Consider the following 57,671-nt stretch of genomic DNA (forward strand, 5'->3'; position numbering starts at 1 on the left):
TCTTGTTTAAAAACAGGTTCTACAACTTTAGTAATATCGTTACAATTTGCTCCAGCAGAAATAATAACTGTTCCTGGAGAGATAACATCACCATCAGGATATTTCTGTTTCATAGACAATGAATCTTTTCCTGTTGGTACATTAATACCTAAATCAATTGCAAATTCAGAAATTGCTTTTACAGCTTCATACAAACGGGCATCTTCACCTTCATTTTTACAAGGCCACATCCAGTTTGCTGATAATGAAACCGATTCTAAACCATCTTTTAAAGGCGCCCAAACTAAATTGGTAAGTGCTTCGGTAATCGAGTTTCTACTTCCTGCAACTGGGTTAATTAATCCAGAAATAGGCGAGTGCCCGATTGAGGTTGCTACACCTTCTTTTCCTTTAAAATCAAGTGCCATAACGCCTACATTATTCAAAGGAATTTGTAAAGGCCCAACACATTGTTGTTTAGCAACTTTACCACCAACACAACGGTCTACTTTATTTGTTAACCAATCTTTACAAGCTACAGCCTCAAGTTGTAACACTTGATTTAAATAAATATTTAAGTTTTTGGTTTTATATCTTGGGTTTTTATAGTTTCTAGTAACTGTTTTATCCGTTAAAACTGTTTTTGGCGAACTTCCAAACATATCTTCCATGGCTAAATCCATGGGTTTGTTACCTTTGGTTTTAGATTGAAATGTAAATCGATTATCTCCAGTAACATCTCCAACGGTGTACATTGGCGAACGTTCTCGGTCTGCAATTTTGTTAAGCGTCTCCAAATGTTTTTCGGCAATCACTAAGCCCATACGCTCTTGCGATTCGTTACCAATTATTTCTTTATCAGATAGGGTAGGGTCTCCAACTGGTAATGCATCCAAGTCTATTTTACCACCAGTATCTTCTACCAATTCAGATAAACAATTTAAATGACCACCAGCACCATGATCATGAATAGACACAATAAAATTTTCATCACTTTCCACCATACCGCGTACCGCATTAGCAGCACGTTTTTGCATTTCTGGGTTTGAACGTTGTACAGCATTCAATTCAATACCCGAAGCAAACGCCCCAGTATCAGCAGATGATACCGCAGCACCACCCATACCAATACGGTAGTTTTCGCCACCAAGAATTACAATTTTATCACCAGTTTTTGGTGTATCTTTTAAAGCTTGGTCTTGTTTTCCGTAGCCAATACCACCAGCTTGCATAATCACTTTATCGAAACCTAATTTTCTAGATTTTGCATCGCTTGAAGACGGATTTTCATTATGTTCAAAAGTTAACACAGAACCACAAATAAGCGGTTGTCCAAATTTGTTACCAAAGTCAGATGCCCCGTTTGATGCTTTTATCAAAATATCCATTGGCGTTTGGTACAACCATTTTCTGGCTTCAAACTTTTGCTCCCAAGGTCTGTTTTCTTCAAGTCTAGAATACGAGGTCATATACACCGCAGTTCCTGCCAATGGTAAAGAGCCTTTTCCGCCAGCAAGTCTATCCCTAATTTCGCCACCCGAACCTGTTGCAGCACCATTAAAAGGCTCAACAGTAGTTGGGAAATTGTGCGTTTCCGCTTTAAGTGAAATTACAGAATCAAAATCTTCAGTTATATAATAATCAGGAATATCGGCACGTTTTGGTGCAAACTGTTCCACTTTAGGGCCTTTTATAAAAGCCACATTATCTTTATAGGCCGAAACAATAGCGTTAGGATGCTGTTTTGATGTTTCTTTGATTAATTTGAAAAGCGACGTCGGTTTTTCCTCGCCATCAATCACAAACGTGCCATTAAATATTTTATGACGACAATGCTCTGAGTTTACTTGCGAAAACCCAAACACTTCAGAGTCGGTTAAAGGTCTGCCAATTTTTTTTGCAACACCATCCAAATACGCTACTTCCTCATCACTTAACGATAAGCCTTCTTGTTGGTTATACGCTGCAATATCTTCAATATCTAAGATAGGTTCAGGTGTAATAGCAATGGTAAAACTCTCTTGATGTAAACCATTAAATTTTTCAGAAATCATGGGGTCAAAATCTGTAAAATCCTCAGTAACCGTTTCAAATTCCTCAATTCTAATAATGTCTTTAATCCCCATATTTTGGGTAATTTCAACAGCATTGGTACTCCAAGGCGTTATCATAGCGGCACGCGGACCAACAAAAAAAGCATCTAAAGATGCTTGTTCAATTTTTGGTTGATTGCCAAAAAGCCATGTTAATTTTGAAATTGTTTCAGTTGATAATTCTTTTGTTGTTTGAACAGCAAATATTGTGCTGGTTACGTTTCCAAAGAAATGAATCATTATGTAATGGTTTGTATGAGTTTACGAAAACGCAAAAATACACTTTTTTCACGATTTGCTATCGCTTTTTTTTGCTAAGCAAAGCTGTTTATCAACAGTATTTTAACACACAGGTTTATCTTTTTTTTGTTAGCCATCGCTGATGTTTGAATAGGCAAAAAACCTTGTAGGATTGCTGAAGTTTAGGCTTGTAGTTTGTCCTCAGTGAAGTTGGAGAGGTTCAAATCGTTGGAGCTCTTTAGTCCGATTGTACGTTTGTTTAATATTTCTAAAGTGCTAACATTTGAGGTTAACTTATACGATAAGGTTAAGATAGTATAGCTTAACCTGTTGTACATTTTGATAAAATTCTATCAATTCTGTAAAAGTAAACTAACTCTAGGACAGTTTTAGTTAAATTTATTGGGTGCTTTTCCATTTAAACTCTGGTGCGGTCTCTCTTGGTTATATTTTATAAATTCCCAGATAATTTAGAGTAGTGGGTTCTATATGAGTTTACTAAGTTTATAAGTAACAATTTGCTCTTTTTTTATAAAAATGTTAAGAATACCTTTTTAGTTAGTGTACTAGTTACGTTCAAAAACCATTATAATATCTTCAGGATCATCTCTATTTAAATTTCCAATTTCAAAGCTGTTATTGTTAAGTATTGAGTAATGAAGTATTCTAGGTGCAATTTCGTCGGCTTCATTTCTACTTAATTGAATCATGTTATCCTATAATATGCGAATTGAAAAAGTTCTACTAGCAGAGTTTTTTCCATCAGTAATCCTTTTCTCTTCAAGTTGATTACTATTTGGACTAAAAATTAATAGTGTTCTATTATTTTCTGGAGTAATTTCAATAAAATTTCCAGTTAAAATTCCGTTTAAGATTTGTGGTTCAGAATCAGATTCAGAACACGATAGTATTCCAAGAAGTATTAGTAATATGAAGTGTGTTTTTTTTACCATTATAAAGGGTAATTACTTTTTAATCTAGATGTGATTTTCTAAAAAAGGTTGCGTGTAAATTCTTTATAATATTGATTTAGATAAGTTTAAAAAAAACGGTAATGCATCTTTTAGCCGTTATGTTTGTAATAATTCCGTTGACATTTTTATTATAAAAAGCTACTTTATTTTCATAGTAACTAGATTTCGAATTGTAAATCAAAATGAATGTAGTCAGTAAAATTACAATTCTCCAAACTTTTTTAATAAGACTAATTTTCATTTTTCAACGTGCAGCTAACGTGTTATATAAAGACTTTTATTATCTATATTCCGTGAATTAATAATAATATGATAATTTTTTTATTATCGTTATTCTGTAAATATAATTAATCATATTTTTAATCAAACTTAAAAAACCTTCTAGATATCTGTAAAGGGTATTACTTTTTTTGATAAAATTCAGTAATTAATTCTCATCTAGTTCCATAATTAAATTGGCAATAAGCGCTGTCCATCCTGTTTGGTGAGAAGCACCTAGGCCTTTACCATGGTCGCCATCAAAAAATTCATAAAATAAGTGCAAATCTTTAAAATGCGCATCGTTAGTAAAATGTTTGCCTTTATTATCAGCATGGTATATAAATTTACCAGCATTGTCAGCTTCAAATAATTTAATAAGCCTTTTAGTTAAAGCATTAGCAATTTGTTTTAAATTTAATTTATTACCAGAGCCTGTTGGAAATTCATATTTATATTTATCCCCATAAAATGTGTAATATTTTCGTAACGATTGTATAATCATATAGTTTAAGGGCAACCAAATGGGTCCGCGCCAGTTTGAGTTTCCACCAAACATATTAGATTGACTCTCGCCAGATTCGTACTGAATTTGATGATGCCCATGGTGTTGAAATACAAAAGGGTGTTTTTCGTGGTATTTAGATAAAGAACGGATACCATAATCTGATAAAAATTCATCCTCATCCAACAATCTTTTGAGTAAATGTTCTAGTCTAAAACCGCGCATTATTGCAAAAAGATAATTACCGTCTTCATTAGGTGCATTTAAATTGGTAATTAACGATGCTAAGTCAGGTCGCGTTTCTATAATTTTGTTTGCTCTATGTCTAAAATCCTCTAATTCTTCAAATAAATCTTTGTGTATAATCTCTACAGCAAAGAGTGGTATTACACCAACTAAAGAGCGAACTTTTAAACGATCGGTTGTTCCAGATGCCATTTCTACCACGTCGTAATAAAAATTATCTTCATCATCCCATAGCGAAATATCTTTTTGCCCTATGTGATGCATAGCCCAAGCAATATTTAAAAAATGTCTAAAGAATTTTGCAGCAGATTCTTCGTAGCTTTTATTAGTTTTTGCAAGCTCAAACGACATACGTAACATATTTAACGAAAACATTGCCATCCAGCTAGTTGCATCTGCCTGTTGCATTCTTGTAATACCATGTGGCATATGGTTTCTATCAAAAACGCCAATATTATCTAAGCCTAAAAAACCACCTTCAAAAAGGTCTGTACCATTTTTGTCCTTTTGATTAACCCACCAAGTGAAGTTTATCAATAACTTTTGAAATGCTTTTTCTAAAAACTCAATATCACCCTTACCCGTATTTTTTTTGTCTTTTTCATATACATTCCAAACAAAATAAGAATGTACAGGTGGGTTAACATCACTAAAATTCCACTCATAAGCAGGAATTTGCCCATTTGGGTGCATATAGTTTTCTTTTAAAACTAGTAAAAGCTGTTCTTTTGCGAAGTATGGATCTATTTCAACAAATGAAGCCATATGAAATGCTAAGTCCCAAGCGGCATACCATGGGTATTCCCATTTATCGGGCATAGAAATAATATCTCTATTAGTAAGGTGTTGCCAGCTATAATTTCGTAGGTTAGACCTATTAGGTTTACTCTCTCCAGGACCACCAAATAGCCATTTAAATACATCGTTGTAATAAAATTGCTTTGTCCATAATAAACCAGAAAATGCACTTTTAACGATCTCTTGTTGATTTTTCGGAATTTTAGTAGCTATGGTTTCATTGTAAAATGCTTCACATTCAACTATTCTATCGTTAAAAATAGTATCAAAATCAGCAAAAGCATCTTTAAGTTTGTTTTTGCTTAGGCGTACTTTTACCGTTTTTTCTTCACCGGCTTTTAATTCAAATTTATGCCAAATGGCTACTTTAGATCCATTTTTTTTTGGGTTTACAGTAGGTTTGCCATCTACAATAAAATCGTTAATACCATCTTTAACATATGCAACATCGTTATGGAAATTATAAATACGTTGGTTGTTGGTTTCGTTTTCACAAAAAAGCTGTTCACCACCATCATTATAAAAATAATAATTGCCGTTTCTTTTGCTTTTGGTTAAGGCAGATGTATTGGAGGTAGATTTTATGTTTGGACGTGAATGGCGTTCATTGTGTTTCCAGAAATTACGAAACCAAAGGTGCGGTAGTACGTGTATAGTTGCAGTATCTGCGCCTCTATTAATAACCGTAACTTTCATTAAAATATCATCAATATCGGCCTTGGCATATTCAATATAACAATCAAAATAAGCATTGTTTGCAAAAGCATCAGTATCTAAAATCTCGTATTCATATTGGTCTCTACCAATTCTATTTTTGTTTACTAAATCACTATACGGAAATGCACTATGTGGGTATTTGTATAAATATTTGTTGTAAGAATGAGTAGGAGAAGATACTTGATGAAAATAAAGTTCTTTAACGTCTTCACCATGATTACCTTGGTTATTTGTAAGTCCGAATAAGCGTTCTTTTAAAATACTGTCTTTGCCATTCCAAAATGCTGGTGCCATACATAAAATTTCTCTGGCATCTGTAAAACCACCTATACCTTCTTCACCCCATCTGTAGGCATTACTTCTTGCTTTTTCGTGGTCTATAAATTCCCAAGATTCTCCATGTTGGCTATAATCTTCTCTTACGGTTCCCCATTGTCTTTCTGCTAAGTAGGGTCCCCATTTTTTCCAATTTTTATAATTATCTAAAACTGCTAATCGTTCTGCTTCTTTACCTTTTTGAATCATATTAATTTGAAGTATAAGAGTTTGGTTGTGTTTAGAATAAAAGTAACATTAATTATTTAGATAAATATAGTGTCAAATAAAGTATTACCTAATTGTTGTAATTAATGGTTTGCTTTAAAATTTATTAAATTGAAAGTGAAATAATTATGAAATTCACATCTTTAATGTAGTTTGAATTGTGAATGACTTAAGTGTTTTATAGTGTAACTTTAAAAACATTATTTTATGTGGGTTTCAATAACAAGTTCCCCCCAATCTATAATAGATTTAATTAAAGGGATAACAGTCTTACCAAATTCAGTTAACTTATATTCTACTTTTAAAGGCGGTTTAGACGTATAGACTTTACGTTCAATCAAGCCATCGTTTTCTAAAGTTTTTAACTGTAAACTTAAGGTGCGCTCAGTAACCGATGGGATTTCTTTTCGCAATTCATTATAGCGCAAGGTTTTATCTATCAAATGATATAAGATAACCGTTTTCCACTTGCCACCAATAATACCCATGGTTAAGCTGGTACAACATGGGTAGGTTTTACCTTTAAAAGTATACATAACTTAAGTTTTTAATAATACTATTTACAACTATCATTTATGACCGTTATTGCAAAGATAAAATACTATACTTAAGTTTGCAACTATAAAAAGTATAGTAAAAAAAACATAAATATGAATTCACCTAATATTTCAAAAGAAGACATTTTAAAGGCCTTTAATTTTAGACACGCTACAAAAGAGTTTGATGCAACTAAAAAACTATCTAAAGCTGATATCGATTTTATTTTAAAAACAGCTAATTTATCACCTAGTTCTTTCGGTTTTGAGCCTTGGCATTTTATTGTGTTGCAAGACCAAGAGTTACGCGAATTATTAAAGCCAGTAGCTTGGGGAGCACCTGTAAAATTAGATACTGCAAGCCATTTTATTTTAGGTTTAAGTATGAAAGCACCAATGATTAAATGGGATGCAGATTATATTATGCACATGATGAAAGATGTAAAACAATTTCCTGAAGATGTCATAGAAATGTATTCTGGTTTTTATAAAAACTTTCAAGACTCAGATTTTGATTTGGATACCGATAAAAAATTATTCGATTGGGCTTCTAAACAAACCTACATTGCTCTAGCAAATATGATGACTGCTGCTGCATTGCATGGTATTGATAGTTGCCCGATAGAAGGTTTTCATCAAGAAAAAACCGAAGCTTTATTACAGGATAAATTTGATGTTGATACTACTAAATACGGATTGTCTTATATGGTAGCATTTGGCCATAGAAAAGCAGACCCAGAACATCCTAAAACTAGACGAAACATTGAAGACGTTGTAACTTGGAAATAACTTTAATTAATTTTAAAAATAAGATTTAAGCAAAAAGAATCAAACTTAATGTTTGGTTCTTTTTGCTTTTTTTAAGTAAAATAAAGCACGTAAATTCGTTGTTTATAATACTTAGCATAGAATTTAGATTTTTTATAATGACGCTACAAGGAAATATAGTAGATATACATAATAAGCGCATTTATAAAGGTGAAATCACTTTTATAAATGGTAAAATAGCAGCTATAGTTGAAAAAGAACATGATGTGAATCATTATATTTTACCTGGTTTTGTAGATGCTCATATCCATATTGAAAGCTCTATGCTAGTGCCTTCTGAATTTGCAAGAATAGCTGTGAAACATGGAACAGTTGCTACAATTTCAGACCCACATGAAATTGCTAATGTTTTAGGAGTTGCAGGTGTGGAGTTTATGATAGAAAACGGAAAGCAAGTGCCATTAAAATTTAATTTTGGAGCGCCATCTTGTGTGCCAGCTACCAATTTTGAATCTGCTGGAGCTACTATCGATTCTGAAGCTATTAAAACACTATTAGAAAATCCAGACATCAAATACCTTGCAGAAATGATGAATTATCCTGGGGTTATTTTTGATGATGAAGAAGTGCTCAAAAAGATAGCTTGGGCAAAACAATATAATAAGCCTGTTGATGGTCATGCGCCAGGTGTAATAGGTGATGATATTTCAAAATACATCAATGCAGGAATTTCTACAGATCATGAATGTTTTACCTATGATGAAGCTTTAGAGAAACTTCAGAAAGGCATGAAGATTTTGATTAGAGAAGGAAGTGCTGCCAAAAACTTTGAGGCTTTAATCGATTTGTTGCCAGAACATTTTGAAAATATGATGTTTTGTAGTGATGATAAACACCCAGACGATTTAATTTTAGGACATATCAATCAATTATGCGCTAGAGCGGTTGCTAAAGGAATTGATGTTTTTAAAGTACTGCAAGTAGCTTGTGTTAATCCTGTAAAACATTATAATTTAAATGTTGGGGTATTACATGAAGGAGACGATGCTGACTTTATAGTTGTTGAAGATTTAATAGATTTTAAAACGCTTCAAACCTACATTAATGGTAAATTAGTGTTTGATAATGGCGAATCTTTAATAGAATCAATTTCATTTAAGAACCTAAATAATTTTAATTGTGATACGAAAGTGGTTTCAGATTTTAAATTTGAATCGACTGCCAAAGAAATACGCGTTATAGAAGCTTTAGAAGGGCAATTAGTAACCAATGAACTAATAGAAAAAGCTACGATTGAAAACGGTAATCTGGTTTCAAATATCGAAAACGATATTCTGAAAATAACTGTTGTGAACCGCTATCAAAATCAAAAACCAGCCATAGCATTTATAAAAAACTTTGGATTAAAAGAAGGCGCCATTGCATCGTCCGTAGGTCACGATTCTCATAATATTATTGCCGTAGGCGTTTCAGATGCAGCTATTTGTAAAGCCGTTAATCTCATTATAGAAAACAAAGGTGGTATTTGTGCGCTGTCTAATTCAAAAGAAAAAATTATTTCACTTCCCGTTGCAGGTATTATGAGTGATAAAGATGCTGAGACCATCGGACATCAATATGCGAAATTAGATAAGATGGCGAAATCTTTAGGTTGTGCATTAAATGCGCCTTACATGACTTTATCGTTTATGGCATTACTAGTAATTCCTGCATTAAAATTAAGTGATAAAGGGGTGTTTAATGGAAAAGATTTTAAATTTGTACCACTTGAATTATAATCGGAAACAACTGAAAACTGAGACTGCAACTGTCAACTAAAATATGCCAATACTAGAATCAACCTACAAACCACCTTTCTTTTTTAAAAACGGTTTTATAGCAACGGTATATTCAGGATTATTCCGAAGCGTTAGTCTAAAACAAGACCGAGAAAGAATCACCTTAAGCGATGGTGATTTTTTAGATTTAGATTGGAGTTATTCAAAAGAAAAATCGAAAGCACTGATCATTTTATTGCATGGTTTGGAAGGTCATGGACAACGTCCTTACATGACTGGCACCGCTAAACATTTTAATACTAATGGAATAGATGCTATTTGTGTTAATTTTAGAGGCTGTAGTGGAGAAAATAATTTGTATTATCGCAGTTATCATTCGGGGTTTACAGACGATTTGCAGGCTGTGATTCAACATGCTATTTCTAAAAAAGGCTACACTAAAATTTATTTAAAAGGCATTAGTTTAGGTGCTAATATTATTTTAAAATATTTAGGTGAACATTCAAATATTCCAGAAGAAGTAAAAGCCGGTGTAGCAGTTTCTGTACCTGTAGATTTACATGGCTCCTGTAAAGAATTACACAAACTTAAAAATAAGCCGTTTCACGACAGATTTTTAAAAGATTTGGTAACACATCTTAAAGAAAAACAATTACGCTTTCCTAATGAATTAAGTTTAAACGCGGTGAAAAATATCAAAACTCTAATAGAGTTTGATAATGTTTACACCTCAAAAGCGCATGGATTTAAAGATGCTTTAGATTATTATGAGAAATGCAGTAGCTTACAGTTTTTACCAAATATTAAAATTCCTGCTTTAATTATCAATGCCTTAAATGATTCGTTTCTATCTCCAGAATGTTATCCAGTTAAGGAAGCGAAACAAACCCCCGATGTATATTTAGAAATGCCAAACCATGGCGGACACGCTGGGTTTATTGCTAAAAATAATTTATACTACAACGAAATACGTGCTTTAGAGTTTTGCTCTAAATTTTCAAAATAGTTTTTTTTTAGTTAATCGATTGTTAAAAATTGGTAGACTTTGGTTACTCACCTTTATTTTTATATCTTTTTTGAAAAATTAAAATATGCCAACATTCAGTTTAAAAATTAATGGAAAACAGCATACTGTTGATGTAGATGCTGATACACCTCTTTTGTGGGTGCTTCGCGATCATATTAATCTTGTAGGTACTAAATTTGGATGTGGTATTGGGCAATGCGGCGCCTGTACAATTCATGTAGCTGGTAGTGCCACGCGTAGTTGTTTAATAAAAGTATCGCAAGCAGCATACATGGATATTACCACTATTGAGGGACTTTCAGAAGATGGAGAGCACCCAGTGCAACAAGCTTGGAAAGAAATAGACGTACCACAATGTGGTTACTGTCAAGCAGGACAAATTATGACGGCTTCGGCGTTTTTAAATGAAAACCCTAATCCGTCAAACGAAGAAATAAGAAGTGCTATGGATGGAAATATCTGTAGATGCGCATCATACAACAGTATTGAAGAAGCGGTGAAAGTGGCTTCAGAAAAAATAAGTTAATCCAATAATACTAAGAACATGAAACATACATTTAGTAGAAGGTCATTCTTAAAAACATCTGCACTTGCAAGTGGTGGTATTTTAATTGGGTTTAATCTTTTTAATTCGTGCAAATCTGATGTTAAAATGCCAGTAGATTTAAGTGCGCTTAACTACAAGGATTTTAACGCTTATATTAAAATATCTCCCGAAGGTAAAGTTACTATTTATTCTGTAAATCCAGAAATAGGGCAAGGGGTAAAAACATCTATGCCTATGATAATTGCAGAGGAATTGGATGTACCGTGGGAAGATGTTTATGTTGTGCAAGCACCATTGGATACAGAGAATTATAGCAACCAAGTAGCTGGTGGAAGTCAATCTATTAGAAGAAGTTGGCAGCCATTGCGCGAAACTGGGGCTACCGCAAAACAAATGCTAGTGAATGCTGCTGCTGCACAATGGGGTGTTGCTGCTAATACGTGTAGCGCGAAAGCTGGAGTTATTACAAATACTAAAGGAGAAACGCTAGGATATGGCGATGTTGTAGAAGCTGCCGCAATTTTGGAGGTGCCGGAAGAAGTAGAGCTAAAAGATCCTAAAGATTTTACCATTATAGGAAAAGGAAAGGGCAATGTAGATATTGAAAAAATTACAACAGGAAAACCACTTTTTGGACTAGATTATAAAGAGGAAGGTATGGTGTATGCATCGGTATTACGTCCACCTGCATTTGGGCAAATATTAGAATCTTATGATGCATCTGAAGCTAAAGCAATGGCTGGAGTTATTGATGTGATTACTATTGGTGAAAAGGCGAGAACTATTTTGGGTAAAAATAAACCTAACTGGAGTGTAAAGTTAAGTACAACAGATAAAGTGGTGATTATTGGAAAAACAACGTGGGATGTTATTAAAGCTAAAAAAGCAATAACGGCCACTTGGAAAACCAACTCTAATTTAGAAAGTTCTGAAGATCACGATGAAAAGTTATTGAACATATTAAATGGAAATACTCTTAAAACAAGGCGTAAAGATGGTAATGTAAAAAAGGCCTTTGCCAATGCCGATAAAGTTTTAGAACGTGTTTATGAGTCTACATTCCTACCGCATAATACCATGGAACCTATGAATTTTTTCGCAAATGTTACCCCTGAAAAGGTGCATTTAGTAGGTCCAACGCAAACACCAGAGGCTGCTGAAGGTGCAGTAGCTGCTATGTTGGGAAGACCTGTTGAAGATATTCATGTAGATCTTACAAGAATGGGTGGTGGCTTTGGAAGACGTTTATATAATGATTATGTGTTGGAAGCAGTTGAAATTTCAGATGCTATAAAGAAACCTGTGAAAATGATTTCCACACGGGAAGATGATATGACAACAGGTGTGTACAGACCAGCTAGTAAATATAAAATTGCAGCTTCTATAAAAGATGGAAACCTTACGGGGTATCATTTAAAAGAAGCCTGTGTAAATGGAAATATGTACGGATTAATCCCTAATTTTTTCCCAGCTGGTGCTCTTGATAATTATCAAGTAGATAGCGCGCGATTAAAAAGTAATATTACCGTTGGTGCTTGGAGAGCGCCTTACACTAATTTTTTAGCAACAGCAGAACAAAGTTTTTTTGATGAATTAGCCGAAGAGTTGGGTGTAGATCGGGTAAAATTGCACATGGATTTATTGGAAAATGTAAAAAACAATCCAGATCCTAAAATAGAGTATAGTCCAGATCGCTTACAAGGTGTTTTAAAAAAAGTAGTAGAAACATCTAATTGGGGAAATACAGCTGATGGTGTGTATCAGGGATTATCTATATATTATTGTCATAATACACATGTTGCCGAAGTAGCAGATGTTGTTATGGAAAACGGTGTTCCTGTTATCAAAAAGGTAACATGTGCCGTAGATTGTGGGATAGTGGTTAACCCTTTAGGCGCTATGAATCAAGCCAAAGGCGGTGTTTTAGATGGTATTGGTCATGCTATGTATGCCGATTTTAGTTTTAAAGATGGTGTGCCATCAGCTAATAATTTTAATAGTTATCAATTGATACGTATGTCTCAAACACCAAAAGTAGATGTACATTTTATTGAAAGTGATATTGCTCCAACAGGATTAGGTGAGCCTACATTACCACCAGTAGGCGCTGCAGTTGCTAATGCTATTTATAAAGCTACAGGTACTCGTTTAACTAAATTTCCATTCATTAACAATATTAATCAAAATAAGAATATTGTTGGATAATGTGATAGTGTATATGAAGTATGGTGTTTTTTTTCTGTTTTTTTTACTATATACCTGTTCTGAGGTATCTAAAAAAGAAGATTTTGAAAACCAAATAGAGCAATATTATAAAGCTACCATGTATAATCCTGATTCATACAAATTAGTTGGTTCAACTATTAAAGAAGGGGTTGTATTTCATGAAGCGAATAAAGAATTTTTGAAATCGCTTAGGGGTAAAAATTATGATAAATCAATAAATGATAGTTTGATAAAAGTACGTTTAGAAAACCAACATCAAGTATTCTTCAAAATAGCAGCAAAAAACGCAGTAGGTGTGCGGGTTCAAAATATTATTTCAGGTTATTTTATTGATGGTGAATTGGAATATGTTAATGAAAAAAAAGTAAATTAATATCACTGTTATTATTAACTAAATGACACACGAATTTAAACATATCATACAAGAAGCTATAAAAGCCAGAGTAAACGGATTAAAATCTGTTTTAGCTTCTGTGGTAGATTTAGAGGGTTCATCTTACAGGAGACCAGGAGTGCGAATGCTTATTTTGGAAAATGGTGTAATGGTAGGTGCGGTAAGTGGCGGTTGTGTAGAAAAAGAAGTGGTGCTACAAGCACAATCTGTATTTAAAACTGGAACATCAAAAATGATGACTTATGATGGCAGATACCGTTTAGGTTGTGAAGGTGTATTATATATTTTATTAGAAGAGGTTACGTTTGAAAAACCTTTTGAAATTGCTTTTTTTAGATGTTTGAATGATAGAATAGCGTTTGAAGTTATTTCAAATTATGAAAAATCTGAAGGTGTTTTTAAAGGGATTGGTTCTCATGTTATACTTGGAGAAACTAGTTTTACCATATCTAATGTGAATTCTGAATTAACGAATGGTTTAACGTTTCAGCAAACCATGCCACCATGTTTTAAATTGATGATTATTGGTGCAGAACATGATGCGGTGCAATTGTGTAAATATGCAGATTTAACAGGATGGGAAGTGACTATTATAGCAGGTGTTTCAGAGGCTAAAACTGTAAACTATTTTAAAGGTGCAAATAACCTTTTAGCCACTACGCCTGAAGATTTAGATATTTCGTCTATCGATACCCAAACAGCAGTGGTATTAATGACACACAATTTTGCCTATGATTTACGTTTTCTTGTTGCATTAGCGCAAACAAAACCAAATTATATAGGGTTGTTAGGACCAACAAAGCGTCGTGAAGATTTATTATCTCAATTGATAGAATATTGTCCAAACGTATCAGATGAATTTTTAGAATCCATCCATGGGCCAGCAGGTTTAGATATTGGCTCAGAAACACCACAAGAAATTGCAATATCTATAGTTTCAGAGATTTTGGCGGTAACTAGAAATCGTAATGCAAAACCACTCAATCAAAAGACTGGTCGTATTCACCAGAAACAATAACAATTGTCTTCAACTCCAAATATATCAATAGCAATTCTTGCAGCTGGTGCTTCTAAGCGAATGGGAAGTCCTAAACAACTATTAAAATGGAAAGACAGTACCTTATTAAAACACGCTATAAAAACATGTAAAAATACTTTGGTAAAAGATGTTATCGTAGTATTAGGTGCTAACTGTCAAGTTATTGCTTCAGAAATTAAAGACGAAATGATTACCGTAATTACAAATACATCATGGGAATTAGGCCTTGGGAAATCTATTGGATTTGCAGCAGAATATGTGTCAACTTCAAAAGAAAATAGCGATGGTCTTATGATTGTATTAGCAGATCAGCCTTATGTAACATCGTCATTTTTAAATATAATGATAGAAGCCTTCAATGGGACTAGTAAAGGCATTATTGCAACAGCGTATAAAGCTGACAAAAAAGGCGTTCCAGCACTGTTTCATAAAAAGTATTTAATGGAATTAGCTCAACTGTCTGGTGATGATGGTGCAAAATCAATATTAAAAAAATACAGCTCATCGGTAAGTGTTATTATTCCAGATTTTGAGAATATTGATATTGATACACCTCAAGATTATCAACAAGTAAGTAAACCTTCAGCATAGATATTACTTAAATTTTTAATATTTATTATATCTTCGAAGCATGAGTAAATCGCCAATAGATAAAGCCTTAACACCAGAAAAACTTGAGAGTTTAAAAATAAAATCTCCATCTACAAATTCTGCTGGAATTGGAGGAATAAAAGCTGCTTTAAATCATGCAAATACATACATGAATGCAGCTGATGCCTTAAAGGTGTCTTTAAAAATGAATCAAAAAGGGGGTTTTGATTGCCCGGGTTGTGCATGGCCAGATCCAGATGATGAGCGTTCGTCTTTAGGCGAATATTGCGAGAATGGATTGAAGGCCATGGCAGAAGAAATGCAAAATAAACTGATTAATCGCGAGTTTTTTGCAGCACATTCTGTGGATGAATTAGCAGTATTATCAGATTTTGAAATTGGTAAATCTGGGAGACTGGCAGAGCCTATGTATTTGCCTGAAGGTGAAACACATTATCAACCTATTTCTTGGGAAACTGCTTTTAATAAAGTAGGTAAACATCTAAACGCATTAGATAACCCTGACGAGGCTGTATTTTATACTTCTGGAAGAACAACAAACGAAGCTGCGTTTTTATACCAATTATTTGTTCGTGAATTTGGTACTTCAAACTTGCCAGATTGCTCTAATATGTGTCATGAGGCTAGTGGTAGTGCATTATCTGAAACTTTAGGTATTGGTAAAGGTTCAGTAGTTTTAGATGATTTGTACAAAGCAGAATTGGTTATGGTTGTAGGTCAAAACCCTGCAACAAATCATCCAAGAATGTTATCTGCTTTAGAAAAAACAAAACAAAACGGTGGTAAAATTATAGCCATTAATCCATTACCAGAAGCGGGGTTAATGAAATTTACCGATCCCCAGAACCCCATAAAAATGCTTACTGGCGGCACAAAGCTTTCTGATGTTTTTGTACCGATAAGTATAAATGGTGATGTTGCATTTTTTAAAGCATTGTTGTTGAAATTGATAGAAAAAGAAGAAGAAATAGGAAATGTATTTGATAAAGTTTTTATTGAAGAATATACTAACGGACTTGATGGATTTATTTCAGATTTAAAAACATATAATTTTGAAGATTGCTTGAGAGCCTCAGGCGTTTCAAGGGAAATTTTTGATGACGTTTTTAATCTTATTTTAAATAAAAATAAGATTATTATTTGTTGGGCTATGGGTTTAACACAGCACGAAAATGCAGTGGATAATATTCGAGAATTGGTTAACTTATTATTACTAAAAGGCAGTATTGGTAAAGAAGGTGCTGGCACATGCCCTGTACGTGGACACTCAAACGTGCAAGGTGATAGAACCGTTGGTATTTGGGAAGCAGCACCACAAGCGTTTTTAGATAAAATTGAAGCTAAATATGGATTTAAACCATCGCCAAAACATGGGTATAGTGTTATTGAATCTATAAAAGCCATGTATGAAAAGAAGGCTAAAGTATTTTTTGGACTGGGTGGCAATTTTATTTCTGCAGTTCCTGATACAGCCTATTCTGCTCAAGCTTTAGCTAATTGTAATTTAACGGTACATGTGAGCACAAAATTAAATCGGTCTCACCTAGTTACGGGAAAAGAAGCCTTGATTTTCCCATGTTTAGGAAGAGCTGAGAAGGATTATCAAAAAACAGGTGTGCAAACCCAAAGTGTTGAGAATTCTATGGGAATAGTACATACTACTAAAGGTATTTTAGAACCCTGTTCTGATGATTTATTAAGTGAAGTTGCTGTAGTTTGCGGTATTGCACACGCTACATTAAAAAACCAATCAAGCATAAATTGGTTAGCGTATAAAGACGATTATAGCTTGGTGCGAGATGATATTGCTGAGGTAGTTAACGGATTTGAAGATTATAATACTAAATTAAAAGAACCCTCAGGTTTTTATTTACCTAATGGCGCTAGAGAACGCCAATTTAAAACCAAAACAGGAAAAGCAAATTTTACAGTCAATAAACTGCCTAATTGGAAATTAAAAGACGGCGAATTAATTATGATGACCATAAGAAGTCACGATCAGTTTAATACTACTATTTATGGTCTGGACGACAGGTATAGAGGCGTATTTAACGGAAGAAGGGTTATTTTTATGAATCGCGAGGATATGAAACTACGTAGTTTGAAAGACCAAGATATGGTGAATTTAAAATCAGAATATAATGGTGTTATTCGAGAAGCTTTTGCATTTAAAGTGGTTGGTTATGATATTCCTAAGAATTGTTGTGCCACATATTTCCCCGAAACTAATGTATTGGTGCCTTTAGATAGTTTTGCCCATACAGCAAAGACTCCAGCATCTAAGAGTGTTAAAATTACTGTTGCGAAACTTTAGTTTTTTTACCAAAAAATCATTATAAATTCACTAATAAGCAATTATTTATATCTCAATTTGAGAAATTGATAATAATAACATGTGTACTTAAATTTATTAAAAAACTTCACTAAAAAATACGTATAAATACTTAGTTTTGTATTCAAATACGTAATTATGAAGCATATCATAGTAGTTGGAAATGGCATGGTAGGTTATAAATTTTGTGAAAAATTTGTAGCTAATGAAGCGAGTAAGAATTTTAAAGTTACTGTTTTTGGTGAAGAACCAAGACCAGCCTATGATAGAGTTCACCTTAGTGAATTTTTTGAAAATCAAGATGCAAAAGCCTTAGAAATGGCACCTGCGTCATGGTATGCTGAAAATGATATTGACTTAATTACAGGTGAGCGTGTTGCTGATATAAACAGAACAAGCAAAACGATTACTACAGCAAAAGATCGTGAGTTTTCTTATGATTACTTAGTGTTAGCCACAGGTTCATCGCCATTTGTGCCACCAATTAAAGGTGTGGAGAAAGAAGGTGTTTTTGTGTATCGAACCATTGAGGACTTAGAGGGTATGCTAGCTTATGCAGCTAAAATAAACTCAGAAAAATCAGGTGGAAGAGCTGCTATTTTAGGTGGTGGTTTATTAGGTTTAGAGGCTGGTAAAGCAGTTTTAGATATGGGCTTAGAGCCACATGTTGTGGAGTTTGCGTCTAAATTAATGCCAAGACAATTAGATAGTAGGAGTTCGCAAGTATTACAGTTAAAATTAGAATCCATAGGTTTAAATATTCATTTAAGTAAAGCGACTAACCAAATTTTGGGCGACGGTAAAATTACGGGGATGGAATTTGGAGAAGATGATGTTTTAGATGTTGATATGCTTATTGTTTCAGCGGGAATTAGACCAAGAGACGAACTCGCTAGAGCATGTGGATTAGATGTTGGTGTTAGAGGCGGTATTGTGGTGGATAACACCATGAAAACCTCAGATGATAGTATTTATGCTATTGGTGAGATAGCGCTATACAACCAAATGATTTATGGTTTGGTTGCACCTGGTTATGATATGGCAGATATAGCTGTACACCAAATACTTGGTAATATTGAAAAGCTTATGCCTGCTGAAATTGATATGTCTACCAAATTAAAATTAATTGGTGTTGATGTAGCCAGTTTTGGTGAGCCATTTATGCCAGCTTCAAAAGGACATTCTATTATTTTTGAAAATAAAACACAGTATTTATATAAACGTATTAATGTAAGTCACGACGGAAAAAAACTGTTAGGCGGTATTCTTGTGGGTGATGCTACAGATTACAGTATGCTGCATCAAGTGTACTTAAACGGAATGGCTATTCCAGAAGATCCTGCACAATTGATATTGCCGGCTAGCGAAGGTGGTGCTTTACTTGGTGATGTTATGGATTTGCCAGATGAAGCGCAAATTTGTTCTTGTGAGAGTGTTACTAAAGGACAGATTTGTGGTGTTATTGAAAATGGAGAAGCTACAGATTTAGCAGGTGTTGTGGGTTGCACAAAAGCTGGTACAGGTTGTGGTGGTTGTAAACCTATGGTTGCAGATTTAACTAATGCAACACTAAAATCTTTAGGGATTGAAGTTAAGGATACGGTTTGTGAGCATTTTGATTATAACCGACAAGATTTATATAAAATTATAGAGGTTAAAGGCTATACTAAATTTAATGAGGTATTAGATAATCACGGAAATGGTGGACATGGTTGTGAGTTGTGTAAACCACTTGTAGCCTCTTTAATGGCAACAATTCATGCCGATACGGCTAATAAGGAATATGCTATCCAGGATTCTAACGATAGATTTTTAGCCAATATTCAACGTAATGGAACTTATTCTGTTGTACCTAGAGTTCCTGGAGGAGAAATAACGCCAGATAAGTTAATAGCGCTGGGGCAAATAGCTAAAAAATACGATTTATATACTAAGGTTACTGGTGGTGTGCGTATCGATTTATTTGGTGCAACACTAAATCAATTGCCTTTAATTTGGAAAGAATTAATTAGTCATGGTTTTGAGAGTGGACATGCTTATGGAAAATCGTTAAGAACGGTGAAAACTTGCGTAGGTTCAACGTGGTGTCGCTACGGAATGGCAGAAAGCGTAAGCTTTGGTATAGAATTAGAAAACCGTTACAGAGGTATTAGAGCACCACATAAAATAAAAGGTGGTGTATCAGGATGTATTAGAGAATGTGCAGAAGCGCGAGGTAAGGATTTTGGATTAATTGCTGTTGAAGGTGGTTGGAATTTATACTTAGGTGGAAACGGAGGTGCCAACCCAAGGCATGCCGAATTATTTGCAGAACAGATTGATAACGAAACCGTAATAAAATATTTGGACAGGTATTTAATGTTTTATATGCGTACAGCAAAACCGTTGCAGCGTACTGCCGCATGGCAAGAGCGTTTAGAAGGGGGACTGGATTACTTAAAAGAGGTGATTATAGATGATAAATTAGGTATTGCGGCAGACTTGGAAACTGAAATGCAAACTTTGGTAAATAAGTTTGAATGTGAGTGGACACAGGCTGTTAACGACCCTGAGATGATGAAACGTTTTAATCATTTTGTGAATAGCGAAGAGGACGATGATAACTTGGTTTTTGTGCCAATGCGCGACCAGAAAATGCCTGAGCCTTGGGCTTAAAATGTTTAATTGTTGAATCGTTTAATTGTTGAATCGTTTAGTGGTTGAATTGTTTAACAATGCTAAGTGCAGGTAAACAAGCTTTGAGTTTAGATTAAAAAAGAACTATAGCAAATATACCCGCGTTAGGGATTGCAGAGGAAAGCCCACAGCCCGACGTAGGAGGTGCGAGGACTTGTAACGAAAAGCCCGACCCCTTGCGGGTAACGCCCAAATAAATAGTATAGATTAGAAATAATATTTTAGTAATGGAAGAAATTTTAGATAAATACAAATCAACTAAATTAGAAGATGTAAAGGTGTGGTTTAAAGCGGCATCGGTTGATAATTTTCCTATAGATGGTGGTGCTTGTGTAAAGTATAAAGATAAGCAAATAGCGGTGTTTAATTTTACAAGAATTGGTAAGTGGTATGCGTGTCAAAATCTGTGTCCGCATAAAATGGAGATGGTGTTGAGTAGAGGTATGATTGGTGATGATAAAGGGTTGCCTAAAGTAGCTTGTCCATTACATAAAAAGACATTTTCATTAGAAAATGGTGAAAACCTTAATGGCGATTTGGATGCGATTGCTACCTATCCTGTAAAGGTTGAAGGTGATTATGTTTATGTTGGTTTTGCGGAGTAAAAATAAAATGCATAACTAAAAAATAAAGTTATATGTGCTAAAGCATGCGGTAATATATGGATATTGGAAACTAATAAGGTTATTAAAATACTGAGACAACTTCCAAATGTTTTATATTACCGTATGCTTTTGTATTTAATTTAGAAAAAGTGTTGCGTTTATTGCAAAACAACAGTTTGTTTTGTTTAATATTTTAATTTAAAAGAATACTAAATTTTGATGCTTTAACAAAATTAGTAACCATAGTATTAAAATAAAAAAAGTAATTGTTTATCTTGCCTTTCACTGATTTAAATTCTAGAATACACTATGAAGCCTACACGTTTTGAAACTGCTATTGCACTTATTGATAAAGCAAATTCTGAAGATATAAACACGTATGAAGTTGCTGGTTTACAGTATGCTAAGGAGCTGTTGTATTCGCAGCGTATGACTAGGAAATTGTTACAGTTTATGCCCGATGCGTCTAAAGCATTACAAATTGCAGCACGCGCACAACATATTTGTAGATGGAAAATTGCAAGGGATGAGTACCCGATGGATCGTGTGGGGTATTTAAAGTGGCGTGAGACTTTAAAAAAAATGCATGCTGATTTAACTGCCGATATTTTGAAACAAGTGGGGTATGATGACCAATTTGTAGATAGAATTAGAAAAATTATTCTTAAGAAATTGATTAAAAAAAACGAAGAATCTCAAGCTTTAGAAGATACCATTTGCTTAGTATTTTTAGATTATTATTTTGAGGAGTTTGCTGCAAAACATCCTGATGAAAAGGTAATTGATATTTTACAAAAAACATGGGTAAAGATGAGTGATGAAGGGCAGCAGGAGGCTTTAAAATTAAACTTTTCTGAGGCATCTTTAGCGTTAGTAAAACAAGCTATTGCGTAATTTTTAACTTTTAATAATGGCAAAAAACGGTAACTCATTAGACCAAAGTACTTTTGATAAACTACGCCGTTTGTACATTATTGGGTTTAGTACTATTGCACTTTCTGTAATTATTAGTCAGATTTTAATTCGCACGCATCTTAATGGGCAAGAAAGTGACTCTACGGTAATTAATATAGCTGGAAGGCAACGTATGTTGAGTCAGAAATTGGCTAAAAACGTGGTATCCTTATCGTCTACATCAAGCACAGAAGAGCAACTAGCTATTAAAAATAATCTAAAAGAAACGCTTCGTATATGGGAGTTTTCGCATCATGCACTCCAAAATGGAAATGATAGTTTACGCTTACCTAATACAAATAGTGATGCCATAACCTTAAAGTTTGCAGTTTTAAATCCTGTTTTTGATACTATTGCTAAAGCCTCAAAATCTATTATTAGTAAGATTGAAAATAATACGACTAACGCTGCTACATATTTAAATGATGTAACTATAGTGAAAACTAATGAAGCTGAGTTTTTACAGCAGATGGATGCTATTGTAAATCAATATGATACAGAAGCTGAGGAAAAGGTAGCATGGTTACGAAAACTTGAGTTTTGGTTGACAATACTAACACTAGTAATTCTTCTTGGAGAATTTTTATTTATTTTCTGGCCCGCTGCTAAATCGGTACGTTATACTCTGGCAGAATTATTATCTGCTGAAAAACAAGCTAAACAAATGGCTTTTGAAGCCAATGAGTTGAGTAAGGCTAGAGAAAAATCCATCCAAGAATTGAGTACGTTAACTCGCGCTATGGATGAGACCCTGCTGTTTGCAAGAACATTACCAGATGGTACATTACTACATATGGGGAATAAATTTTCGCGCTTGTTTAAATTCTCTAATTTTAATGATACAGTACCATTTTGGAAAGCAATTTCACAGTTAGAAAACGAGCAGTCGTATATTGAAGCTATCATAAAAAAACATAAAAAAACGGGTTGGAAAGGTGAAGTAAAAGCGACTTGTAAGGAGCATAAAGATGTATGGTTAGAAATGGCTGTTATACCTTATAGCCCAACCAGTGATAAATCAGAATTATTAATTATCGCTTCAGAAATTACAGAACGTAAAGTGGCGCAGTTAGAGATTGATAGATTGACCGAGCAGAGTTATGAGGAGAAGATGAGCCAGCAAAAAATAATCTCAAGTAAAATTATTGAAAACCAAGAAAAAGAGCAAAACCGTATTGCTAAAGATGTACATGACGGCATAGGGCAGATGCTTACTGGATTAAAGTATAATTTAGAAAGTATTGATACTCAAAATATAGAAAAAACAACCTCTAAAATAGAGCATTTAAAAGCATTAACTACAGATATTATTAAAGGCGTTCGTACCGCAACATTCAACTTAACACCACCAGAATTAACCGATCATGGTGTTGTGCCAGCATTAACTAAATTAGTAAAAGAACTGACAAAACTTACGGGTAAAGAAATTGTGCTTTTTAATAAATCTGATTTTAACCAACGTCTAGATTCACTTGCTGAAATAAATATTTACCGTATTACTCAAGAAGCGATTAATAATGCTATTAAATATGCTGAATCTACCCATATTATTGTGTCTTTATCGCATAGTAAAAAACTATTAAGCATTGTTATTGACGATAACGGTAAAGGTTTTGATCCTGAAAAAGTTAAGCGCGTAAAGACAGGAGAAGGCGGTATGGGTATGACCTTTATGAGAGAGCGTATACAGTATATTGAAGGGCGTATGTTTTTAACTTCAGAAAAAGGCAAAGGTACTCGTGTTACATTAAATGTGCCATTAAAATAATTGCATTTGATGTCTTGATGGAATATTATGCTTTTTTAAATTAATCTATAGCATGTTTTTCTATAGCGTTACTAAGTAGTTATAATCTTGGTTATATTTACGGTATTTTATTAAACACAAAACGATGAAAATTTTTAAATGCCCTAGTTGTAGTTCTACAGTGTTTTTTGAAAATACGCAGTGCTTAAATTGTAAAAATACTTTAGGTTATCATTTAGAGACGAACGCATTTGCTGTTCCTCAAACGTATAACTCATCTTTTACTAATAATCTTAAATTCTGTTATAACCATAAATATTCAGTTTGCAATTGGTTAATTGCGCAATCGTCTGAAAATAAATTTTGTGTTGCTTGTTCTCTTAATAGAAAAGTACCAACCCAATCTGATGAAGAAAGCTTTAAAAAATGGCAAAAATTAGAAATTGCTAAACACAGGTTAATTTACCAATTAAGTGCATTGAACTTACCCTTACATTCAAAAATTAAAAATTACATAGGTATTGCCTTCGATTTTCTTTCTGATAATAATAAAGAAAAAAAATTAACTGGTCATTCTAATGGTGTTATTACTATATTACTTTCTGAGGCAGATTCTGTTCATAGAGAGCAACTAAAAAAACAAATGGATGAACGTTATAGAACACTTTTGGGGCACTTTAGGCACGAGATAGGTCATTATTACTGGATGCTTCTTTTTGATAATGAAAACTTGCAAAAGTTTAGAAATATTTTTGGAAATGAAAACATAGATTATGGAGAATCTTTAGAAAGATATTACAAAAACGGTGCGCCATCTAATTGGAATTCAAACTACATTAGTAAATATGCGAGTGCGCATCCATGGGAAGATTGGGCAGAAACATGGGCACATTATTTACATATTATGGATACGTTAGAAACCGCAAATTCTTTAGGGATGTCTTTTTCGGCATCAAATACACCAATACAACAAAAGATAACAACTTCAGTGTGTCCTAACCCATATAAAATTACTGATTTTAAGGTTATTTTTGATGCAAGTATTGCATTAACTTGTGCAGCAAATAGCTTAAATAGATCAATGGGTTTACAAGATATTTATCCCTTTGTAATACCATCTCCAGTTTATAAAAAGTTGGAGTTTATTCATAACATATTGAAAAATAGAAATAATAGTTAAAGCGTATTTTTGTGAAGAGAAAATTAATATCCTCAGGTTCTAAATTCGAAGAAAATATAGGTTACTCTAGAGCAGTAGTGCAAGGGAATTGGATCTTTGTTTCTGGAACTACTGGGTATGACTACAAAACTATGACAATTAGTGATAATGTTATAGTACAAACAGAACAATGCTTAATAAATATAGAAAATACCTTAAAAGAAGCAGATGCCAGTTTGTTAGATATTGTAAGAGTAACTTATATTTTGTCCAAAGCTGAAGATTTTAAATCATGTTGGCCAGTATTAAAAAAATACTTAGGTAATATCAAACCTGCCGCAACTATGTTTTCTGCAGAACTTGCAGACGATAAGATGAAAATTGAAATTGAGGTAACTGCTTTAAAATCTTAAAAATACGTAGTATTACTTAATTTCTTATTTTTGTATTTATAACAGTAAATTATGGACAAAATTAATGTTGTACTTGCTGATGATCATGTGTTAGTAAGAGATGGTATTAAAGCACTTTTAGAAGACCAATCTGGAATAGTAGTTATAGACGAAGCATCAAACGGAAAAGAAGCTTTAGAAGTTATTGCTAAAAACAAACCACATGTATTGATTGTAGATATACGTATGCCAGAAATGAATGGTATAGAGGTGGTTGGTGAGATGAGTAAGTCGCATCAAGATGTAAAAACATTAGTACTATCCATGCACGATTCTGAAGAATATGTTGTACAAGCTATTCAAGCAGGTGCAGATGGTTACTTATTAAAAGGAGCTAGTAAAGAAGAGTTTTTAAAAGCATTAAACAAAGTGGCTAATGGTGGTAAATATTTTACAGGAGATGTATCTGCTATTATCATGAATAATTTTGTGAATGGCAATACAAATTCAGTAGTCATACCAAAGAGAGATATAAAAGAACATTCATTTAATCTTACAAAACGTGAAAAACAAATTTTAAGCTTAGTTTTAGAATTTAAAAATAATAAAGATATAGCTGATGAACTTCAAATTAGTAAACGTACAGCTGAAGTGCATCGTTTTAATTTGATGAAAAAATTAGAGGTTTCAAATTTAAAAGAGTTGATAGATAAAGCAAAAAATAATGCTTTAGTATAATTTTTTTACTTAAATCTTATATATGCCAAATCAAAAAAAAAGAAAGCGCTATAAAAAAAAACGTTATAAACTTCCAGTAATTATTATTGCATTATTGATTCTTTTGCGAATATATCTTCCCACCTATGTAAAAAATCAAATCAATAAAACACTAGCCAGTATCCCTGGGTATTATGGAGAAATTAAGGATGTAAATATTGCACTTTATAAGGGAGCGTATGTTTTAGACAGTTTATATTTAAATAAAGTTGAAGCTAAAACTCAAGTACCATATCTCAATTTCCCAAAGAGTGATATTTCCATAGAATGGAAATCTCTTTTAAAAGGTGAAATTGTTAGCGAAATAGTAATGCATAATCCAGAAATTATTTATGTTTTTGAAGATCAAAGTAGTGATAGTACAGCAACAGGTGTTGATCATTGGAGTAAGGCTTTAACTAATATTATACCAATAGATATTAATCGTTTAGAGGTAAAAAATGGTAAGTTGGCATATGTAGAATTATCTACAGATCCAAATATTGATTTAAATTTTACTAATTTAGAATTAACTGCCACAAATTTGAGAAACGTTGTTTCAAAAAAAGGTACATTACCATCTCCAATTCAAGCAACAGCACGTTCCATTGGTGGCGGTAGCGTAAATTTAAATGGTAATATTAATATTGTGAAACAGGTGCCAGATGTAGATTTATCTTTTTCATTAGAAAATACCAATATTGCTGCACTAAACAGTTTTTCACGCCATTATGCTGGTTTAGACTTTGAAGAAGGTAGTTTTAATCTTTATAGTGAAGTTGCCATAGCTGACGGTTTTTTAAAAGGCTACGTAAAACCACTCTTATCAGATACTAAATTAATTGGTAAAGATGATGGGTTTTTAGGTGTATTATGGGAAGGTTTTGTTGGCTTTTTTAAGTTTGTTTTAAAAAATCAAAAAACGGATACCATTGCTACAAAAATTCCTATTGAAGGAGACCTAAACAGTGTAGAAGGTAATATATGGCCTACCGTTTTTAACCTCTTTGAAAATGCGTGGATAAAAGCATTTACTGGTAAAGTAGATGATGAAATTGATATTAAGGATGCACTTAACGGTGATGAAAATAATTAATACAATGTATCAATTTTAGTCAATTTATAGTGTGTTTTTATTGGGCGTTTTTTATTAATCTTAAAAACTTAACCAAGCATATACTTCATTTTGCTAAATCCTCAAAATCTACATTATTAAATTATCAACATCATAATTATACTTCATTACGTAATATTTAATATTGAAAATTAAGTATTAATACGTAGTTTTGATTGTGTTTAAATGCTAAGCTTATCTAAAATTATGTAACCAATATTTTTTATATAATACTTTAATTTTTGTCAAATTTTAAAATTTGAAGTATTTTTTAGAAGATTCAGAATAATAGTTAAAGCATTTGTTTCCATAAGTTAAAATGTATTGTTTAGTAAAAAACGGCCCTGTAAATGGTTAAAAACGAAGTAAAAACAACTTGTTCGTATTGTGGTGTAGGCTGCGGTATTATTGTTAAAAAAGATAATAACAACACCGTTTTTGTTGAAGGTGATAAAGACCACCCAGTTAACAAAGGGATGTTATGTTCTAAAGGGATGAATTTACATTACGTAGCTAATGATACTTCTGATAGAATTTTATATCCAGAAATGCGCTGGAGTAGATCTCACCCTAGGGAGCGTGTAAGTTGGGATGATGCTCTAGATAGAGCTGCTAGTGTTTTTAAATCGATCATAAAAAAGCACGGGCCAGATAGCGTTGGATTTTATGTGTCTGGACAAAGTTTAACTGAAGAATATTATATTGCAAATAAACTAACCAAAGGCTTTTTAGGTACAAATAATATAGATACCAACTCGCGTTTATGTATGAGTTCTGCGGTGGTAGGGTATAAAAAAACTTTTGGAGAAGATAGTGTGCCTATATCTTATGCCGATATTGAATTGGCAGATACATTTTTAATAACGGGAGCAAACCCAGCATGGTGTCACCCAATTTTATTTAGAAGATTAGAAAAGCATAAAGAGGAGCATCCTGATGTTAATATTATAGTTGTAGACCCAAGAAAAACCGATACAGCAAACTTCGCAGATTTACATTTACAACTACTACCCGGAACCGATGTTATTTTATACAATGCTATTGGCCGATGTTTATACAAACGTGGGTTAATAGATGAAACATTTATAAATAATTATACAGAAGGCTTTAAAGATTATAAAGATTTAATTTTTGAAACATCATTAAAGCAAGCCTCAAAATTATGTGGTGTTCCAGAAAAAGACATTCGTAAAGCCGCTGATATGATTGGACTTTCAAAAGGCTTTATTAGTATGTGGGCCATGGGGCTTAACCAAAGTATGGTGGGTACTGATAAAAACGTATCGCTCTTAAATTTATCTTTAATTACTGGGCAAGTTGGGAAACCAGGTGCGGGTCCATTCTCATTAACAGGGCAACCTAATGCAATGGGAGGACGTGAGGTAGGAGGAATGGCAAACCTTTTAGCAGTACATAAAGATTTAATGAATGAGGAACACCGTCGTGAAGTAGCACAGTTTTGGGGTGTAGATAAGATAAACCCTAAACCAGGATTAACAGCTACTGAGATGTTTGATGCTTTAGAAAGCGGGAAAATGAAGGCGGTTTGGATAGCATGTACAAATCCCTTGGTAAGTTTACCAAATTTAAATCGTATTGAAAAGGCCATGAAAAATTCAAAATTCGTGGTAGTTCAAGAGATTTCTCATAAATCAGATACTGTAGCTTTTGCAGATTTAGTACTACCTGCAGCCGCTTGGTTAGAAAAAGAAGGTACGATGACAAATTCTGAAAGACGAATTTCGTACTTACCAAAAGAAATTGATGCTCCTGGAGAAGCAAGACCAGATGTTGAAATTTTCTGTGATTTTGCGCAACGCATGGGCTTTAGAGGCTTTAATTTTAATAATGCCAGCGAAATTTATGATGAGTATGCCTCTATGACTAAGGGTACTAATATTGATGTGTCTTTTTTAAATTACGAACGATTAAAAACCGAAGGTACATTTCAATGGCCCGTACCAGAACACAGGCATAAAGGGACGCCAAGACTTTTTGAAGATAAAAAATTCTATACACCATCACAAAAGGCACAGTTTAATTTACCTAGTAGTATCGTAAACACATCAGTATTACCTAATGATACTTATCCTTTAATTTTAACTACAGGGCGTGTGCGCGACCAATGGCACACGATGACAAAAACTGGAAAAGTATCCCGTTTAAAAACGCATTATCCAACCCCTGTTTTAGAAATTCATCCTACTGATGCGTATTTGTACAATATAAAAAATGGCACAATTACCGAAATAAAAGGTGAAAATGGCGTAGTAAGAGTGCGTGCAAAAGTCACCGAAAACATTAAAAAAGGTGTAGTGTTTTTACCAATGCATTGGGGTAAACAATTACAAAGTAATTTAAATAGAGCTAATAACTTAACTAACACACATGTAGATCCTGTTTCAAAAGAACCAGATTTTAAATTTACCCGTGTTTCGGTTTCAAAATATAAAAAAGCACCAGAAAAAATTATAATTGCTGGGGCTGGTGCAGCGGCATTCCGTTTTGTACAAAATTACAGAGAGCAAAATGATACTGATGAAATACATGTGTTTTCAAAAGAACCAAATCTGTTTTACAACAGAGTATTATTACCAGAATATGTAACCGAAGAATTATCTTGGGAGCAGTTGCTTAAAATTAAAGAAAAAGAGCTTAATAAGCTTAATGTACATTTACATCCAGAAACGTATATCACAAAAATTAACAAGGCACAAAAAGTGGTTACAGATAGTAATGCTACAACACATAGCTTTGATAAATTAATATTAGCAACGGGTAGTCGTGCTTTTATTCCTAAAGATGTGCAAATAGATTTACCGGGGCGTTTTACAATGCGTAATAAAATAGATGCAGATCAATTTAAATCCTATTTAGATGCTACAGGCTTGCCACCAGAAGAGCAACATGTAGTAATTGTTGGTGGTGGTTTGTTAGGTTTAGAGCTGGCTGCAGCTATGAAACATAAAAATGCAAAAATAACAATTGTACAGCGTGCATCGCGTTTAATGGAGCGCCAGTTAGATAGAGTATCTAGTAAGTTACTGGCATTAGATGTTCAAGAACGTGGGATTCAAATTTATTTTGATAATGAAGTAAGTACGGTGTTTGATGATGAAGATACTGGCGATTTAAATATTACACTTAAAAGTGGAAAATCCATTACTGCCAATGCCATTGTATACGCTATTGGTACTATTCCAAATGTAGAAATTGCTAGAGAAAATGGTATTAAATGTACAAGAGGTGTTAAGGTGAATCAACATTTACAATCATCTCATCCAGATATTTTTGCTATTGGAGAGATTGCAGAATTCAATAACCAATTGTTCGGAATTACCTCCGCTGCAGAAGAGCAAGCCAATATATTAGCCAATTTTATTGCGGGTGATGTGAGTTCGTCATACAGCGGTTCTGTTTTAATGAATATTTTAAAATTCAACGATTTAAATTTATGTAGTATTGGTGAAATTAATGTTCCTGAAAATGACGATAGTTACGAAGAAATTATTTTTACTGATATTAAAAAGCGCTATTACAAAAAATGTATTGTAAAAGATGACTTATTAATTGGTGCTGTTTTAATGGGTGATAAAGCTGAGTTTGCAGAATTTAAAACCATGATTGACAGTAAGATTGAAATGGCTGAAAAGCGTGATAAACTACTTAGAGGATCATCAAACGATGTGCCAGTTATCGGGAAATTAGTATGCTCATGTAGTCAAGTTGGTGCAGGAAATATAGAAGAGGCCATAACTAAAGGTTGTACTGATTTTACAGAACTTTGTGATAAAACTGGTGCAGGTTTAGGTTGTGGAAGTTGTAAAACTGAAGTTAGAGAAATACTTCAAAATTCAAAAGTATTAGCATAATGGAAGAGCCTTATAGATTAATGATTAACGGAGGTGTTTTGTCTCCAGGAGAACTAAAATATATTTGTGAAGCAGCAGAAGGTCTAGGGTTAGATGCAATATCCTTTGGTTCTCGACAAGATATAATTTTTCCTGAGGAAATTGATGAAAGTAAGTTTGCACAGTTTGACAAAATTAAATTTGTAAAACCAAAACGTGATGGCGTAGAAAATATAGCATCCTCTTATGTTTCTACAGAAATTTTAGCAAGTACATCATGGTTAACAAGTGATAGGTATTTATATATTTTAGAGCAATTTAAACACACACCAAAACTAAGAATTAATGTTACAGACCCTATGCAACGATTAGTGCCGTTGTTTACAGGAAATGTAAATTTTATAGCCTCAGAACACGAAGATTATTGGTATTTGTATTTGCGACTTCCAGGTTGGAAAAAAACCGAAATGTATCCTGCTTTAATTTACAGTTGGGATATGGATAAGATAGAATTGGCTATTGAAAATATATTAATTGAAGAACCCGAAACTATTGAGATGGTTTTCGATTTGGTAATAGATGCTATTGAAACAAATAACCGTACTGTTGATAAACCTCTAGAAGTACCGTTTTATCCATTTCCATATTATGAAGGGATGAATCGTATTGGGCAAGATAGGTATTGGTTGGGTTTGTATTGGCGAAATAACAGATACGATATTCCGTTTTTAAAAGCCATGTGTGATTTATGTTCAGAGAATAAAATTGGTAAAATATCTATTACCCCTTGGAAATCATTTATCGTAAAAGGTATCCCGTTAAAAGCAAAGTTACACTGGGAAAAGTTTTTAGGTAAGTATGGTATCAATGTGAGACACTCTATGTTAGAGATGAATTGGCATTTACCAGTAAATGATAAAGCAGCCTTAAGTTTAAAAAAATATTTGGTTACAAATTTTGATCAAAACGATATTAGTACTTATGGTTTAACCTTTGGTATAACTAGTTTTGATAGTGATACATACAACTTTACATCCATAGTTATAGAAAAAAATAGATCGCCAGAAATCAATGGAGATTTTACTATTAGAGATACTTATAATTTGCTTTATGCTAAAAATTTCGATTCAAATACACGAGAATATATCATGCATGTTCAAGATGTAGATAAATTAGAGTTACCTGGGTTGCTCATGGAACTAAGTCAGTTGTATTTTGAGCAATTAGGGGTTGAGCGTGATGATGTAACACAACAAGCAGAAACAAAAGAAACTACAGAAGAGGAAGTACATCAATGTTCAGAATGTATGACTATCTACAATGATACCTACGGTGATATTACGCAAGGGATTCCTCCAAATACACCATTTAAAAATTTACCATCTGATTATATGTGCTCTCTGTGTGAAGCCCCAAAAAGTAGTTTTAAAACAAAAGTATTAGTAAAATCTTTGTAAGCTGTAAACCATTCGTCTATAGAAAACTGCCATCAATCTTTAGATTATAATAACTATACAGAAATTTTTAATTTAACATGTATTTGTGAAGCATATTTGCACATAGATAACAAAAATTAAACTTTAATATGTTAATTAATATAGAAATTGGAGCTTTACGTTTTAAACTAACTTTGGGGATTAAACGTCAAAAAAAAATAAACTCAAAAAAAACAATACAACTTAAACCTAAAACAAAATTAAGTGACAATATGAGTTTGGTTTTAAATAAAAATTTAAAGCATCTAAATTTTATTGACCGTTTAGAAATGAACTATAGCCAAAATCAATTAAATGCTTTACCATACCTAGAAGAATTAAAGCGTATTAAGCTAGAAGCACAAAAAAACACTTTATCGGTTTTTAATACTAAAGTAGCTTAAAATAAACTCATAAAACCATTCGTCGACACTTAAGCGTCATTCAGCTATACTAAAATCCAAATTAGCGAAATACAATCCATTATTCCTTCTACTTCAATTAATTTAACATTTTAAAACTAGAGATTATGAATACATTAAACATATTGCTCATTGAGGATGATATGATAGAAGTTATGAAGTTTAAGAGAACAATTTCTAAACTAGAATTACATCATAATATAGTTGAAGCTAATAACGGCGAAGAAGCGCTGAAAATTTTACAAAAAAAAGATGAATTACCTGACATTATTTTATTAGATTTGAATATGCCAAAATTAAATGGCATAGAATTTTTAAATATTTTGAAGCAAGATGATCTTTTAAGACATATACCAACAATAATATTAACAACTTCTAACAATCAAAGAGATTTATTAGAATGTTATAAAATAGGAATAGCAGGTTACGTGTTAAAACCTCTAAAATATGAAGACTACGTATTAAAAATAGAAAAATTATTAGGGTATTGGAGTATTAATGAATTAAAACAAGTTTAAATGAAAGGTATAGTGTTTACAGAATTTCTTGATTTGGTTGAAGATAAATTTGGACTAGAAGTGGTTGATAAAATCATAACACAGTCTAATTTAGATTCTGGGGGTATTTATACGTCTGTAGGTACTTATAAATTTTCTGAAATGCTGCAACTACTACAGCATTTAAGTGCACATACAAATATCTCCATAGATGATTTATTATTAGTGTATGCAGAACATTTTTTCAGTGTTATAGAAACGAGTTATCCTGGGCTTTTGGCAACGTATAAAGACCCTATCGATATGTTATCTTCTATTGAAAATCATATACATGTTGAGGTAAGAAAAATATATCCTGATGCAGAATTACCAACATTTGAAATTGTTGAGAAAACGGAAAATTCTCTTGTTATGATTTATAAATCTAGTAGAGCCATGCATCATTTTGGATTAGGCTTAATGAATAAAACTTTTGAGCACTTTAATTCTAAAGCAAGTATAGTTTTAGAAAAATTGAATGATGATGGAACAGAAGTTAAGTTTTTGATTAATAAAAATTAATGAGTCAAAATCAAATAGATATATTAAAACGTGCACTAGCGCGAGAAAAAGCAGCAAGAAAACAAGCAGAAAAAATTCTTGAAAGTAAAGCAGATGAACTTTATGTAGCCAACCAAAAACTCGAGAAATCTTATTTAGAGCTTGAAGCCATACTCAATAAAACAGATTCTCAATTACAAGGCGTTTTTGAAAATATAGTTGATGCCTATGTTATCATGGACTTAATGGGTAATATTCTTAAAATGAATGACGCTGCTGTTAGTCTTTTAGGTTTTGATAACTCAAAAGTAGATTTTAATTTACTTGATATGGCACATCCAGACGAAATGCAACGTGTAGCACAATCATTTAAAGCTTTACTTATTAATGGTACACTTACAGATTTCCATCTTAAAATTATCACCCAAGAAAAAGTTGAAAAACTAGTACACATAAATGCTAGTATTATTTATGATAATGGAGAGGCTGTCGCTGCTCAGGGTATAGTTAGAGATATTACAGAGATGAATAGTCTACAAATACAAAAAGAAAAGCTACTTGAAAAATTAGAAAAAAGTAATAACGAACTTCAAGAATACGCTCATATAGTATCTCACGATTTAAAATCGCCGTTGCGAAGTATAGATGCTTTAGTAAATTGGATTAAAGAAGATAACCAAGATAAACTCGACGAAACCAGTCTACAAAATTTTGATTTAATTGAAACCACATTGGAAAAGATGGAACAATTAATTTCTGATGTATTGATGTATTCAAGTGTTGGTGCCGAAACTTTAGAAAAACAAATAGTAGATTTAGATGCTTTGGTAACCGATTTAAAAACCATTTTGTTTGTTCCAGAACATGTCTCAATCTCAGTTTTAAATACGCTTCCTAAAATAGAAGGAGAAAAAGTTAAACTGCAACAATTATTTCAAAACTTAATAAGTAATGCCATAAAGTTTATAGATAAAAAAGTAGGTTTGGTTGAAGTAGATGTAAAGGATAATGGAACACATTATCAATTTTTAATTAAAGATAATGGCATTGGGATTGAAGAAAAATTTCATGATAAAATTTTTAAAATATTCCATACATTAAATAAAAGTAAAGATTCAACAGGTATAGGGCTCTCTATTGTTAAAAAAATTGTGGATTTACACGAAGGTGACATTTGGTTAGAAAGTAAACCAAATATTGGCACAACCTTCTTTTTTACTCTCAAAAAATAATACATGAAAACAGTACAATTAAAAAAACATAAAGAAAGTAATTGGGACTATCTATCACCAAAACAACCCCTGTCTAAACCCTTAGTATTGGTTTTAGGAAACAGGTATATGCTAGAGCACGATACTGTTTTTGAAGATGTAAAAACATTATTTCCAGATGGGCACATAGTTTTTGGTTCCACAAGTGGTGATATTACTTCAAATAGTGTTGATGATGATAGCATCACGATAACAGCAATTGAGTTTGAAAAAACAGAGTTTTTGATTAAGACGAGTAATGTTTTAAATACAGATTTAGATAGCCACAAAACAGGAGTTGATTTATTAAAGGAATTTCCAGAGCAAGGTTTAAAATACGTTTTTGTTTTATCAGAAGGGAGTTTTATAAATGGAAGCGAGCTTACCAAAGGGATGAATACGTCTACTACCGATAATATTTTAATTACTGGTGGTTTGTGTGGCGATGGTGCACGTTTTGAAAAAACACTAGCAGGTTATAATGAGAACCCTAAACCAGGAGAAATTATAGCCATTGGATTTTATGGTGAGTCGTTTGAAGCTTCATTTTCTATTCATGGTGGTTGGACACCCTTTGGTCCAGAACGCGTTGTAACCAAATCAGAATCTAATGTGTTATATGAGTTAGATAACCAACCAGCACTAGATTTATATAAAAAATATTTAGGTGATAAGTCTAAAGAGTTACCATCAGCAGCTTTACTGTACCCTTTAAATGTTAAGTCTACAGAAGAAAAACAATCTTTTGTGCGTACCATTTTAAATATAGACGAAGCGGATAATACCATGATACTAGCTGGAGATATCCCCGTAAATTCTAAAGTACAATTGATGATGACAAACGTGGATAAGATAGCTAATGCATCAGAACGCGCTGCGAAACAAGCATTAGAATTGAGACACGCAAAACCACAATTAGCCTTATTAGTGAGTTGTATTGGTAGAAAATTAGTTTTAGATCAGCGGGTAGAAGAAGAAATAGAAGAAGTGGTTGCCGTATTAGGAGATGATACAACTATATGTGGGTTTTATTCTTATGGGGAAATTGCACCGTTTCATGGAGAGCAAAATTGCCAGTTACACAATCAAACCATGACGATAACGCTAATTAGCGAATAATGAATTCTTTACTAAAACGTCAAATAAGAAAATACCTTTCTGAAGAACAAGCATCATCAGAGCAAATGGAAGCATTTTTAAATGCCGTAAATAGCTCATATACTAATTTTGATGAACAATATGTGATGCAACAAAGAGCAATGTCTATCAGTTCTGAAGAATTATTTATTGCCAATACACAATTAAAAAATGAAGCTGTAGCCCAAAAGGACGTTATTGATAAGTTAAAACATATTATTGAAACACTTAAGTTTTACGAATTGCCACATAATTCCGCTATAGATACTGTAGATTTAGATGGTTCTAAGCTAGTGGATTTTATTGATAATCAAACCAAAGAGATTATAAAAATTAATAAACAACGGGAAAAACTTCTTGAAGAATTAGCACATCAAAATCAGGAATTAAGTGATTATGCACATATGGTATCTCACGATTTAAAATCACCACTACGAAGTATAGATGCGTTAACCGCTTGGTTATATGAAGATTATAAAGATGAACTAGATGCAGAAGGTGCTAAAAATTTAAAATTAATTAGAAACAATGTAGAAAAAATGGATACACTAATCAGTGGTATTTTAGATTATTCTACTATTACAAAAAATCAAACAGAGTGTTATGATGTTGATATTAATTTATTAATAGAAAGTATTTTATCTGCTTCATTATTGCCAGAACATATAAGTGTTAATATTACATCAAAATTACCTATAGTTAAAGGTGATAAATACAGGTTACAACAGCTGTTTCAAAACCTTTTGGATAATGCCATAAAATATAATGATAAAGCAAAGGGATTTATAGAGATAGGTGTAGAAGACGTAAATGACTTTTGGAGATTTAAAATAACAGATAATGGTAAAGGGATAGAGGATACCTATTTTGATAAGATATTCAAAACATTTCAAAAATTAGAAAATAACCCACAATCTTCTGGAATTGGATTAGCTGTAGTTAAAAAGATAGTCAATCTTTATAACGGTAAAATTTGGCTAGAGTCTACACTAGGAGAGGGCACAACATTTTACTTCACATTAAAAAAATAACATATGGAACAACCAAATTTATCCTACATTAACGAGTTATCTCGAGGAGACGATGCTTTTAGAGATAAGCTAATTTCAATCGTGAAAACAGAATTTCCACATGAAAAGGCACAATATTTTGAAAATTTTGAATCTAAAAATTTTAGAGAAACTGCACAAAACGTCCATAAACTTAAACATAAAATTAGTATTTTAGGCCTTGAAAAAAGCTATACTATAGCTGAAGATTACGAAAATAGTTTGAGAGAAAGTAATATCTCAGGACACGAAGTATTTAACGAAATTCTCCAAATAATGACAGACTATTTAGAGACTTTGTAAAGTTTTTTTAATGAATTGTATTATTATTGATGATGAGGCCGTAGCAAGAGTAATCATTTCTCAGTTGTGCTCAAAAATACCAGAATTAAACGTTTTGGAAGAGTTCTCAAACGCTATGCAAGCTATTAAATATTTAAATCACAATAGGGTAGATTTAATATTTTTAGACATTCACATGCCAGATTTTACTGGTTTTGATTTTATTCAAACGCTTAAAGATCCTCCTAAAATAATTTTAATTACTTCAGATGCTCAATTTGCTATAAAAGCATTCGAATACGATTGTATTGTGGATTATTTAGTTAAGCCCATTACCTTACCACGTTTTGAAAAAACAATAAAGAAAGCAGAGTTATTTGCTTCTACCATATCTAAGTCTCATGTTAATGATAAACTAGAAACAACATCAGGTTACAACCTTTATGTAAATATAGATAGACGACTTATAAAAATAGATATACCAAGTATATACTTAATTGAAGCAAAAGGAGACTATATTCATATTAAAACTGATGATAAAAATTACACGGTACATTCTACCTTAAAAAAAATTGAAGAGAAGCTACCTCATAGTTCATTTCTAAAAGTACATCGTTCGTACATAATTAACGTTCATAAAATTATTGATATAGAAGATAATAGTGTACTTATAAAAAAAGACGTAATTCCTGTAAGTCGCTCTAACCGACCAGAATTAATGAAGCGTTTAAACTTGCTTTGATAGACCATTTAAATGTAGTCTGTCATTTCGACGCTAGGAGAAATCACATCATATTACGTGTTAATCAGCATCTACTTACTCGAATGTGATGTCTCAATCGTTCCTCATGTCGACATGACAACACGCATATTAATTTAGTATCCGTAGTCATTTCGACGCAAGGAGAAATCACATTCGAGTAATAAATAAGAGGATAATAATTGAAATATGGGAAATAAATATTTCGTTTACATCATAACTAATAGATACAGAACCACATTATACATAGGCTTCACAAACAATATCCAAAATAGATTAGCACAACATTACTTTGATTCTCAAAACGCTAAAAAATCCTTTGCGGGTAAATATGACTGTATTTATTTGGTCTACTACGAAACTTTTGAATTCCCAAAACAAGGTATTACTAGAGAAAAAGAGCTAAAAAAGTGGAGACGGGAAAAGAAGAATAAACTGATTTCGGATTTTAATCCGAAGTGGGAAACACTCAATAACGACGTATTTTAAATAAAACCTCTAGTCATTTCGACGCAAGGAGAAATCACATTACATTTTTAGTGTTCATCAACATCTGCGCACTCGGATTAGATGTCTCAATCGTGCCTCATGTCGACATGACAAAGCGTATACCAATTTCTATTCGGTTTAAGTCAAAATAACACATCATCGATGATTTATTATTTAAGACTGTTAAAAAATTATACTATTCGTCTATAACACAAAAAATACAACATTTTAAATATTCTTTTTCGTACATTAAATTGGAATTATATATAATATCATACATTTTAATTTAAACTTAAGCCTAATACCATTCGTCTACACAAAAGTTTCATCTAACGAAAAACAGTGAAAATCCCTTTAAACCCAACCTACATTTGTAGTGTAAAACAAAGAAACCATGAAAAAATTATTACTATCATTATTTATCACAAGCGCAGTTTTTGCTCAAGACCCCCCATTTAACTGCGATTATAATGCCTACTTATTTCAATATAATGATGTTTATGCTATAGATCTAGCATCTGGAAATTCGTATCAGGTTGCTAAAGATGTTACAGAGGGTACTATCAACGCAACCGCATACAACCCGGTAGATGGTTACATTTGGGGATCATTAAGTTTTCCTTCAAAATCTATAGTAAGAATAGGAAAAGATTTTTCAACACTTATTTATTATGTAGATGAGTTACCAACTAGCGGACGTTATATTGGTGATATAAGTGCAGAAGGTATTTACTATTTAAAAAGCGGTGGTACAGCATACTACGCATTAGATTTAGATCCAGAATCTGATAATTACGGACAACATAAAGAAACCTTACAACTCCAAAAGAATATAAGTATTCACGATTGGGCATTTAATGCTATCGATAAGAAGCTTTACGCAGTAGAAAAGAAAACCAACATTTTATACAGAATAGATGCTAAAACTGGAAATATGGAAAGTTTAGGTGTAGTGCCAATTCTGTCGGGTTTAAATTATACCTATGGTGCTGTATATTTTGATGCCTCAGGGCGGTTTTATGTATCTGCTAACCAAACAGGAACTATTTATGTTATCCAAAGTGTACAAAATTTAACAAGTTCTAGTACCATGGAGTCTAATCTATTTGCTTTTGGACCTTCAAGTTCTCAAAATGATGGAGCGCGTTGTCCTACAGCACCAGTACCACAAGAAATTTGCGATAATGGTATTGATGATGATGGCGATGGATTAATTGATTGCGAAGACCCATCATGTTCGGGCTATTCAGGTTGCCCTGTAATACAAGCCTCAACATCTTCTAGTGCAAATGCAGGTGGTTTAGAAAGTAATAACAGACTTTCAGAATTAATAAACAAACGTAATTTTAATCGTGTAAAACGTAATTATAGTTTTGATAAAACCACAGCTAAACGTTTTATAAAATCATCTAAATACGGTAAAAACGTACCAGGAAAAGGGAACGGATTTCAATTATCAGATTTAATACCTTTAGAAGTGGTTAATGAAGATGAAGCTATAGAGTCTTCTCCAACAGATTTAATTGGAATTACCAACGCTAAAGAAGTGTATTCAGTAGATTACATGAAAAATAATGAAGCTATTGCCTCTATACTATTACTAAAAACCTACGATGGCGTTTACGAACACACAAAGTACATTTGCGATAGATTATTAGGCGCAGAGTTAGTATCGGTATCCACCATAGAAATTAAAGAACAACAATTTATAAAAGCCTTAATACGAAATATAGATGGTAGTTTAGAGTTTGTATTAAGTTTATCGGCCAAAGCCACCGATAACGATGTTAATTTTGGAATTGAAAGTCACTGGAATTTAGATAAATACGAAAACAACGTTGGGTTTTACAATTTCCAAATATGGTCTAACTCTCTAGACGATTTAGTAAAACTTGGAGAAGAAGTTGTAACATTATTAAGTGTACAAAAACCAATAACAAGTTACAACAACTCATTAGCACCAACCGTATTTGTAAAATCAGGAACATACAGAAATGGTAAGTTAGATTTACAAATAGTAAACACAAATAGAACTGCAAATGTAGTATTTGATGGCGGTGTTAGAACAACAGAAACAGAAACCGTAGAAACCGTATCAACTACTATAGCACTAGACGAACACTACATTTCTAATGTAGAGGTAGATGCAGGAAGCCTATTTGATATTGGGTTTAGAATTGGCGATGGTGTAAACATACCAGATGACTTATTCTTATCTGACGGTCCTTGGGGATATGATGATGCACAAGCCAATGTAACCCGTTTTGATGTATTGCCAAACACCACCACATTTAACACAGATGTATATGCTGTAGAGCGCGACATTATTTTGGAAGCTACAACAAGCAATTATGTAGCCACTTATCGTGCCTTAACACCAAAATTTAATCCAATAGATTTATCAGAATTTAACAGCCTAAAATTACAAGCAAAAGGTACAGGTACATTAATAATACGATTGGTTAAGGCAAGTGTAGAGAACTGGGAAACACAGTATAAAGCTAGTATAAATTTAACAGAAGATACTACAGAATACACCCTATTGTTTTCAGATTTTATCTCATTAAACGGTACGCCTTTAGAAGCAAACGATATTACATCTATAGTATACACCATGCTAGCAGAAAATGGTGAAATACAAACAAAAACAATGACATTACAACAAGTGCATTTTGCAAAAAGTGGTACGCTTTCAGTAGAAGATATTACTGAAAATTCAGGTGAAAATATGAAGGCATCTCCAAATCCAATGCGAGCCAATACAACCATAACATTTAATGCAATAGTAAACGAAACAGTAACATTAAAAGTATATAACCAAATAGGTACTCTAGTTAAAGAAATAGACTATACCACACAACGTGGCGAAAATAACTTAATATTAAAAAGAAATCAATTAAGTTCAGGCATGTATTTCTGTAAACTTACAAGTGGCAGTACAACATACAAAACAGTAAAGCTTATGGTAAATTAAGTAACCAACTTAAAATTAAGTAAACTGAGGATTGTTAATAGCTAAATACTCCAATGTTAAAAAGGGCAAGAAACGTAAGTTTCTGCCCTTTTTTTGTTTTAATAATTTGGGCGTTACCACAAAGGTCGGGCTTGAAGCCTGTCTTGAGCGCAGTCGAAAGGCTATATCTTTTTAATGCGTCATAATCCATACGTCATTGCGAACAAAGTGAAGCAATCTTCTTAATCACAGGAGATTACTTCGTCGTGCCTCCTCGTAATGACGGTTTATTAGCCAAAGCATTAAAAAGGATGCCGCTGTAATCCCTAACACGGTTTGTGTGTAATATTTGTATGGAGTTATAAGAGAGAAAATTATAGGTTTTTGTATTATGGTTTAGTATTTTTAGAGAAAATAAAACATATTTAACTTACGCTTATCCTAACTAAATAGGGGTATAATCGGGTAAAAGTTACGTATATAAATAAGTTAGCTTTAATGCTAGAGCAAGTTTGCGGTTTGAAAAAAAGACTGGTTTATTTTTCGATTTTTTTTTGAGTTTTAAGGTAGATAAATCAGAAAAACTGTATATGGAATTTAAAAATTTCTGGAATTATCACTCAAATTCGGAATGAAATACAACAGCGGAATTGACCACTCGATCCCGATAGCTATCGGAACTGAATTGAATTACGGCTGAATTTTTAGCTTGCCTGCCTGTCGACAGATAGGTTTGCGCAATCGGAACTGGAAAAGCAACGTCGGAATAGCTCACTCAAACCCGAATAAAAAAATGGTCGGAATTTTAGCAAGTTTGCGGAATGAATAAAAAAGCAGAAATTATAAAATTGGAATTAAATGATGACCGAAAAAAAGAAAAAAACGAATGAATTATGAAAGCACTAAAAGCTAACAAAGTGTATAATTAATTGCTTGCTTTCTACTCATCTGGAATATTCCTTCGGAATATTCCTAAGTCCGGTCCATTTTTGCTAAATTAGTTGCTTAACCACGCAACTAATCATACACAAAAACGTTAGGCACAATTAAAACCAACCATTATGAATAGATTAAGTAAATCATTTTTTGCAGAAAGCAATATTGAGAAAGGTGTCGATTTTGGAATTAAAAAAATTGACATAGAAGGAAAAATGAAAGTCCTTAAACAATTAGCTGATAAAACTGAAAATCCAGACCAGACACACAGTATTATTTTGCAACATATTTTACCAACAACTATTGAATATATTGACATAGTTAATTCAGTTTATCCTGTTGAATTAGTCATATCAATAGTATATTCTAATGATATGCCAACAGTTGAGGCGTTAAGAAAAAAAGGATACAATGTTATCGTTCCACCGAGTATCGATTATATGAAAAATGAGCTATGGAAAGACGTAGACAAGGTTGTTGCGAATTGTAAGCATCCAATAGTTTTCCAAGAGGTAGGTGGATATATGTCAAAATGGACAAGAGAATTGTCAAAAAACAAAAACTTTAAAGGCTGTGTAGAAGACACAAAAAACGGACTTTGGAGATATGAGAAAGCTCAGGCTGATGGAATTTTAGAACTACCTGTTTTATCTATGGCAGGAACAGATTTAAAAAAAGTTGAAGATTCATTAATTGGCGATGCTTGTGTGTATAGTCTTGAAAAAGTTATGAGAACTCAATTAGCTTCTATCTTAGATGGTGTTCGCTGTGGAGTAATCGGTTGGGGTAATATTGGTAAGTCTTGTGCTACTGCATTTGAAGGTAGAAATGCAGTTGTTTCAATCTATGACATAAACCCTATTGTAAATATGTTAGGATATGGAAGAGGTTTTTATCCAATGCCTTTAAAACAATTACTTTCAGAGTGTGATATTGTGATGGGATGTTCAGGTAGACGTTCAATTAGAGTTGCTGATATCCACGATATCAAAAACGGGGCAATACTTTGTAGTGCTTCTTCTAAAGATATTGAGATAGACTTAAAGGGTTTCGCAAAACTTTGTGATATTGAAGATGTAACTACCAAAGGAGATAACTTATGCCCTATTGAAAAATATACAGTTAAGGAAACTAAAAAATACTTTTATATTTTAAAGCACGGTACACCTATTGATTTTTTAGATATGCCTTTACAAGGAGCTATTTTAGACTGTACATTCTCAGAGCTTTTTGTTTGTATGCGTGAAATATCAAGTAAAAACTATCCTAAAGGTGTTGTAGAGTTATCAGAAATACTTCAAGTTGATGTTGCTAAAATTTGGCTTCCTACCTATGCTGAAACATTTTCTGGTTCTGAAGCCGAAAAAGACAAAACATTTTTCTATCCTGAAAGCTGGGATTGGGAATAAGAAATAACTGTGCCTAACATTGTATAATAATAATAGCGGTTTAATCGCTAAAACGAAATAAGAAACACATAAACAAAGGTCTGTACTAAACCGAAAAGTTAGCGTTCCAAAATCCGCTACTATTCTTATACGAGACCGTTAGCAAACATTTAACCAAAACCTCGAAATGCCATTTCCAATTGACGAAAAACACATAAAAGAAACGGAATCTGAACTGAACGTAAAATTCCCAAATGAATTCAAAATCCGAATGATAAAAATAAATGGTGGCGAATTAATTACGGACGAATTTGAATTTGAACTTTACCCTTTTTTTGACAAAACTGACAAGAAAAGAATAAGTCGAACTTGCAATCATATTGGACTTGAAACAAAAAATGCTCGTAAATGGAATGGATTTCCTAAAAGTGGAATCGCAATTGGTGCGGATGGATTTGGGAATCAACTAATCTTAACTCATAATGGAAATGGAAATTTAAGTGAAGAACTATATTTCTGGAATCACGAGACAGGACAGGTAGAAAAAATTGCTGAATCGATTAATAAACTTCATATCAACAAAAGCTCATTATGGGACAAAATAAAATCGAAATTTAACGCATAAAACTATAATTCGTGAAAAAAATATTAATCTTGACTTTACTCTCATTTTTCGGTTGTAAAAACGATCCAATCTGTACTATAAATGAAAATAACGCTGGAAAAGAAATCTATGATTTAGACGAGGTAACTTGTTTCATTGCATTAAAGCTGAATAAGAAAAAATCTGACCTAAATTTGATTCGTGACGCTCTAATTGCGGAAATGAATTATATGGAGAAAACTCGACTGACTTCTGACAATCAAAACCCTAAAAACGAACCTGAATCGAATACCGAATTGGATATAAATCAAATGGTGGAATATGCTCTGAATGAGGAAAAAGTAAAATTATCAAAGGATGAACTAATCGAAATTTATGATACTGAAATTAAGTATTTAATGTTTATTGGAGTCTTAGAAGAATAAAAACTATGCACAACAACTTGTAAAATTAATGGCTAGTTCTAGCCTACTTACGAATATTACTGCGGAATTTTCTATTTGGTTTTTATTTGCTAAATTAGGTGCTTAAACCACGCAACAAACCATACACTATAGCGTTACTCCTCAAAAACCGGCGTCCCACCCAAATACCACTTAAACCTCACACCAATTTCATTAAACGTAAAACCAGCTGCAGTGGCAGAGGCAATATTACTTCGGGTACCGTAAAGGTTTAACAAGGCACGTTCAGAAAATTTATAACCTAGTTTCCCTTGTACGCGGTAAGTGCTTTGGCTGCTATCGTCTTCAATGTATTGTAAACCAGTAGCGGCAGTCAATTCATAAAACCATTCGTTAGGTTTGGTAATGGCTTCATCTTTAATAATATTTACAAATACTTCGCCAGCATTAAACTGTTCTGGACTAAAATAAATGGTTGGCACTTGGTTTTTAAAGGTAATGTATTGGTAATTTAAACCCGCTTTAAGTGATGGTTTTGGTAAAATATTATAGTACAACGAGGTAAACAATAAGTTTCTAGTATTATCGTCGTTTTGCCACGTATAAAAATACTGTGTAAACCAACCCAAATTAAAGTTGGTGCTTAGACTATAATTGGCATAAATATTATTCATTACAATTTCCCTATCTAATAATTCGGCATTAAAACTTTGAATTTCGCTTTTGTAACCAATATCTAAAACTTGTAGTTTAAAGGGTTTTATATTAAACGCTAAATCAGCAACCAATTGTGTATAATCGCTTGTATTTGCTTTTGCTGCCGTTACACCTGCAGTTCCTTTAAAGGTAAGGTTTGGTAGTAACTGATACGCTAACCCTAATGAAAAATCGTTTGATGTGGCATCAAAATTAGTGACTTTATTGGTTGTTGTTCTGTAGCCATAATTTGCCAACCATTTAAACCTGGTTGAGGTTGGGAATTCTATTTTGGTTTGTACGCCAAAGGCTTTATTATCACCATTATCAAAGGAGTAACTCGCTTTAGTTTCCCAAAACGGCGTAAAAGAGGTCTTTAGAGTTTTAATAAAATTAGTAGCATCTTTTTGCTTGTCATAATACGTTAAGGTATTTTCTGCAGATTGGTAAGCTTCATTATACTTCCCTAAAGCTTTTAGGGCATTTGCTTTTCCTAAATTACCATCAAAAGAACTGCTATCGTTTTCTAAAATGCGGTTATAATCTGCAACACTCTTTTTAAAATCACTTTTATAAATATTTAGGGTAGCACGTAAGGCTAAAATCCAGTTTTCGTTAGGTTTGTTTTCTATTAAATCATCAATTAATATTTTGGCAGATTTAAACTTTTTATTCCAAATTAAAGCTTGTACATGTCTTTCTGTTGTTGCTTTTACCAATGTGCTATCCGTATCATTCTCTAAACCTAAATAGGCTTGCTCACTTAATTTTAGCGCCTCCTTTTCTTTGCCTTTTAAATGTTGTGCTAAAGCCAAACCATTTTTTGCTGTTATTTTATTGTCCGGATTTTTGGCTAATATATTATAAGTGTCTGTAGCTTTATCAAATTCGCCCATAATTAAATACAGGTTGGCTAAGTTTAAAAGCGTGTCTTTATCATCTTTAAAAAGTGTTAGGTTTTCTTTTAAAAGACGTTCGGCTTCATCATAGTTTTGAGCTTGTTGATTTTGATAGGCATACCCTAAATACATGTATTTTTTTGAGGTTAACGCATTCGGGTTTCCTGGAGATACCTCTAAAGCTTTATTCACATAAACTAAGGCTTCTTCGTATTCTTTTAAGTTTGACAAAGTATTGGCGTAACTTAATAAAGCGGCAAAACTTTTAGGGTCTTCATTTATTAAAGTCTTAAAATAGGTTTTTGCTTCAGGGAAGTTACTAGTCCATAACAGCGATTCACCATAGTTTAATTTTACTTCAAAATCGTTAGGGTAGTCTTTTAATAACTTATTAAAAAGCATGTTTGCTTGTTCTGGTTTTCCGTTTAAACCAATAGCTCTTCCGTAGCATAATCTGGCCGTTTTGTTGTTAGGATGCTCTTTTAAAATGGTTTCAAAAAACGATTCTGCTTTAGTGTATTTACCAGTTTCTAAATAAGTAAAGCCTTCCTGCATGTTTTGTGTATATGCTACTGTGGTAACAAAAAAGGCGATTAAGACACTATATAATTTTATATTCATTGTTTGGTTTTTGTGATACTGCAAGTTAAGCCCAAAACCCACAATACTAATCTACAGGAAACTACCATTCACCGACATTAAACTGCCATTTGGTGTATACTGTACTCAGTTTACAGCAAATACACCTGAGTTTTTAGTAAAATATAGCCTTACTGGTGTAGTGTTATCCTAATTAAATTAATGGTGCTTTGGCTGTTTTATTTATAATGCAATGCAATTTGCCCAAGCTGTCCTACAATTTTAATAGAATCTTTCATTGATAATTTAGAGCCATCAGCATGTATCCATCGTTTTAGTGGTTGTTCGCAGATGTATGAAATCGCTTTTTTCTTTCCATAATGCTTTCGCATTCTTATAAAAATCTCGACATCAAAAATCCAAGCACTTATAAATTTATCATTAAACATATGTTTCACAATATCTTTATCCATAATTTTTGCACCACATTGTGTATCGTTAAAAGGCATACCTAAAATAGTTCTTATAATAAGGTTTATGGTTTTGCTTATTATTTTTCTGGCAGACTCCTTGGTAATATCAGCGCCCATTCTACTCATTCTAGAACCACTCACAATTTTAAAATCAGAAGTTTCAATAGTTTTTACTAAATCGTCAAAATCTCTAAAATCTGTTGATAAATCCGCATCTAAATATCCTATATAATCCAATTGAGAGTCTTTTGCTAAATGGAGAACGCCTTGTCTAACAGCCTCGGCTTTTCCACCGTTTTTTTCGCAGTTATATACGCTAATATTATTTTGTCTTTCCTTTTGTAAGTCATTTAAAACTTGCAACGTATTATCTTTACTACCATCGTTTACAAAACATAAATGATAGCCTAAGTTACTGTCTACAAAGTCAATAAATTCTTTACTCAACAAACGTTCTTCTTCATTATAACAAGGTATTACTACACCCACACAGCGTTTTTGAAGCATTTGTTCTTTTGGGCTATTGCTTTGTGGCTTATTTGTTTTAATACCAAATATTCTAGAAATTCTTACGGTAACTTCGTTTAAGGATACGGGTTTTTTCATGTAATCGTCAATACCTAAATCAAACCCATCTATTATAGTATCTTCACTTGTATTACCAGAAAGCACTAAAATTTTAACATCTGATTTTTTTTCATGTCTAATTGTCTTAACAACGTCTAGACCGGATATCCCCTCCATATTAATATCTACAATTACAATATCTGGTTGATAAGAATCGAAGATTTGTAGTCCTTCTTCTCCTGTATTTGCGGTTTTAATACTAAATCCTAGGTCGGTTAAGTGTTTTCTTAGTGACAACACTATTAATTGCTGGTCATCTATGGCTAAAATTTTAATCATATTGGTAGGTTTTATTAAGGTTAAATTTAGGGTTTGTACTACTTTTTATTATGTTTTTTATGTTATAATTTGTCGTAAATATAACTTTTTTTTGAAAGAAATATAAGATTTTATTGTAAATTTTATCGACAAATGGTATATTTGTTCGTTTTCGTGTCAGAATTAAAGAGTTTATGCGAAGATTATTTTAACCCAAAACCTACCAAATTATGAAGATAGCTATTGTAACAGCATATCCACCAAGTAAGGTTACTTTAAATGAGTATGCATACCATTTAGTAAAACATTTTAGACAAAAACAAGACGTTACAGAACTCATTTTGTTGTGTGATTATACTGATAACGAAAAGGACATTAACTTTACAGAAGATGGATGTAACATTACTGTAAAAGAATGTTGGAGATTTAATAGTTACAAAAATATAGTAAGTATTACTAAGGCTATAAATATTACAAAACCAGATGCTGTTTTGTTCAACCTACAGTTCATGAAGTTTGGTGATAAAAAGGTTGCAGCTGCATTAGGATTAATGTTGCCATTAGTTTGTAAATTAAAAAAGATTCCAAATATTGTATTACTGCATAACATTATGGAGGAAGTAGATTTAGGAAGTGCTGGTTTTACTAATAATAAGCTGATGCAAAACGTATATGGTTTTATTGGTAATACGTTGACGAGACTTATTTTAAAATCTGATACTGTAGCTGTAACCATGCAAAAGTATGTTGATGTTTTAAGCAAAAAGTATAAAGCTAATAATGTAAAATTAATACCGCATGGTACTTTTGAAATTCCAGAAGAACCTAATTATATTACACCATCTAACCCAATGCAAATAATGACATTTGGTAAATTTGGTACGTATAAAAAGGTTGAGGCTATGATTGAAGCTGTAGAGAAAGTACGGAAATCAACCGATTTAAACTTAGAGGTTGTTATTGCTGGTACAGATAATCCCAATGTCCCTGGGTATTTAGCAAAGGTTAAAGAAACTTATAAGGATATACCGCAAATTCGTTTTACTGGTTATGTTGAAGAAAACGAAGTTCCTGTGTTATTTAATGAAAGTACGGTTGTTGTTTTTCCGTATACATCTACTACTGGGAGTTCTGGAGTATTGCACCAAGCAGGTAGCTACGGTAAGGCTGTAGTAATGCCAGATTTAGGCGATTTAGCAATGTTAGTTAAAGATGAAGGGTATCAAGGTGAGTTTTTCGACCCTAAATCTGTGGATAGTTTAGCGCAAGCCATTGAGAGCATTGTAACTAATAATGATTACAAAGTTAAGCTAGGACAAATTAATTATAAAGCAGCAACGGCACACCCTATGTCTGATATTGCAGAAATGTATCTAAATACATTTAAAGCAGTTGGTGCTTAAACTTTATTTTTTATTCATTCACCTAAAGCTAAGTGCGATTTAACGAAATTTAAACCTGCTACATCGTATGAAGAAGCATCTTTGTATCAGAAATCACAAGTACTAATCATAAAACCCCAAAACTATGTCACTTAAAATTAAAGAAAACAATACTACTTTTTTTATTGAAGGTTCTATTAACGCCTCAACAGCTAATCAGTTTAAAAATCATATGGAGTTTTTAATTCTGTATAAAAAAGAACTTACTATTAATATTGATAATGTTGCTGCTATTGATAGTAGCGGAATGCAAGTATTTAGAGATTTATATAAAACAGCTATTGCTAACAACAAAAAATTTGTTGTAGTAGGGTATGGGTGCAAGGAAATTTTTCAAGATTTTGAAACAAGCGTTGCAGCTTAAATTACAATAGGTTAACCCTTAAAAACCCAAAGTTATGCAAATCTTAACATTTTTGAAATCAAAAAAAATCTCCCCAGAACAACTATTTATGCTAAGTGTTTTGGCTGTAAATGGGGGTAATTACTTGTACAATCTTATTTTGGGTAGACTGTTAGGACCAGCACAATTTGCAGATGCCGCAGTACTTATTACATTTTTATTGGTGTTAAGTTTTGCAGCTATGACATTTCAATTAGTAACTGCTAAATTTTCCGTGCTTTTTGAGCATCAAATTTTTAAAAGTTTTATTGCTAAAGTCTACAAAAATGCACTTTTAGTTGGTGTTTTAATGGGATTACTTATCGTTGTTTTTTCAACACAATTACAATCTGTATTTAATACATCGTCGTCAAATATGTTTCTTGTGTTTGGTTTTGGTGTGCCTTTATACTTTTTAATGAGTGTAAATAGAGGCGTGTTTCAAGGAAAAAAAGCATTTAAACAGTTATCAATTACGTATCAATCTGAAATGTTAAGCAGATTAATCATTACTTTAGGTTTGATTTTAATTTTCAATATCCAATCTTCAGTAGTTATTGCTGTTGGTATTTTAGCATCTTTTGTATTCGGACTTTTTCCTTTTAAATCAGAACATATATCATTCAAAAAAACGCTAGCACTTCCTGAGGTTCATTCCAAAAGTATTAAACATTTTTTTGTGATAACTGCGTTTTACGAATTAACACAAATCATCATTAACAATAGTGATATTCTATTAGTTAAGCATTATTTTGAATCTTACGAAGCAGGATTATATGCCTCTTTGGCTTTAATAGGGCGTATTGTTTATTTTATAGCTTGGATGTTTGTAATGTTGTTATTACCAACTGTTGTACAACTTAAAAAGGACGGAAAAGAAACTGCTCCTATACTTTTTAAATATATAGGCTACATCGCAGCAATATCTGTAAGTATCATTTTGGTATGCTTAAGTTTTCCAGAACTTATTATAAATATCTTGTTTGGTGAAAGTTACATAGCTATTGCACCTTTATTATGGCAATATGCCATTGCTACAAGTATGTTTGCTATTTCAAATATTTTCGCCTATTACTATCTCTCTTTAGATAAATATATACCAGTAATTATTTCTGGTGTGTTTGGTATGTTACAAATGGCATTGGTTATCTTTTTTCATGACAGTTTGGAGGAAGTCGTACATGTACAAATTATTGCTATGGTATTGCTGTTAGTTATTCAGATTGTATTTTTTAAGTTCGATTCTAAATCTTCAAGTAAATTTGAATAATTAGTAGTTTTAAGGCTTCTTTAGGTGATTTCTTATTTAGTTGAAATGGCTAAAGCGTGTTATTTGAAGAGTGATAGTTATGTCGAGACAAGGCACAAATGAGGCATCACATCATTAAAACTAGACGTTTTCAATTTAGCTTTATCTTAAGTAATTTACCATTCGTCTACAGTAAAGGTAATCCCATCTACAAGAGACTCATTTTAGTTGAATAAAACCCCAAATTTGTACTGTAATTAATATTATAGTATTTAAAATAATATATCATGAAATTAGCAATTGTAACAGCATATCCACCAAGTAAGGTAACATTAAATGAATATGCATACCACTTAGTAAAACACTTCAGGCAAAACCAAAATATCACAGAATTGGTATTGCTTACTGATACGACTAAAGGTGAAAAAGACATTAGCTTTACAGAAGATGGCTGTAAAATCACTGTAAAAGAATGTTGGACGTTTAATAGCTATTTAAATATTGTAAAAGTTACTAAAGCTATTAACCAAGTAAAACCAGAAGCCGTATTATTCAATCTTCAATTTATGAAGTTTGGTGATAAAAAAGTGGCTGCTGCATTAGGCTTAATGTTACCTCTAGTGTGTAAATTAAAAAAGATTCCAAACATTGTGTTACTTCATAATATTATGGAGGAAGTAGATTTAGGGAGTGCTGGTTTTACCAGTAATAAAATCATGCAAAAAATTTACGGATTTATTGGTACTACACTAACAAGATTGATTTTACAAGCTGACACCGTTGCAGTTACTATGCAAAAGTATGTAGATATTTTAAGTAATAAATATAATGCTGATAATGTAAAGTTGATACCTCATGGTACGTTTGAAATTCTTGAAGAACCTAATTATGAAACACCTTTAGAGCCATTTAAAATAATGACTTTTGGTAAATTTGGAACTTACAAGAAAGTGGAAGGGATGATTGAAGCTGTAGAAATGTTACGAGAAGTCTCTAATCTAAATATGGAAATAGTTATTGCAGGAACCGATAACCCAAATACTCCTGGGTATTTAGAAAGCGTACAAAAACAATATAGTCATGTTAAAGGTTTGAAATTTACGGGTTATGTTGCTGAAGAAGACGTGCCAACGATATTTAAAGAAAGTGCTGTTGTGGTGTTCCCATACACGTCTACAACAGGAAGTTCTGGTGTGTTGCACCAAGCAGGAAGTTATGGTAAGGCTGTTGTTATGCCAGATTTAGGAGATTTAGCTTTATTAGTACAAGATGAAGGTTATAGAGGCGAGTTTTTTGATGCGGAAAGCCCAAGTAGTTTAGCGATTGCATTACAGAAAATTTTGGAAAATAATGCATACCGTGTTTCTCTTGAAAAAGCAAATTATAAAGCAGCTACAGCATACCCAATGTCTAGAATTGCAGAATTGTATATCAATACGTTTGAAGTGATAATAAATAAAAAATCTTCTAAAAATTCTATACAATCTCAAGAAGTTATTCTTTAGAAATATATTGAAACGCGGGCTTAGTCTCTCCGTTTTGGTTGATGAAGCCAAAATGCTCTTGAGCCCGTTTACGCCAAGGAAGTCGTCCAACGACTTCCTTTGGTATTTCAGCAAAATCGTAAAGTGTCCAGGACATAAATTGTAAATTATTGTCAGCAATAATGCCTTGTATCTTTTTATGATACTCAGATTGATCTTCCTCCGAACTCCCAAATAAATTCCAAATGCCACTGTAAGATGACAATCCAAACTCTTGCAGAACCAAAGGTTTATTAGGTATATCAGTTTTCATAGTTTTGATGGCGGTGTCTAATTGATCTAAATCTTCATAATAATGAAAGGATACGAAATCTACTTTATCTTTTAAAATAGAAGCACTTTGTGTATTAGACCAACCAATGGTAACAGGATGGAGGTTGTCATTAGATTTTACAACATCAATCATAGTATTTAACCAAGCTATAACCACGTCTTTTCCTCTAGAATCAAAATCTAAATTGGGTTCATTTTTAATATCCCAAGCTAATAGTGCCTTATGGTTTTTTAGAGCATTTATTATAGTTTCAGCATGACGATGGTTTAATGTCCAGTCCATCACATCATAATTACCATAAAAATCAAAAAGCGTTATAACTACTTTTAAATCGTTTACTTCCGCTATATCTAAAGTCTGTTTTAGCTGTTCTAATTTTTTATAATCAACTGCAGCTTTACCAAAATCTTCATATTGCACAAAAATCCTGATGCTATTTAACCCTGCATCTTTTATAATTTTGAAATCTTTAGAAATTGTGTCTTTAGAAAACGTATCCCCAAACATCTGCCATGGGTTGGCTTGCGGGTAGTAATTAATCCCTTTAATATTCAAACTATCAACCGCAACAGTTTTAGTTTTTGATTTGTAGATTTCAGTATCTTCCTTTACCAGATGCCTAATGCGCCAAAACCCATCTTCCAGTAAAAACACCATCTTATAAATGGATGTTTCTGTAGTTTCTAAAACTAATTTATCAGCTTTAAAAACACGTTTATATTCTATCACATCTCTATCTGTAATAACGACTAATTGGCCATCTTCACTAAAAAACTCTAAAGTTGGGTTATGATTTAAAGTAGTAGCTTCAATACTAATATCTTCAGCGTTATTATGTGCAATAAAATCATATAAATTTTTTCTTGCACTGTCAGTATAGTAGTCTTTAATGCCAGCAGTTTTGTTGGTTTTGTATGCTATTTGTTTTACATACCATGCATCTAAATAATCGTTTTGTAGTGCGTTTAGGTTTTCTTTATCCATGGGTCTACCTTCATTTTGTAAAGGTGCCCAAACTAATTTTGGTAAATATTGGTCTACTTTTTTTATCTCTGTGTGTAGCATCTTACTACGATCTGCACCTGTATTTAAATAACTAAATAAGGCACTTATGCCATAAATTATAAGCGCTATGAGTATAATGTAAGACGCTATTAATATGCTGCGTAGTATGTTTTTATTGAGACCTACCATAGCTTTACTGTCTTAAATTCTTTTTGTTTACCGGCAGTTTTAATACTGAAATTATAGGTGCCATTTTCATAAACAGCAGGTTTTAATCTATACTTTACATAGCCATTAAATGATGTTTTTGTAAGCGTTTCAATATTTTTGTCGTTTTTGTAAATAGTTAGAGTTACTTGCAATCCATCTGGTATCATTTGTTGCATAAAACTTTTTAGAGGGCCAACAGTTATAGTTCTATTATTTTCTGAAAATTCAACCTTAAAATCTTTAATAACTTGTATGTAATTTAAGGTTATCTTATTACTTTCAGCCATACCATTTACATAGGCTTTTATACTCCAATTATCTTTATAGTCAGGATGAATTATTTTTGAATTGGCTACACCATCAATAGTTGTTCCTGTAGTTTTTAAAATATTTCCTTTAGAATTAGTGATAAAAAAGGTGACAAAAGTGCCATCACTAACTATGTTATTATATCTATCTTTTATTATAGAAGTAGAAAATGTAGTGACTTGATTTCCATCGGCATAATTATGCGGGCGAGTAGCAGTAATATTAAAATTTGTAGGTATTGCAGCAGTTACATTAATTGTAAATTCTTTTGAATTTTTTTCTAAACTTTCAGATGATATAAGCATACGCCCATCCTCTTTTTTAGAGTTTATGTTCTTATACGCAATTAAGTTTTTAGTATAAATAGCATCTTTTTCTTCTGAAGTTAAAAATTGATATTTCGTAGTTACCAAAGAGTTTTCAGGTATAGGATTATCTAATGAATCTGTCGGCATAACAACAAGCATAGTATAATCTGTACCACCAGCTTCAATACTTGGTGGCCCAATGTAAGTTTCCATAGTAGCAACTTCTGCCTTGGGCTGCATGTAAAATTTACCTGAAAGCACTCCGGATTTGTCCAATAATTTCCAATTAACAATACCAATCTTCTTTGTAATATTTTTAGGAATGATATATTCTAAAGTGTTGTTTTTTAAAGTAGCAGCGACAAGTGTAGAACCATAACTGTTAGAGCAGTAGAATAGTGGGGTTTTCGTTTCGGCGCTTGAAAATTTTAATATCACCTTACTGCCAACGTCATAGTTTGACTGTGTACTTAATAATTCAATTTTGGCTGAAGTATCATTTTCTTGTGCAATGGTAAACGATGACTGAAATATCAAACCGAAAAATAATATGTATGTTAGTTTTATTCGCATTAATTTGGACTGCCTATATAGGTGTTTATTTCAATTTTTATATAACTAAAATCAGGATGCTCAATAGGTTGTAATTGCGCATGTGTATGATTTTTAATTCTATTAGGTACAATTTTATCAGAGATGTCTTTGTTTGGTAAACCATTTACAAATATGTTTTCCATACTCTGGTTTATACTATTTACCGTTCCATTTTCTAAAACTTCATACTTAAAATCTTGTTTACGTTGTTGTCGTACACCAGCTTTTACAAACAAATGGTCTACCCAAACCATTTTTTTATTGGCATCATAATACGTAATCAAAAGTTGAGGTATTGTAATTTCTTGAATTCCACTATTAAATAAGTTTCCGCTTATAACATTATTATCAATAGTGATAGCGCTTAGTACTACGTTTTTGTATAAATCGGAACCTGATACATTTCCCGCAACTTGTAAGTTGAATTTTGTAGGCTGTTCTTCAAAAGCAACAGGTGTAAATTCATCCGGATTAAACGTATCTGGAATAGAATCTTGTGTTTTAGCCCAGGCAATACCCTCAAAATTAATTCTAAAACTACTGGATTCTTTAGGCATTAATTTATGCTTTACATGATACTTAGCGTTGTAGGTTGCTAATTGTTTGTTCTCGTCATTATATAGGGTTCCTTTTAAAATAACATCCGCAGGAACATTATCTATATTTTGAACCTCTCCAATTATTGCATAACTGCCATTATATTGTACCAATTTAGCAGATAATACTTCTAAAACAGGTTGTTTTAATACATCTTCATGATGGGTTTGTTCTGTGGTTATGCGTCGTCTTCCTTGGTTAAAATATTTTGTTACATTATTGGAGTATAGTTGGTCTGGTGGTAAATCGTTATTTAAATCGTCTGGTTGTAAATACCATTTACCTTTAATTTTTGATAACGATTTATACTCTATCTTTTCAATTTTTTCAAGAGGTGTAATCCATTGTGTAGTCACTTTTGCAGACACCGTACTATCGTTATACGTCTTTATTTCAGTATCTAATGCATCCATTTTAGCATAACTACTTAATAAGCCATCGGTTACCGAAATTTCTAGCATATACTGTGCAATTGGTAGGTTGCTTTTTGGATCAATTAAGCTATGTGCTTTTTCAAACTCCTTAAAATCTAAGGCATCATAATACGCCATAATAGCATTTTCTGGACTGCGTTGCGAATCGTTTTTTAAATAGAATACATAAATGCCATAACATACCACTAAAGCCAATATTAGCGACCAAATATGTGTAATACGTAGTACGTTTCTATTAAATTTATTATAGGTTGTAGGAAACTTTAAAAAATCTGGTATAGGTTTAAAACGCGTTTTTAGCATATTAACCCAAAGCATTTGTATGTTTAAAATAAAAGCGATTAAAACTGTTAAAAATGGCATAATACCCCAATGTATTTTTAGCCATTTTGCCACATCTTCTTTTGGTAAAATTGCAGATACTGGCGGTATGTTAAGGCGCTCCCAAACCATGATACCGTTTTCTAGCTGGCGTAGCCGTTGCCACCCACAGAAATAAAGAATAGGGTCGTAAAACTTATCGTTAGAAAATATGTATTTAAGATTGTATTTTTCTGGTGTAGTTAAAAACTGTTGTAAAGAGCCTATACCAGCAACACCTTTAAATTTAGAGTTTTCTAAACGTTCGATTGGTCGGGTGGTTAATTCTGGTAATCGTCTTGCAGAATGGTAGTTACCATCTACAGTCATAGCATTGGTTTGGGCACTTAACCACGCCATTTGGTCGCCAAAACCTAAG

Annotated in this window: 46 protein-coding genes (2 of these 46 running past the window's edge); 36 read left to right on the forward strand and 10 right to left on the reverse strand. The window is 32.6% G+C overall.

The features are described 5' to 3' along the window. The 5 genes from purL to ACKGJY_RS07755 form a co-directional block, all read right to left on the reverse strand. Positions 1-2,312: the 5' portion of a phosphoribosylformylglycinamidine synthase gene (purL, locus tag ACKGJY_RS07735; protein WP_413973300.1), read on the reverse strand. The gene continues 1,429 nt to the left of window position 1, outside the view; 2,312 of the gene's 3,741 nt are visible here — the first part of the coding sequence; the start codon lies at positions 2,310-2,312; its stop codon lies beyond the left edge, outside the window. A 566-nt stretch (positions 2,313-2,878) separates the two neighbouring features. Beyond that, positions 2,879-3,022, reverse strand: a complete 144-nt coding sequence (locus ACKGJY_RS07740) for a hypothetical protein (RefSeq protein ID WP_413973301.1) — start codon at positions 3,020-3,022, stop codon at positions 2,879-2,881. Positions 3,023-3,028: 6 nt separating this feature from the next. Further along, a complete protein-coding gene (locus tag ACKGJY_RS07745) occupies positions 3,029-3,265 on the reverse strand; it encodes a hypothetical protein (protein ID WP_413973302.1) in 237 nt (78 codons plus the stop codon). Positions 3,266-3,713: 448 nt separating this feature from the next. Then, positions 3,714-6,335 (reverse strand): MGH1-like glycoside hydrolase domain-containing protein, encoded by a 2,622-nt coding sequence (locus tag ACKGJY_RS07750; RefSeq protein WP_413973303.1) that lies wholly within the window; start codon positions 6,333-6,335, stop codon positions 3,714-3,716. Between the two features lie 218 nt (positions 6,336-6,553). Beyond that, the gene (locus tag ACKGJY_RS07755; protein ID WP_413973304.1) at positions 6,554-6,889 is read right to left on the reverse strand and encodes a winged helix-turn-helix transcriptional regulator; all 336 of its coding nucleotides are present in this window, start codon (positions 6,887-6,889) and stop codon (positions 6,554-6,556) included. A gap of 114 nt (positions 6,890-7,003) precedes the next feature. On the opposite strand from ACKGJY_RS07755, the gene ACKGJY_RS07760 reads away from it, so the two are divergent. From ACKGJY_RS07760 to ACKGJY_RS07915, 32 genes are all read left to right on the forward strand, one after another. Then, positions 7,004-7,678, forward strand: a complete 675-nt coding sequence (locus ACKGJY_RS07760) for an NAD(P)H-dependent oxidoreductase (RefSeq protein WP_413973305.1) — start codon at positions 7,004-7,006, stop codon at positions 7,676-7,678. 137 nt (positions 7,679-7,815) lie between these two features. Continuing rightward, entirely contained in the window at positions 7,816-9,435 is a 1,620-nt protein-coding gene (gene ade / locus ACKGJY_RS07765; protein ID WP_413973306.1) for an adenine deaminase, read from the forward strand. Positions 9,436-9,478: 43 nt separating this feature from the next. Continuing rightward, complete coding sequence (locus ACKGJY_RS07770; RefSeq protein ID WP_413973307.1) at positions 9,479-10,441, forward strand: YheT family hydrolase; 963 nt, start codon at positions 9,479-9,481, stop codon at positions 10,439-10,441. Between the two features lie 85 nt (positions 10,442-10,526). After that, positions 10,527-10,988 (forward strand): (2Fe-2S)-binding protein, encoded by a 462-nt coding sequence (locus ACKGJY_RS07775; RefSeq protein WP_413973308.1) that lies wholly within the window; start codon positions 10,527-10,529, stop codon positions 10,986-10,988. A gap of 18 nt (positions 10,989-11,006) precedes the next feature. Then, positions 11,007-13,214 carry a molybdopterin cofactor-binding domain-containing protein gene (locus ACKGJY_RS07780; RefSeq protein WP_413973309.1) on the forward strand — a complete coding sequence of 736 codons (2,208 nt, stop codon included), beginning with the start codon at positions 11,007-11,009 and terminating at the stop codon, positions 13,212-13,214. Then, a complete protein-coding gene (locus tag ACKGJY_RS07785) occupies positions 13,207-13,608 on the forward strand; it encodes a hypothetical protein (RefSeq protein ID WP_413973310.1) in 402 nt (133 codons plus the stop codon). Before ACKGJY_RS07780 ends, ACKGJY_RS07785 begins: the two co-directional genes overlap by 8 nt. Positions 13,609-13,630: 22 nt before the next feature. Further along, complete coding sequence (locus ACKGJY_RS07790; protein ID WP_413973311.1) at positions 13,631-14,647, forward strand: XdhC family protein; 1,017 nt, start codon at positions 13,631-13,633, stop codon at positions 14,645-14,647. A gap of 3 nt (positions 14,648-14,650) precedes the next feature. Beyond that, the gene (locus ACKGJY_RS07795) at positions 14,651-15,259 is read left to right on the forward strand and encodes a nucleotidyltransferase family protein (RefSeq protein WP_413973312.1); all 609 of its coding nucleotides are present in this window, start codon (positions 14,651-14,653) and stop codon (positions 15,257-15,259) included. Positions 15,260-15,299: 40 nt separating this feature from the next. Continuing rightward, positions 15,300-17,594 (forward strand): FdhF/YdeP family oxidoreductase, encoded by a 2,295-nt coding sequence (locus ACKGJY_RS07800; protein ID WP_413973313.1) that lies wholly within the window; start codon positions 15,300-15,302, stop codon positions 17,592-17,594. A 156-nt stretch (positions 17,595-17,750) separates the two neighbouring features. Next, on the forward strand, positions 17,751-20,267 hold the full coding sequence (gene nirB, locus ACKGJY_RS07805) for a nitrite reductase large subunit NirB (RefSeq protein ID WP_413973314.1): 2,517 nt from the start codon (positions 17,751-17,753) through the stop codon (positions 20,265-20,267). Positions 20,268-20,515: 248 nt separating this feature from the next. Next, a complete protein-coding gene (gene nirD, locus ACKGJY_RS07810; RefSeq protein WP_413973315.1) occupies positions 20,516-20,893 on the forward strand; it encodes a nitrite reductase small subunit NirD in 378 nt (125 codons plus the stop codon). A gap of 309 nt (positions 20,894-21,202) precedes the next feature. Continuing rightward, positions 21,203-21,787 (forward strand): DUF4202 domain-containing protein, encoded by a 585-nt coding sequence (locus ACKGJY_RS07815; protein WP_413973316.1) that lies wholly within the window; start codon positions 21,203-21,205, stop codon positions 21,785-21,787. Positions 21,788-21,803: 16 nt separating this feature from the next. Then, the gene (locus ACKGJY_RS07820; RefSeq protein ID WP_413973317.1) at positions 21,804-23,615 is read left to right on the forward strand and encodes an ATP-binding protein; all 1,812 of its coding nucleotides are present in this window, start codon (positions 21,804-21,806) and stop codon (positions 23,613-23,615) included. A 124-nt stretch (positions 23,616-23,739) separates the two neighbouring features. Next, the gene (locus tag ACKGJY_RS07825; protein WP_413973318.1) at positions 23,740-24,774 is read left to right on the forward strand and encodes a putative zinc-binding metallopeptidase; all 1,035 of its coding nucleotides are present in this window, start codon (positions 23,740-23,742) and stop codon (positions 24,772-24,774) included. An 11-nt stretch (positions 24,775-24,785) separates the two neighbouring features. Beyond that, positions 24,786-25,166 (forward strand): RidA family protein, encoded by a 381-nt coding sequence (locus ACKGJY_RS07830; RefSeq protein ID WP_413973319.1) that lies wholly within the window; start codon positions 24,786-24,788, stop codon positions 25,164-25,166. 51 nt (positions 25,167-25,217) lie between these two features. Beyond that, positions 25,218-25,883, forward strand: a complete 666-nt coding sequence (locus ACKGJY_RS07835) for a response regulator (RefSeq protein WP_413973320.1) — start codon at positions 25,218-25,220, stop codon at positions 25,881-25,883. Between the two features lie 22 nt (positions 25,884-25,905). Continuing rightward, the gene (locus ACKGJY_RS07840; RefSeq protein ID WP_413973321.1) at positions 25,906-26,997 is read left to right on the forward strand and encodes a DUF748 domain-containing protein; all 1,092 of its coding nucleotides are present in this window, start codon (positions 25,906-25,908) and stop codon (positions 26,995-26,997) included. A gap of 368 nt (positions 26,998-27,365) precedes the next feature. Beyond that, the gene (locus ACKGJY_RS07845) at positions 27,366-30,887 is read left to right on the forward strand and encodes a molybdopterin-dependent oxidoreductase (protein WP_413973322.1); all 3,522 of its coding nucleotides are present in this window, start codon (positions 27,366-27,368) and stop codon (positions 30,885-30,887) included. Next, positions 30,887-32,323, forward strand: a complete 1,437-nt coding sequence (locus ACKGJY_RS07850) for a rubredoxin (RefSeq protein ID WP_413973323.1) — start codon at positions 30,887-30,889, stop codon at positions 32,321-32,323. Before ACKGJY_RS07845 ends, ACKGJY_RS07850 begins: the two co-directional genes overlap by 1 nt. Positions 32,324-32,451: 128 nt before the next feature. Continuing rightward, positions 32,452-32,745, forward strand: coding sequence for a hypothetical protein (locus ACKGJY_RS07855; protein WP_413973324.1), 294 nt, complete (start codon positions 32,452-32,454; stop codon positions 32,743-32,745). Between the two features lie 125 nt (positions 32,746-32,870). Then, positions 32,871-33,281: a response regulator gene (locus tag ACKGJY_RS07860; RefSeq protein ID WP_413973325.1), complete on the forward strand. Its 411-nt coding sequence runs from the start codon at positions 32,871-32,873 to the stop codon at positions 33,279-33,281. Continuing rightward, positions 33,282-33,821 carry a heme NO-binding domain-containing protein gene (locus tag ACKGJY_RS07865; protein WP_413973326.1) on the forward strand — a complete coding sequence of 180 codons (540 nt, stop codon included), beginning with the start codon at positions 33,282-33,284 and terminating at the stop codon, positions 33,819-33,821. Then, the gene (locus ACKGJY_RS07870) at positions 33,821-35,032 is read left to right on the forward strand and encodes a sensor histidine kinase (protein ID WP_413973327.1); all 1,212 of its coding nucleotides are present in this window, start codon (positions 33,821-33,823) and stop codon (positions 35,030-35,032) included. The genes ACKGJY_RS07865 and ACKGJY_RS07870 overlap by 1 nt, the downstream gene beginning before the upstream one ends. A gap of 3 nt (positions 35,033-35,035) precedes the next feature. After that, on the forward strand, positions 35,036-36,169 hold the full coding sequence (locus ACKGJY_RS07875; protein ID WP_413973328.1) for an FIST signal transduction protein: 1,134 nt from the start codon (positions 35,036-35,038) through the stop codon (positions 36,167-36,169). Beyond that, positions 36,169-37,218: a sensor histidine kinase gene (locus ACKGJY_RS07880; RefSeq protein WP_413973329.1), complete on the forward strand. Its 1,050-nt coding sequence runs from the start codon at positions 36,169-36,171 to the stop codon at positions 37,216-37,218. The genes ACKGJY_RS07875 and ACKGJY_RS07880 overlap by 1 nt, the downstream gene beginning before the upstream one ends. A 3-nt stretch (positions 37,219-37,221) precedes the next feature. Next, the gene (locus ACKGJY_RS07885) at positions 37,222-37,539 is read left to right on the forward strand and encodes an Hpt domain-containing protein (RefSeq protein ID WP_413973330.1); all 318 of its coding nucleotides are present in this window, start codon (positions 37,222-37,224) and stop codon (positions 37,537-37,539) included. A gap of 10 nt (positions 37,540-37,549) precedes the next feature. Then, entirely contained in the window at positions 37,550-38,260 is a 711-nt protein-coding gene (locus ACKGJY_RS07890) for a LytR/AlgR family response regulator transcription factor (RefSeq protein ID WP_413973331.1), read from the forward strand. Positions 38,261-38,467: 207 nt separating this feature from the next. Further along, positions 38,468-38,767, forward strand: a complete 300-nt coding sequence (locus tag ACKGJY_RS07895) for a GIY-YIG nuclease family protein (RefSeq protein WP_413973332.1) — start codon at positions 38,468-38,470, stop codon at positions 38,765-38,767. A 394-nt stretch (positions 38,768-39,161) separates the two neighbouring features. Further along, a complete protein-coding gene (locus tag ACKGJY_RS07900) occupies positions 39,162-41,741 on the forward strand; it encodes a DUF6923 family protein (protein ID WP_413973333.1) in 2,580 nt (859 codons plus the stop codon). Positions 41,742-42,781: 1,040 nt separating this feature from the next. Then, complete coding sequence (locus ACKGJY_RS07905; RefSeq protein ID WP_413973334.1) at positions 42,782-44,065, forward strand: hypothetical protein; 1,284 nt, start codon at positions 42,782-42,784, stop codon at positions 44,063-44,065. Positions 44,066-44,231: 166 nt separating this feature from the next. Then, the gene (locus ACKGJY_RS07910) at positions 44,232-44,669 is read left to right on the forward strand and encodes an SMI1/KNR4 family protein (RefSeq protein WP_413973335.1); all 438 of its coding nucleotides are present in this window, start codon (positions 44,232-44,234) and stop codon (positions 44,667-44,669) included. Between the two features lie 11 nt (positions 44,670-44,680). Then, positions 44,681-45,073, forward strand: coding sequence for a hypothetical protein (locus ACKGJY_RS07915; protein WP_413973336.1), 393 nt, complete (start codon positions 44,681-44,683; stop codon positions 45,071-45,073). 134 nt (positions 45,074-45,207) lie between these two features. Here ACKGJY_RS07915 and ACKGJY_RS07920 read toward each other — a convergent pair whose 3' ends face one another. Both ACKGJY_RS07920 and ACKGJY_RS07925 read right to left on the reverse strand, forming a co-directional pair. Then, the gene (locus ACKGJY_RS07920; protein WP_413973337.1) at positions 45,208-47,268 is read right to left on the reverse strand and encodes a tetratricopeptide repeat protein; all 2,061 of its coding nucleotides are present in this window, start codon (positions 47,266-47,268) and stop codon (positions 45,208-45,210) included. Between the two features lie 197 nt (positions 47,269-47,465). Next, positions 47,466-48,602 (reverse strand): response regulator, encoded by a 1,137-nt coding sequence (locus ACKGJY_RS07925; RefSeq protein ID WP_413973377.1) that lies wholly within the window; start codon positions 48,600-48,602, stop codon positions 47,466-47,468. A gap of 212 nt (positions 48,603-48,814) precedes the next feature. On the opposite strand from ACKGJY_RS07925, the gene ACKGJY_RS07930 reads away from it, so the two are divergent. The 4 genes from ACKGJY_RS07930 to ACKGJY_RS07945 all read left to right on the forward strand — a co-directional run bounded on the left by ACKGJY_RS07930 (position 48,815) and on the right by ACKGJY_RS07945 (position 53,162). Next, positions 48,815-49,987, forward strand: coding sequence for a glycosyltransferase (locus ACKGJY_RS07930; RefSeq protein ID WP_413973338.1), 1,173 nt, complete (start codon positions 48,815-48,817; stop codon positions 49,985-49,987). A gap of 124 nt (positions 49,988-50,111) precedes the next feature. Then, a complete protein-coding gene (locus tag ACKGJY_RS07935) occupies positions 50,112-50,390 on the forward strand; it encodes an STAS domain-containing protein (protein WP_413973339.1) in 279 nt (92 codons plus the stop codon). A gap of 34 nt (positions 50,391-50,424) precedes the next feature. After that, positions 50,425-51,678: an oligosaccharide flippase family protein gene (locus tag ACKGJY_RS07940; protein WP_413973340.1), complete on the forward strand. Its 1,254-nt coding sequence runs from the start codon at positions 50,425-50,427 to the stop codon at positions 51,676-51,678. A gap of 266 nt (positions 51,679-51,944) precedes the next feature. Next, the gene (locus tag ACKGJY_RS07945) at positions 51,945-53,162 is read left to right on the forward strand and encodes a glycosyltransferase (protein WP_413973341.1); all 1,218 of its coding nucleotides are present in this window, start codon (positions 51,945-51,947) and stop codon (positions 53,160-53,162) included. Here ACKGJY_RS07945 and ACKGJY_RS07950 read toward each other — a convergent pair. The 3 genes in view from ACKGJY_RS07950 to ACKGJY_RS07960 are tightly spaced (each overlapping or abutting the next) and all read right to left on the reverse strand, a layout consistent with a single transcriptional unit that may run on beyond the window. Then, positions 53,152-54,669 (reverse strand): cellulase family glycosylhydrolase, encoded by a 1,518-nt coding sequence (locus ACKGJY_RS07950; protein WP_413973342.1) that lies wholly within the window; start codon positions 54,667-54,669, stop codon positions 53,152-53,154. The two genes, ACKGJY_RS07945 and ACKGJY_RS07950, sit on opposite strands and share 11 nt — an antisense overlap. Beyond that, positions 54,663-55,880, reverse strand: coding sequence for a hypothetical protein (locus ACKGJY_RS07955; protein ID WP_413973343.1), 1,218 nt, complete (start codon positions 55,878-55,880; stop codon positions 54,663-54,665). Before ACKGJY_RS07955 ends, ACKGJY_RS07950 begins: the two co-directional genes overlap by 7 nt. Continuing rightward, positions 55,880-57,671, reverse strand: partial view of a hypothetical protein gene (locus tag ACKGJY_RS07960; RefSeq protein ID WP_413973344.1) — the 3' portion only. 1,298 nt of this gene lie beyond the right edge of the window; the window shows 1,792 of its 3,090 coding nt (coding positions 1,299-3,090); its start codon lies beyond the right edge, outside the window; it ends in the stop codon at positions 55,880-55,882. Before ACKGJY_RS07960 ends, ACKGJY_RS07955 begins: the two co-directional genes overlap by 1 nt.

Origin of the sequence: Hyunsoonleella sp. 2307UL5-6 (assembly GCF_047345485.1) — a bacterium.
In the GTDB taxonomy this organism is placed as follows: domain Bacteria; phylum Bacteroidota; class Bacteroidia; order Flavobacteriales; family Flavobacteriaceae; genus Jejuia.

Excerpts from the sequence above, each read along its gene's own strand:
- ACKGJY_RS07740 (WP_413973301.1), bottom strand. The coding sequence starts at position 3,022 with ATGATTCAATTAAGTAGAAATGAAGCCGACGAAATTGCACCTAGAATA.
- ACKGJY_RS07745 (WP_413973302.1), bottom strand. The coding sequence starts at position 3,265 with ATGGTAAAAAAAACACACTTCATATTACTAATACTTCTTGGAATACTA.
- ACKGJY_RS07750 (WP_413973303.1), bottom strand. The coding sequence starts at position 6,335 with ATGATTCAAAAAGGTAAAGAAGCAGAACGATTAGCAGTTTTAGATAAT.
- ACKGJY_RS07755 (WP_413973304.1), bottom strand. The coding sequence starts at position 6,889 with ATGTATACTTTTAAAGGTAAAACCTACCCATGTTGTACCAGCTTAACC.
- ACKGJY_RS07760 (WP_413973305.1), top strand. The coding sequence starts at position 7,004 with ATGAATTCACCTAATATTTCAAAAGAAGACATTTTAAAGGCCTTTAAT.
- ade (WP_413973306.1), top strand. The coding sequence starts at position 7,816 with ATGACGCTACAAGGAAATATAGTAGATATACATAATAAGCGCATTTAT.
- ACKGJY_RS07770 (WP_413973307.1), top strand. The coding sequence starts at position 9,479 with ATGCCAATACTAGAATCAACCTACAAACCACCTTTCTTTTTTAAAAAC.
- ACKGJY_RS07775 (WP_413973308.1), top strand. The coding sequence starts at position 10,527 with ATGCCAACATTCAGTTTAAAAATTAATGGAAAACAGCATACTGTTGAT.
- ACKGJY_RS07780 (WP_413973309.1), top strand. The coding sequence starts at position 11,007 with ATGAAACATACATTTAGTAGAAGGTCATTCTTAAAAACATCTGCACTT.
- ACKGJY_RS07790 (WP_413973311.1), top strand. The coding sequence starts at position 13,631 with ATGACACACGAATTTAAACATATCATACAAGAAGCTATAAAAGCCAGA.
- ACKGJY_RS07800 (WP_413973313.1), top strand. The coding sequence starts at position 15,300 with ATGAGTAAATCGCCAATAGATAAAGCCTTAACACCAGAAAAACTTGAG.
- nirB (WP_413973314.1), top strand. The coding sequence starts at position 17,751 with ATGAAGCATATCATAGTAGTTGGAAATGGCATGGTAGGTTATAAATTT.
- nirD (WP_413973315.1), top strand. The coding sequence starts at position 20,516 with ATGGAAGAAATTTTAGATAAATACAAATCAACTAAATTAGAAGATGTA.
- ACKGJY_RS07815 (WP_413973316.1), top strand. The coding sequence starts at position 21,203 with ATGAAGCCTACACGTTTTGAAACTGCTATTGCACTTATTGATAAAGCA.
- ACKGJY_RS07820 (WP_413973317.1), top strand. The coding sequence starts at position 21,804 with ATGGCAAAAAACGGTAACTCATTAGACCAAAGTACTTTTGATAAACTA.
- ACKGJY_RS07825 (WP_413973318.1), top strand. The coding sequence starts at position 23,740 with ATGAAAATTTTTAAATGCCCTAGTTGTAGTTCTACAGTGTTTTTTGAA.
- ACKGJY_RS07835 (WP_413973320.1), top strand. The coding sequence starts at position 25,218 with ATGGACAAAATTAATGTTGTACTTGCTGATGATCATGTGTTAGTAAGA.
- ACKGJY_RS07840 (WP_413973321.1), top strand. The coding sequence starts at position 25,906 with ATGCCAAATCAAAAAAAAAGAAAGCGCTATAAAAAAAAACGTTATAAA.
- ACKGJY_RS07845 (WP_413973322.1), top strand. The coding sequence starts at position 27,366 with ATGGTTAAAAACGAAGTAAAAACAACTTGTTCGTATTGTGGTGTAGGC.
- ACKGJY_RS07850 (WP_413973323.1), top strand. The coding sequence starts at position 30,887 with ATGGAAGAGCCTTATAGATTAATGATTAACGGAGGTGTTTTGTCTCCA.
- ACKGJY_RS07855 (WP_413973324.1), top strand. The coding sequence starts at position 32,452 with ATGTTAATTAATATAGAAATTGGAGCTTTACGTTTTAAACTAACTTTG.
- ACKGJY_RS07860 (WP_413973325.1), top strand. The coding sequence starts at position 32,871 with ATGAATACATTAAACATATTGCTCATTGAGGATGATATGATAGAAGTT.
- ACKGJY_RS07865 (WP_413973326.1), top strand. The coding sequence starts at position 33,282 with ATGAAAGGTATAGTGTTTACAGAATTTCTTGATTTGGTTGAAGATAAA.
- ACKGJY_RS07870 (WP_413973327.1), top strand. The coding sequence starts at position 33,821 with ATGAGTCAAAATCAAATAGATATATTAAAACGTGCACTAGCGCGAGAA.
- ACKGJY_RS07875 (WP_413973328.1), top strand. The coding sequence starts at position 35,036 with ATGAAAACAGTACAATTAAAAAAACATAAAGAAAGTAATTGGGACTAT.
- ACKGJY_RS07880 (WP_413973329.1), top strand. The coding sequence starts at position 36,169 with ATGAATTCTTTACTAAAACGTCAAATAAGAAAATACCTTTCTGAAGAA.
- ACKGJY_RS07885 (WP_413973330.1), top strand. The coding sequence starts at position 37,222 with ATGGAACAACCAAATTTATCCTACATTAACGAGTTATCTCGAGGAGAC.
- ACKGJY_RS07890 (WP_413973331.1), top strand. The coding sequence starts at position 37,550 with ATGAATTGTATTATTATTGATGATGAGGCCGTAGCAAGAGTAATCATT.
- ACKGJY_RS07895 (WP_413973332.1), top strand. The coding sequence starts at position 38,468 with ATGGGAAATAAATATTTCGTTTACATCATAACTAATAGATACAGAACC.
- ACKGJY_RS07900 (WP_413973333.1), top strand. The coding sequence starts at position 39,162 with ATGAAAAAATTATTACTATCATTATTTATCACAAGCGCAGTTTTTGCT.
- ACKGJY_RS07905 (WP_413973334.1), top strand. The coding sequence starts at position 42,782 with ATGAATAGATTAAGTAAATCATTTTTTGCAGAAAGCAATATTGAGAAA.
- ACKGJY_RS07910 (WP_413973335.1), top strand. The coding sequence starts at position 44,232 with ATGCCATTTCCAATTGACGAAAAACACATAAAAGAAACGGAATCTGAA.
- ACKGJY_RS07920 (WP_413973337.1), bottom strand. The coding sequence starts at position 47,268 with ATGAATATAAAATTATATAGTGTCTTAATCGCCTTTTTTGTTACCACA.
- ACKGJY_RS07930 (WP_413973338.1), top strand. The coding sequence starts at position 48,815 with ATGAAGATAGCTATTGTAACAGCATATCCACCAAGTAAGGTTACTTTA.
- ACKGJY_RS07935 (WP_413973339.1), top strand. The coding sequence starts at position 50,112 with ATGTCACTTAAAATTAAAGAAAACAATACTACTTTTTTTATTGAAGGT.
- ACKGJY_RS07940 (WP_413973340.1), top strand. The coding sequence starts at position 50,425 with ATGCAAATCTTAACATTTTTGAAATCAAAAAAAATCTCCCCAGAACAA.
- ACKGJY_RS07945 (WP_413973341.1), top strand. The coding sequence starts at position 51,945 with ATGAAATTAGCAATTGTAACAGCATATCCACCAAGTAAGGTAACATTA.
- ACKGJY_RS07950 (WP_413973342.1), bottom strand. The coding sequence starts at position 54,669 with ATGGTAGGTCTCAATAAAAACATACTACGCAGCATATTAATAGCGTCT.
- ACKGJY_RS07955 (WP_413973343.1), bottom strand. The coding sequence starts at position 55,880 with ATGCGAATAAAACTAACATACATATTATTTTTCGGTTTGATATTTCAG.